We start from the raw sequence: 56,329 nt of genomic DNA, 5'->3' as shown, positions 1-56,329 counted from the left end.
CGCCTCGGCCGCGCAGGTCGACGTGGCCGGCGTCAAGCTCGAAGACCAGATGGATCTGCGCGGCAGCCCCTTGGTGCTCAATGGCGCGGGCATCCGCTACAAGGCCATCTTCAAGGTCTACACGGCCGGCCTGTACGTGGGCAAGAAGGTGTCGACCACCGAAGAGGCCCTGGCCGCGCCGGGCCCCAAGCGCGTGGCCATCACCATGCTGCGCGACATCGACGCGAACGAACTCGGCAAGCTCTTCACCAAGGGCGTGGAAGACAACTCGCCCAAGAGCGAAATGGTCAACCTCATTCCGGGCCTGCTGCGCATGGGCCAGATGTTCGCGGACCAGAAACAGCTGAAGACTGGCGACACCTTCACCATCGACTGGCTTCCCGGCACCGGCACGGTGATCACGGTGCGCGGCGTGCCTCAGCCCGACCCGGTGAAAGAGCCGGCCTTCTTCAATGCGCTGCTGCGCATCTGGCTGGGGCCAAACCCGGCCGACTGGAAGCTGAAGGACGCGCTGCTCGGCAAGCAATAAGAAGGGCCGCTACCGCAACGCAGCCGGAGCAAGCTCGGCCAGCGAATCGACGAAGCCGTCGGCATCGACGCCGCGCACCGGCTCACCGTGGTTGTAGCCGTAGGTCACGAGCACAACGGGGCAGCCCGCGGCGCGTGCGGCGCGCGCGTCGTTGCTCGAGTCGCCAATCATCAGCGTGCGCGCGGGCGTGGTGCCCAGCGCTTCGCAGGTCTTCAGCAGCGGCATCGGATCGGGCTTCTTGCGCTCGAAGGCATCGCCACCGAACACCAGCTCGAAGAAACCGTCGAGGCCCTTGTCGACCAGCAATGGCTTTGCGAACGACGTCGGCTTGTTGGTAAGGCAGGCCAGCCGCAGGCCGCTTGCGCGCAACGCCTTCAGCCCGTCGATCACGCCGGGGTACACCGCCGAGTGCTGTCCGTTGATGGCGAGGTAGTGGTGCTGGTAGCGCTCCCATGCGCGGTCGAACAAGGCCCGTGCCTTCGCATCGGCAGCAGCATCTGGCGCCATCACATGCACGAGCGCGGAATGAATCAGGTGCTCCGAGCCCTTGCCCACCATCGTCTCGATGGCGGCAGGCGCCACATGCGGCAGCGAGAGGTCGTCGAGCATGCGGTTCAGCGACGCAGCGAAGTCGCCGAGCGTGTCGACCATGGTGCCGTCGAGGTCGACGATGGCGGCGTCGAAGCGGGTGTGGTCGAAGCTGATGGAGTTCAAAACAAACAAATAGAGTTCAAAAATTGCCCGGTACTTTACTGGCCCTCAAAAAATAGAGTTCCAAAAAATTTCGAAAATCCTGGGTGAAAAGCGAAGGCTGCGAAGCCGGCCTGCGCGACCTCAGCCTCCCAGTCCCTGCAGGTCGCCCGCCTGCTCCAGCGACCAGATGTTGCGCAGCAGCGTCCGCGCTCGCTCGGTGCCGATCACCGGCGCCGCCAGTTCCAGCAGCTTGTCTTCCAGCTCCGCGTCCGACAGCGGCAGTTCGGGGTCGCCCTTGCGGTCGGGCTGCAGCCAGACATGGCGCTGGCCGTCGATCGTCTCGATCTCCACCCGGGCAGAGCGGCGGCCCGGGAAGGCGGCGTCGATCCCGGGATCGACCACGGTCGTGATGCGCGCCATCATCGCGCGCGTGTCGGCATCCGCCAGCCGCTCGGGCGTGTACGCCGCGAGCCGCACGCTGCCATGCACCAGCGCCGTGGCCACCACGAAGCGCAGGCTGAAGCGCGCCTCGTTCTCGGTGCGCGGATCTTCGTAGCAAGCGATGTCCAGCGCGGGACCATAGGTGGCCACGTGGACGCTGCGGATATCCGCAGCCCGCAGGCCATGCTGGCGCGCCAGTTCCAGGGCCCCGTCGATGGCAGCGAAGGCATGGCCGCAGCCGATGTGGTTCTTGAAGGTCAGCCGGGTGATGTGGAAGTCGCGCCCCAGCGTGTCGCCCACCGCCGACCAGTCCGGACCGTCGCTCATGGCGCGGCCGAAGCCCGCCTCGCCCTCGAGCACGTCCAGCGAGCCCGTCACACCCTGCGCGGCCAGTTGCGCGGCGAGCACGCCGCCTTCGGCAGCACGCCCCGCATGCAGGGGCTTGGACATCGAATCCATGCGGAAGGCCTGCTGCAGCCCCGCCGCAAAGGTGGCGGCCGTAGCCATCGCATGGGCGAAGGGCGCGCCGTGCAGCCCTAGCAGGCCGGCGGCGGAAGCGGCCGCGCCAAAGGTTCCCACGGTGCCGGTGTTGTGCCAATGGCGATAGTGCGCCCGCCCCATCGCCACACCGATGCGGGTCGAGACCTCGTAGCCGAGCACCACGCCCCGCAGGAATTCAAGGCCGCTGGCGCCCCGGTCCTGCGCGATGGCCAGCGCGGCCGCCACCGTGGCCGCACCGGGGTGGTACATGGCATCGCGGAAGCTGTCGTCCACCTCGGCCGCGTGGGCCGCCGTGCCGTTGAGCAGGGCGGCCGCGCGTGCCGGCGCCGGGCGGCCATCGGGCAGGCGCGCACGGCCACGGTCGAGATCGTCGGCAAGCAGCGCGCGAAGCTGCGGCATGGGCGCAACTTCCAGGCCGGGGAACAGCGCGGCATGCCAGTCGATCACGGCGCGCTTGGCGTGGTGCAGTACCTCGTCGCCCAGCCGGGCCTGGCGGAATTCGGTGGCGTAGCGGGCGAATACTTCGGTGGCGTACACGGGATGTCCGATCGGTTCGAGAAGAAGAGAAAAAGAAGAGCCGGGCCTGTCGCTCAGGCCAGCACGACCACGCCGTCGGCGGCGCGCACGCCCTGCCCCTGCGGCAGCACGAAGACGGGGTTGATCTCGGCCTCGACCAGACGCTCGCCAAGCTGCGCAGCCATCCTGGAGAAGGCGACGATCGCATCGACCAAGGCCTCGATGTCGGCCTTGGGCCGTCCACGGAAACCATCCAGCAGCGGCCAGGTCTTGAGGTCGTGCGCCATCGATAGCGCCTCGGCGCGGCCGAGCGGCTTCAAGCCACGCGCATCCTGCGCCAGCAGCCGCATGGTGGTGTCCTTGAAAAGCTCCGCCGTCACGCCGCCCATGCCCAGCAGGATGGCCGTGCCCAGCGCATCGCGGTGCATTCCCAGGATCAGCTCCGTGCCGCCCGCAACCATCTCCTGCACGAGAAAGCGCTGCGGATGCACGCCGGTGCGGGCCTTCACGTCAGCCGCCATGTGGCCGATGCACTCGCCGATGGTGTCGCCGTCCAGCCCGACGGCAACGCCCCCCACGTCGCTCTTGTGCGTGATCTCGGACGACAGGATCTTGAGCACGACACGCCCACCCAGCTCGCGCGCAGCGGCTTCCGCCGCGGCTGGCGAAGCGACCACGCGTTCCGCGGCGCAAGGCACGCAGAAGCGCGAGAACAACTGTTTGGCCTGCGCCTCGTCGAGCGAACCGGAGGGCAGTTCGCCGGCCTCCACCGGCGGCAAGGCCGCGGCGTCTTCCCCGGACGCCACGAAGCGCTGCACGCGCAGCATGCCGGCCAGCGCGGCAGTGCAGCTCTCGGCTGCGGTGAATGCAGGCACGCCGCGGCGCGTGAGCAGCGCTCCCACTTCGGGCGCATGCGGGCTCACGTAGGCCATCACCGGCTTGTCGGAATTCGGCAGGCATTCCTGGATGGCGCCGGCCAGCAGTTCGGGCATGGCCAGGCTGGAGGAGCCGACGATGATCACCAGCGCGTCATAGCTCGGGCTTGCCAGCAGTGCATCGATGGCGCCGCGCAGCAGGTCGGGGCGCAGGCCGGCGAGCGTCACGTCGATGGGGTTGCGGTCCAGCACTGCCTCGCTGCCGGTCTGCAGCGCGCGCAGAGCATTGGCGGTGGCCTCGTCGGGCGCGGGCGTATCGAAGCCCGCCACGCCCAGGTCGTCAGACACCAGCGTGCCGGCGCCGCCCGTGGAAGTGAGGATGGCGACGCGCCCGCCGCGCAGCTTGCGGCCCGTGGACAGCGCGGCAGGAATGTCCAGCAGATCCGAGAAGCTCTGCGCCCGGATCACGCCGACCTGCCTGAACAGCGCGTCGTACATGCTGTCGGCACCTGCCATGGCACCGGTGTGGGACACGGCGGCCTTGGCGCCCGCCTCCGAGCGGCCGATCTTGAAGGCCACGACCGGCTTGCCCATGCGCGCGGCCTTCAGGCAGGCCGCGCGAAACTTCGCGGGGTCGCGCACGGTTTCGACATACAGCGCAATCACCTTGGTGGCCGGGTCGTCGGCCAGGTGGTCGATGAAGTCGGCCAGTTCCAGGTCAACTTCGTTGCTCGTGGAAATCAGCTTCGACAGGCCGATGCCGCGCGCCGCGGCGCGCGACAGCAGCGAGCCCAGGATGCCCCCGCTTTGCGAGACCACGCCGATCCCGCCGGCCTGGAACTCATCCATCTCCAGCGCTCCGGACGGCGACAGGACGATGTTGTCCGTGAGGTTGACGAGCCCGATGGTGTTGGGACCCAGGATGCGCATCGTCCCTGCTGCCTCGACCAACTGCTGCTGGCGCCGCGCGCCTTCCTCGCCGGTTTCGGTGTAGCCGCTGGCCAGCACGATGGCGGCGGCGCAGCCCCGTGCCGACAGCTCCTTCACCGCCAGGTGCGCGCGCTCGGCTCCCAGCAGCACGACGGCTACGTCGGGCACTTCCGGAAGCGACGCGATGTCGGCGTAGCACGGCAGCTCGCCGATGCGCTCGACCTTCGGGTTCACCGGCATGATGCGGCCTGCAAAGCCGTGCTTCTGCAGATAGGCCACTGGGCGGCCGGTGGTTTTCCTGGGGTCTGCCGAGGCACCGATGACGGCGACGCTGCGCGGCGACAGCAGCTTGGCGATGGCTTCATTCATGGCTCAGTCCCTGGAGGCCGTCTTGGCCAGAAAAGCTTCCACCGAAGCACGGTGCTCGCTGCTGGTGTAGCAGATGCCCTGCGCCTGGCTGCCCTGTGCGAACACGTCGTGCGAGGTCAGCTCGAAGCTCTGGTTCAGGATGGTCTTTGTCAGCGCGAGCGCAGTGGAAGACGCAGACGAGAGTTCGACCGCCCACGCCCGCGCGTCGGCGAGCAGCGTGTCCGCGCCGGTCTTGCGGTCCACGATGCCCAGCGAGAGGGCTTCGTCCACCTTGACCTGGCGGCCGGTGAAGATCAGCTCCTTGGCCTTGGGCAGGCCCACGCGGCGCGGCAGGAAGTACATGCCGCCGCCATCGGGAATGATCCCGCGCAGCACATAGCTCCAGGCGAAGCTGGCCCATTCGCTGGCAATGATGAAGTCGCAGGCCATCGCAGTGTCCGCCCCCAGACCGGAGGCAGCGCCGTTGACCGCTGCGATCACCGGCTTGGGCATGGTGTGCAGCAAGGCCTGCACGTGATGCACGCGCTGCTGGCGATGCCAGCCGTTGAACCCCACTTCACCTGCCGGAGCATTCATGCGCTTCTGCATTCCGCTGATGTCCCCGCCGGCGCAGAAACCCTTGCCTGCACCGGTCAGCACCATTGCCCTGATGGCCCTGTCGGCGGCCACGTGCTCCAGCACGTCGATGAATTCCGTGCGCATGTCGTCGCTCATGGCGTTGCGCTTGTCCGGGCGGTTGAATGTCACGGTCGCGATGGCGTCCGTCACCTGAAAGTCGATGAGGGTGTATGTCATGTGCTTTTTCCTGGGCGGCCGATGGCCGCAGTTCAATCGGCCTTGATGCCGTTTTCCTTGATGACGCGCGCCCACCGTTCTTCTTCGGCCCGCACGTAGTTGTCCAGTTCAGCCGGCGGCCCGGCGTTGATGACCAGCCCTTCGTGTTCGATCTTTCGCACGAAGTCGGGTGCACGGGCGGCCTTGCGGCCGGCGGCGTTGAGGCGCTCGACGACTGCTGGCGGCGTACCGGCCGGCACGAACAAGCCGTACCAGCTCTCCACCAGGTAGCCCGGCACGCTGGCCGCAATGGCCGGCACACCCTTGAATGCCGGCGAGGGTTCAGCCGTGGTCACGCCCAGGGCGCGCAGCTTGCCGCTGTCGACGAAGGTGGACACGGCCGCTGCGGTGGCGAACATCATGTCGACCTGGCCGCCCAGCAGATCGGTCAGCGCGGGACCTGCGCCCCGGTAGGGAATGTGCGAGAGCTTGACCTTGGCGAGGTTGGCGAACATCTCGCCGGCCAGATGGGCGGAGGTGCCCGCGCCCTGCGATGCGAAAGTCAGCTTGCCGGGATTGGCCTTCGCGGCGGTGAGCAGATCGGCCACGGACTTGTAGGGACTGTCGGGGCGCACCACCAGCACGTTGGGTCCGCGACCGACGAGGATGACCGGCGCAAAGGCCTTGTTGCTGCCATACGAAAGCCTGGGCTGCAGCGATGGATTGACGGCGTGGGCGAACGAGGCGACCACGACGCTGTAGCCGTCGGGCGCGCTCTTGGCCACGTTGTCCGTGCCGATCAGTGTTCCCGCGCCCGGCTTGTTGTCGATGATGACCGGCTGCCCGAGGTCCTTGGACATTTCCGCGCCCAGCGTGCGAGCGATCAGGTCGGTGCCTCCGCCCGGCGCGAAGGGCACGACGAAACGGATGGGCTTGTCGGGGTAGGCGAAGGCTGTGCCGACGACTGCGAAGCCTGCGAGAAGGAAGGCGAGCACGCGTGCTCGCCCGGTGGAAGGGGCTGCCATGGTCTGATGTCTCCAGAACTGTTTGATTTGAAAGTCCGTCACATGCCCGAGCTGCAGCGCGTGACAGCTGAACTCTAGGATCAAGCGGCTCGCAAAGGTGATTGCAATTCCACTGGATGGAACACAGGCAATGGATACTTCGATCCGATCCATTCACGGTGAATCCACGCGTCGCCCGTCCGCAAGGCTCCCATGACCGAACTTCCCAACTTCAATCTCGACCACAAGCCCGGACGATCACCCGCCAATCGATCGCTGGAGCGAGGCATCGAAATCCTGCGTGCATTCCGGCCAGGCTCCGAGCTGTTGGGCAATGGCGAACTGGCCGAGCGCACCGGACTTTCCAAGTCCACGGTCAGCAGACTCACGCAGACGCTGGTGGGTGCGGGCATGCTGCAGCTGGACAGCATCGAACGCGCCTATCGCCTGGCGCCCGCCGTGCTGAGCTTGTCGCACGCGATGCGCACCGGCTCGCGTGTTCTACAGGCAGCAACACCGCACATGCGCGAGTTGGCGCTGCAAAAGCGCATCAACGTCGGACTGGCCGCGCCGGACCGGGACGAGATGGTTTACCTTGAATCCATTCGCTATGCGAAGCGCGTAGCGCTCCGGCACGTGGTTTCGGGCCAGCGTGTGCCGATGGAACTCACGTCGCTGGGCAGGGCTTACCTGGCGGTCGCTTCGCAACCTCGCCGCGCCAGGCTGATGGAACTGTTCGCGCAACGCCGCAGGCACTGGCGCAAGATGGAGACAGAGATCAAGCAGGCGTGGGCGGACGTGCATGCCAAGGGGTACTGCGCCGCGGCCTGGCAACCCGAGGTAGTGGCGCTGGCCACGCCACTGCAGGTGGACGACGTCATCTATGTGCTGAATGTCAGCGTCTCGACCGAGGAGTCGATCGCCGTCGTATCGCGCGAGCTGGCGCCCGCTCTGCTCGAACTGGCGCAGAAGATTCGTCACGCGCTGATCGTGCAGGAACCGCGAGGCGCCTAGATGCCCGGTGCTTTCCAAAGCATCAGGCAATAGGGCTCAAGACATCGAGCCATTCGCCAAGTATGGCTCGCGGCTCCAGTCGCTGAACTTCGCAGCATTCGCAAATCTGCCTGCTCCCGTTCGCAGGAGTTCGCCCTTTCAGTCCTTCTGCAGTCGTTGCTTTCTGCGTAGATTGCGAACCATGACGACACCCGTTGGAACAACCGAACTCCGCGAACTGGTGCTGCCGGTGCATGCCAATCACCGCGGCACGCTCTTCGCCGGCCAGGGCCTGCAGCTCATGAGCAAGGCGGCCTTCCTGGCGGCGCGCGGCCTGGCGCAGCGCGAAGTGGTGATGGCCGAGGTGACCAGCGTCAGCTTTCTCTCGCCCGTGCCGGTGGGCTATCAGCTCGTCCTGCGCGGATGGGTCAGCCGCATCGGCCGCTGTTCGATGACCGTGTGCGTGACCGGCCTGGCCGACGTGCCGGGCGTTCCGGCGGAAGAAGTCCTCAAGGGCGTGTTCGAGATGGTGGCGGTCGATGCCGCCGGCCGCCCCGCCGCCATCGATCGCTCTTATCTGGACAAGGAAACCGCATGACCACCACGACCCTCATGACCCCCACGACCGAGATCGCCGCACCGGCCGGCTTCAAGGCCAAGAAGTCCGTCGCCCTGTCGGGCGTGACCGCGGGCAACACGGCGCTTTGCACCGTGGGCCGCACCGGCAACGACCTGCACTACCGCGGCTACGACATCCTGGACATCGCCGAGGTCTGCGAATTCGAAGAAATCGCCCACCTGCTGGTGCACGGCAAGCTGCCCACGCGTGCCGAGCTCAAGGCCTACAAGGCACGCCTGAAGGCCATGCGCGGCCTGCCGGCGAACGTGAAAGACGCACTGGAGAGCCTGCCCGCCGGCGCCCACCCGATGGACGTGATGCGCACCGGCGTCTCCGCGCTGGGCTGCATCCTGCCCGAGAGAGACGACCACAACCTGCCCGGCGCACGCGACATCGCAGACCGCCTGATGGCTTCGCTCGGCTCGATGCTGCTGTACTGGTATCACTGGAGCACGCAGGGCAAGCGCATCGATGTGGAGACCGACGACGACTCCATCGGCGGCCACTTCCTGCACCTGCTGCATGGCGAGAAGCCTTCCAAGGCCTGGGTGCGCGCGATGCACACCTCGCTGAACCTGTATGCCGAGCACGAGTTCAACGCCTCGACCTTCACCGCGCGCGTGATCGCCGGCACCGGCAGCGACATGTATTCGTCCGTCGCGGGCGCAATCGGCGCGCTGCGCGGCCCCAAGCACGGCGGCGCCAACGAAGTGGCCTTCGAGATCCAGAAGCGCTACGACTCGCCCGACGAAGCCGAGGCCGACATCCGCCGCCGCGTGGAGGCCAAGGAGGTGGTGATCGGCTTCGGCCACCCTGTCTACACGGTGAGCGATCCGCGCAACGTGGTGATCAAGGGCGTGGCCAGGCGGCTGTCCGACGAAACCGGCTCGACCAAGATGTTCGACATCGCGCAGCGGCTGGAATCGGTGATGTGGGAGGCCAAGAAGATGTTTCCCAATCTCGACTGGTTCAGCGCCGTGAGCTATCACATGATGGGCGTGCCCACCGCGATGTTCACGCCCCTGTTCGTGATCGCGCGCACCAGCGGCTGGGCCGCGCATGTGATCGAGCAGCGCGTAGACAACAAGATCATTCGCCCGAGCGCCAACTACACCGGCCCCGAGGACGTGAAGTTCGTGCCGATCGAGGCGCGGATCTGAGCCGCACAGGAGTCTCCGAGCGTTTGTCGCGGGTTTGCCATACGGGCGCAAACTAGCGCCTGCCACCGCGATGGCACGCCGTCGCGGGAGGCATGCACAACAACACTGGAGACAACAGCATGACCCTGAATCGCCGCGCCTTTTCATCAGCAGCCCTGGCCGGGCTGGCATTGCCCGTCGCCCGCACCGGCTGGGCCCAGGATGCCTTTCCGGCCAAGTCGCTCAAGATCGTCTGCCCCTTCGCACCCGGCGGGGGCTCCGACTTCATCGCGCGCGTTGCGTCGAACGTGCTCAGCCAGCGGCTGGGTCAGGCCGTGGTGGTGGACAACCGGCCGGGCGCTGGCGGCACGCTCGGCACCGAGTACGCATTGCACACGCCCGGCGACGGCTACACGCTGCTGCTGATTGCCGGCAGCTACACCGTCAACCCGTCCCTGTACAAGCTGCGCTTCGACCCGGTCGCCGACATGACGCCGGTGATCCAGTTGTCGAAGGGCGCATACGTGCTGTGCGTCAACCCGGCCAAGGTACCTGCAAAGAACCTGAAGGAGCTGCTCGACTACGGGCGCCAGAACCCGGGCAAGCTGACCTTCGCCTCGGCGGGCAACGGCAGCCACCTGCACATCGTGACCGAGTACATGTTCGGCATGGCCAAGGTCAAGGCCACGCACGTGCCGTACCGGGGCACGGGTCCGGCCGTTACCGACCTGGTGGCAGGCAACGTGGACATGCTGGTCGCGGGCACCGAGGCCTTGATGCCGCACGTGCAGTCGGGCCGGCTGCGTGCGTTCGCGGTGACCACTGCGCAGCGCCTGCAGGCCTACCCCAACATTCCCTCGATCGCCGAGGCCGGCGGCCTGCCCGAGTACGACGTGGTGGCATGGCACGGGCTGATCGCGCCCAAGGGCGTGCCGCCCGCCGTGCTCGCGAAGCTCAACGGCGCGCTCGACGCCGGCCTCAAGGCGCCCGAACTCAACGCCAAGCTGGAGCCCACCGGTGTGTCTGCTGCAGGCGGCACGGCGGAACAGTTCGGCGCGCTGATTCGCGCCGAAATTCCGCGCTACGCCAAGGTCGTGAAAGACAACGACATCCGCTCCGAGTAAGCCGCTTCCCGATTTGCCACGATGAATTCACGACACAGAAAACAACTCCCGGGCACCACGCTGGACTACATCGACGCCCGCGCCGCGGTCGATGCACTGCGCCCCGGCGCCTGGGACACCCTGCCCTACACCGCGCGCGTGCATGCCGAGAACCTGGTGCGCCGCTGCGACCCGGCCATCCTCGATGAATGCCTGCTGCAGCTCATCGAGCGCCGGCGCGATCGTGACTTTCCGTGGTTTCCCGTGCGCGTGGTGTGCCACGACATCCTGGGCCAGACCGCGCTGGTGGATCTGGCGGGTTTGCGCGACGCGATAGCGGCCGAGGGCGGCGACCCCGCGCAGGTGAACCCGGTGGTGCCGGTGCAGCTGATCGTCGACCATTCGCTGGCCGTGGAGTGCGGCGGATTCGATCCGCACGCCTTCGAGAAGAACCGGCAGATCGAAGACCGCCGCAACGAAGACCGCTTCCATTTCATCGACTGGACGAAGCGCGCCTTCGCCAACATGGAAGTGATTCCGGCGGGCAACGGCATCATGCATCAGATCAATCTGGAGAAGATGTCTCCGGTGGTCTACGTGCAGGACGGCCTGGCCTTCCCGGACACCTGCGTGGGCACCGACAGCCACACGCCGCACGTCGATGCGCTGGGCGTGATCGCGGTGGGCGTCGGTGGCCTGGAGGCCGAGAACGTGATGCTGGGCCGCGCCTCGTGGATGCGCCTGCCCGACATCGTCGGCGTGGAGCTGACCGGCCGGCGCCAACCGGGCATCACCGCCACCGACATCGTGCTGGCGCTCACCGAGTTCCTGCGCAAGGAAAAAGTGGTCGGTGCGTACCTGGAGTTCTTCGGCGAAGGCACGCACGGCCTGACCATCGGCGACCGCGCGACCATTTCCAACATGTGCCCCGAGTACGGCGCCACGGCCGCGCTCTTCTACATCGACGACCAGACGCTCACCTACCTGCGGCTTACCGGCCGCGAAGACGCACAGGTCGCGCTGGTCGAAACGTATGCGAAGACAGCCGGCTTCTGGGGCGATGCGCTGAAGACCGCCAGCTACGAACGCGTGCTGAAGTTCGACCTGTCGAGCGTGGTGCGCAACATGGCAGGCCCTTCCAACCCGCACCGCCGACTGCCCACCTCGCAGCTGGCCGAGCGCAACATCGCCGTCGGTCTTGCAGAGGCCAGGCGGCAGGAAGCAGCGGGCCTGATGCCCGACGGCGCCGTGATCATCGCGGCCATCACGTCGTGCACCAACACTTCGAACCCGCGCAACGTGATCGCCGCCGCGCTGCTGGCGCGCAATGCCAACCGCCTGGGCCTCGAGCGCAAGCCTTGGGTCAAGTCATCGCTGGCTCCGGGCTCCAAGGCCGTGGAGCTCTACCTGCGCGACGCCGGCCTGCTGCACGAGCTGGAGCAGCTCGGCTTCGGCATCGTCGCCTTTGCCTGCACCACCTGCAACGGCATGTCGGGTGCGCTGGACCCGAAGATCCAGCAGGAGATCATCGAGCGCGACCTGTACGCCACCGCGGTGCTCTCGGGCAACCGCAACTTCGACGGCCGCATCCATCCGTACGCGAAGCAGGCCTTTCTCGCGTCGCCGCCGCTGGTCGTGGCCTACGCGATCGCGGGCACGATGCGCTTCGACATCGAGCGCGACGTGCTGGACGTCGTGAACGGCAAGGAGATACGCCTGCAGGACCTCTGGCCGAGCGACGAGGAAATCGACGCCATCGTCGCGGCCTCCGTCAGGCCCGAGATGTTCCGCAAGGTGTACGAGCCCATGTTCGCGATCCACGCAGACAGCGGCGAGAAGGTGAGCCCGCAGTACGACTGGCGGCCGCAGTCCACCTACATTCGCCGGCCGCCCTACTGGGACAGCGAGGGCGTGGGCGCGCTCGCGGCCAATCCGCGCACGCTGCGCGGCATGCGGCCGCTGGCGCTGCTGCCGGACAACATCACGACCGACCATCTGTCGCCGTCCAACGCGATCCTGCTGGACAGCGCCGCCGGCGAGTACCTGGCGAAGATGGGCCTTCCGGAAGAAGACTTCAACTCCTACGCCACGCACCGCGGCGACCACCTCACGGCCATGCGCGCCACCTTCGCCAACCCGCAACTCGTCAACGAGATGGCGGTGGTCGACGGCGTGCAGAAGAAAGGGTCGCTCGCGCGCATCGAGCCTGAAGGCAAGGTCGTGCGCATGTGGGAGGCGATCGAGACGTACCTGAACCGCAGGCAGCCGCTGATCATCGTGGCCGGCGCCGACTACGGCCAGGGCTCGTCGCGCGACTGGGCCGCCAAGGGCGTACGCCTGGCCGGTGTGGAGACCGTGGTGGCCGAGGGCTTCGAACGCATCCACCGCACCAACCTGCTCGGCATGGGCGTGCTGCCGCTGGAGTTCAAGCCCGGCACCACGCGACTCACGCTGGGCCTGGACGGCACCGAAACCTACGACGTGATCGGCAAGCCCGCACCGCGCGCCGACCTCACCCTGGTCGTCCACCGCAAGGGCGGCGACACGCTGCAGGTTCCGGTGACCTGCCGGCTGGACACGGCCGAGGAAGTGTCGATCTACGACGCAGGCGGCGTGCTGCAGCGCTTTGCACAAGACTTCCTGGCCGAGAACAAGTCGGCAGCCTGAGACAACCACCACTCCCATTTGCCATGGCATCCGCTCCCCAGATCAAGATTCCCGCCGTCTATATGCGCGGCGGCACCAGCAAGGGCGTGTTCTTCCGCCTGCAGGACCTGCCCGCGGCGGCGCGGCAGCCCGGGCCGCCGCGCGACGCGCTGCTGCTGCGCGTGATCGGCAGCCCCGACCCCTACGCCAAGCAGATCGACGGCATGGGCGCGGCCACCTCCTCCACATCGAAGACCGTGATCCTGTCGCGCTCCACGCGGCCGGACCACGACGTCGACTACCTGTTCGGCCAGGTCTCCATCGACAGCGCCTTCGTCGACTGGTCGGGCAACTGCGGCAACCTGTCGGCGGCGGTCGGGCCGTTCGCAATTGCGCAGGGCCTGATCGACCGGGCGCGCGTACCGCAGAACGGCACGTGCACCGTGCGCATCTGGCAGGCCAACATCGGCAAGACCATCGTCGCCCACGTGCCGATCGCCCGAGGCGAGGTGCAGGAAACCGGCGACTTCGAACTCGACGGCGTGACCTTCCCCGCGGCCGAGGTGCCGCTGGAATTCATCGACCCGGCCGACGAGGGCGACGGCGAAGGCGGCGGCGCGATGTTCCCGACCGGCAAGGTGGTCGAAGAGCTCGAAGTGCCCGGCATGGGCACTTTGCGCGCCACGCTGATCAACGCGGGCATTCCGACCATCTTCGTCAACGCTGGCGACATCGGCTACACCGGCACCGAGTTGCAGGACGCGATCAACGGTGACGCGAAGGCGCTGGCGATGTTCGAGACGATCCGCGCGCATGGCGCGGTGAAGATGGGCCTCATCAAGGACATCGGTGAAGCGGCCAAACGCCAGCACACGCCCAAGGTGGCCTTCGTCGCAACGCCCAGGGACTACACGGCCTCCAGCGGCAAGGCAGTGAAGGCGGCGGACGTGGACCTGCTCGTGCGTGCGCTGTCGATGGGCAAGCTGCACCACGCCATGATGGGCACGGCCGCGGTCGCCATCGGCACCGCAGCGGCGATCCCCGGCACGCTGGTGAACCTTGCGGCCGGCGGTGGCGAGCGCCAGGCAGTGCGCTTCGGCCACCCATCGGGCACGCTGCGCGTCGGCGCCGAGGCCCGCAAGGTCGATGGCGAATGGGTGGTGACCAAGGCCCTGATGAGCCGGAGCGCCCGCGTGTTGATGGAAGGCTGGGTGCGCGTGCCTGGCGACAGTTTCTGATCGACAAGCCGGAGTGGGATGCGCTGGAAAGGCGCTACACCTGACGCGCCAGCTCGACAAAGGCCTTCAGGTAATCGACGTCGGTGTCCGCTTCCCGCGCGCCAAGAAAGATCTGCTTGGCGATGCCGCGCGAGCCCAGCCGGACCGGCACGATTTCCATCTTCTCCGCGTACTCCTCCACCAGCCAGCGAGGCAGCGCGGCCACGCCACGGCCGCTCGCCACCATCTGCAACATGATGTCCGTTGTCTCGATGGCCTTGTGGCGCTTGGGCGTCACGCCCGCGGGCATCAGGAACATGTTGTAGATGTCCAGCCGGTCCGTCGCAACCGGGTAGGTGACGAGAACCTCCTCGGTCAGTTGCGCGGGCTTGACGTAGGGCACGTTCGCCAGGCGGTGGCCGCGCGCGACCGCGAGCACCTGTTCGTAGTCGAACACAGGCTCGTAGTGCAGGCCCGGCTTGTAGAGCGGATCGGGGGTCACCAGCAGGTCGATCTCGTAGCCGAAGAGCGCGCCGATGCCGCCGAACTGGAATTTCTGCTTCACGTCGACGTCCACGTCGGGCCATGACGCCAGGTACGGCGACACCACCTTCAGCAGCCACTGGTAGCAGGGATGGCATTCCATGCCGATGCGCAGCGACCCGCGTTCGCCCTGGGCGAACTGGCGCAGTCGTTCTTCTGCCAGCGTGAGCTGCGGCAGCACGCGGTTGGCGACCGCCAGCAGGTACTGGCCCGCCTGGGTCAGCCGCAGACTGCGCCCTTCGCGCTGCCAGATCTCCGTTCCGAGCTGGATCTCGAGCTTGCGGATGGAATGGCTCAAGGCCGACTGCGTCAGGTGCAGCACCTCGGCAGCGGCCGTGAGCGAGCCTTGCTTGTCTACCTCCTGGACGATGGCCAGATGCGTGCGCTCCAACATGACTAATGAGCAGTATTCATGGATACGTGAAATAAGACCATTTTACTTCAAGAGTCGTCAAACCTAGGATCCACCCTTTCTCTGACTGCCCGGACGCTCCGATACCCATGACCACCACCCACAACCTTGGCTTTCCCCGCATCGGCGCCAGGCGCGAACTGAAGTTCGCGCTCGAGTCGTACTGGAAGGGAGAGTCCTCGCGCGACGCGCTCAAGGCCCTCGGCGCCGAGTTGCGCCAACGCCACTGGCAAGACCAGGCCGGAATCGACCTGGTGCCGGTGGGCGATTTCGCGTTCTACGACCAGGTGCTGGACATGAGCTTCACGCTCGGCAACCTGCCCGAGCGCGTGCGCGGCTTTCACGGCGACACCCTGGACAACTACTTCCGCGTGGCGCGCGGCCGCTCGGCGCAGTCCGCCGAAGACCACGCGGGCTGCTGCGGCGGCGTGGCCGCGGGCGAGATGACGAAGTGGTTCGACACCAACTACCACTACATCGTCCCCGAGTTCACTTCGGCAACCGAGTTCAAGCTCGACGCATCGCGCATCCTGGAGCAGCTCGCCGAAGCCAAGGTGCAGGGCGTGAAGGCCAAGCCCGTGCTGGTCGGCCCCGTGACGTACCTGTCCATCGGAAAGGCCAAGGACGACTCCGACAAGCTCGCGCTGCTGCCGCGCCTGCTGCCGGTGTACGCGGAACTGCTCGACGCACTGGCGGCCCAGGGCGTCGAGTGGGTGCAGATCGACGAGCCTTTGCTCGTCACCGAGCTGAACGCCGACTGGCAGCATGCCTTCAACACGGCCTACCACCATCTCAAGGCCGCCAAGGTCAAGATCCTGCTCGCGACCTATTTCGGCCAGCTGCTGGAAAACAAGTACCTGGCCGCCAACCTTCCGGTGGCGGGCCTGCACGTCGACGCCATCAATGGCCGCGACGACGTGGTGCCTCTGCTGAGCATGCTGCCCGCGCACAAGGTGCTGTCGCTCGGGGTCATCAACGGCCGCAACATCTGGAAGAGCGACCTGGCCGCCATCCTCGACTGGCTCGAGCCGCTGGCGCAGCGCCTGGGCGAGCGTCTCTGGATTGCACCGTCGTGCTCGCTGCTGCACGTGCCGGTGGATCTGGCCAGCGAGCAGAAGCTCGATGCCGAGGTCAAGTGGTGGCTCGCCTACGCACTCCAGAAGCTCGAGGAGCTGAGAGTGCTGGCCGCCGCCCTGCGCCACGGCCGCGATGCCGTGAAGGATGAGCTGGCAGCCAATCAGGCCGCCATTTCCGCCCGCCGCAACTCGCCGCGCGTGAACAACCCCGGCGTCAAGGCCGCCATCGCCAGGCTGAACGCGGCCTTGGGCCAGCGCAAGAGCGTCTACGCCCAGCGCGCGCCCAAGCAAGCCACCCTGCTGAAGCTGCCGGCCTACCCGACCACCACCATCGGCTCATTCCCGCAGACCGCGGAAATCCGCCATGCGCGCAGTGAGTTCAAGGCGGGTCGCCTCGATGCAGCAGGCTACAAGGCCGCGATGCAGGCCGAAATCGGCCGCAGCGTGAAGGAACAGGAAGTCCTGGGCCTGGACGTGCTGGTGCACGGCGAAGCCGAACGCAACGACATGGTCGAGTACTTCGGCGAGCAACTCGACGGCTACGCCTTCAGCCAGTTCGGCTGGGTGCAATCGTACGGTTCGCGCTGCGTGAAGCCGCCGATCTTGTTCGGCGACATCAGCCGTCCGAAGGCGATGACCGTGGAGTGGATCAAGTACGCGCAGTCGCTCACGCAAAAGCCGATGAAGGGCATGCTGACCGGTCCGGTCACCATCCTGAACTGGTCTTTCGTCCGTGACGACCAGCCGCGCTCAGTGTCGTGCCACCAGCTTGCGCTGGCCATACGCGAAGAAGTACTCGACCTGGAGAAAGCCGGCGTGCGCGTGATCCAGATCGACGAGGCGGCGCTGCGCGAAGGCCTTCCGCTGCGCAAGTCGCAGTGGCAGGAGTACCTCGACTGGGCTGTCGAGTCCTTCCGCATCACGGCCAACGGCGTGCGCGACGAGACACAGATCCACACGCACATGTGCTACTCGGAGTTCAACGACATCATCGCGTCGATCGCCGACATGGATGCCGACGTCATCACCATCGAGACCTCGCGTTCGGACATGGAGCTGCTCGATGCCTTCGACAACTTCAAGTACCCCAACGAGATCGGCCCCGGCGTGTACGACATCCACTCGCCGAACATTCCGAGCCAGGAGCACATCGTGCAGCTGATGAAGAAGGCGGCCGAGCGCGTTCCTGCCGAACGCCTGTGGGTCAACCCCGACTGCGGCCTGAAGACGCGCCAGTGGGCGGAAGTGGTGCCGGCGCTGACCAACATGGTGGCGGCCGCCAAGACGCTGCGCGCATCGGCCTGAGCTCAGCGCGGACTCCACCGGCCCCTTCTAGGGATGCCAAGTGGAGACCACCGCCGGAGTCTGCGCAGTGGGCCGGCCGGCCAGTGCGTAGGAGAGTTCGTTCGCGGCCTTCATGATCGTCTTCGCGTGGCCGAGCAGCTTTGCCTTGGGCAACCGGTCCGCGGGGCCCGAGATGCACACCGACCCCAGCAGCGCCCAGCGCAGGCCGAAGACCGGCGCCGACACGGTCGCCACGTTCTTCTCGCGCTCGCCGATGGAGAAGTGATAGCCCTTCTTGCGGATGTCTTCGTACAGCTTTCCGGGCTCGCCGGAGAACGCAAGAATCACCCGCCCCGGTGACCCTTTTTCCAGCGGCAGCATCGCGCCCATGCGTGCGTGGTGCCGGATGGGCTGCGGCCCTTCCACGCGCGCCAGGCAAGTCCTGGAATTTCCTTCGCGCACATAGAACGCTGCGCTCTCGCCCGTTGCATGCGACAGGGCAAGCAGCATCGGCTCCACGACATTGTTGGCATCGAAGCTGGCTTGGTAGCGGGCTCCGAGCCAGCCTGCCGCAGGTCCCAGTCGCCATTCGCCGTCGTCGCGCTGCACCACGTAGCCGGCAAGCGCCAACGTGCGCAGCAGCCGCAGCGCGGTTGTCTTGTGCATGTGGCTGCGGCGGGTCAGCTCGGCCAGCGAGAGGCGCTCGTCCTGCATGCCGAAGGCATCGAGCAGCTGCAGGGCACGGGTGACTGCGGTCACGCCGCCCGTGGCGCCCGCGTCCACTTCACGCGGCTCTTCGATGACTTCGGTCGATCGTTTGGCTGCCGGCAATTTGTTTCGCACAGTGGTCCATGGTCCGTTCAGTGGACCACCATTGTATGGAGCGGAACGCAAATCTAAAGTCGCTTCATGCCTCGGAGCACCACCGCTCGCAGGCACTGATTGATCGAACGATTCCGGAGACAACACAAATGCGCACCTCGAGCCCCAGCTCCATTCCTCGCCGCGCGGCCATCGGCCTCGCCCTTCTACTTTCTTGCGGCGTGACGCTGGCACAAGGCTATCCGGCGCGCCCCATCCGCCTCGTCGTGCCGTTCCCGCCGGGCGGCGGCACGGACATCATTGCCCGCGAGGTGGCGAACAAGGTCGCGACCTCGGAGGGCTGGACCATCGTCATCGACAACAAGCCCGGCTCCGGCGGCAACATCGGCGTCGACGCGGCAGCCAAGGCCAACCCCGACGGCTACACGCTGGTGCTGGGGCAGACCAGCAACCTCGCGATCAATCCGACGCTCTACGCCAAGCTGCCCTACGACCCGGTGAAGGACCTCGCAGCTGTGGGCCTCGTCGCCTCCGCACCGCTGGTGCTGGTGGTCTCGGCCGCGTCGCCCTACAAGAAGCTCGCGGACGTGGTCGCCGCCGCAAAGGCCAAGCCCACCGCACTCAACTACGCGAGCTCGGGCAACGGCACGGTGGCCCATCTCGCCACCGAGCAGTTCCAGAAGGCCGCGGGCGTGCAGTTCACGCACGTTCCCTACAAGGGCGCATCGCAAGGCCTGACCGACCTGGTCGGCGGCCAGATCCAGATGTACATCTCGTCCGTGCCGACCCTGATCGCGCAGATCAAGAGCGGCCAGTTGCGCGCGCTGGCCGTTACCTCGCTGCAACGCAACCGCGACTTGCCTGACGTTCCCACCATGGCCGAGTCGGGCTACAAGGATTTCGAGGCCGTCACGTGGTTCGGCGTGGCAGGCCCCGCGGCCATGCCGAAGGATGCGGTCACCAAGCTCAACGCAGCTTTCAACAAGGCGCTCGCCACGCCCGAGGTGCAGAAGAAGCTCGCGGCACAAGGGGCGGAGGTGATGTCCGGCCCGCCCGAGAAGTTCGCATCGCTGATTCGCACGGACGGTGTTCGCTGGGGCGCCGTCGTCAAGGTTTCGGGCATCAAGCTGGATTGAGCGCCCTTCTTCATCCCATCACTTCTGAAAGCACCCTCATGTCATCGCCCCTCCCCGACATCGTCCGCAACTTCGAGCGCGTGCCCGCGCACATCGTGGCGCAGGCTGCCGAATTCCAGCCGGCCATCCTGGCCGACGTGGCCGGGCGCCGCGGCGCGGTGGACGGCCGCATCAAGGCATTGCGCCCCCGCATGAAGCTGGCCGGAACCGCGATCACCGTAGAAGTTCGCCCCGGCGACAACCTGATGATCCATGCCGCCATTGCCATGGCGAAGCCCGGCGACGTGCTCGTGATCGACGGCAAGGGCGACCAGACCTCCGCGCTCATGGGCACGATCATGATGACCGCCTGCAAGCAGGTCGGCATTGCCGGCGTGGTCATCGACGGTGCCTGCCGCGACAGCAACGAGATCGACGAGATGGACTTCCCTGTCTTTTCCGTCGGCACCAACCCGAACGGGCCCACCAAGAACATCGGCGGGCGCATCGGCCATCCGGTGTCGATCGGCGGCGTAACGGTGCATCCGGGCGACTTCATCGTCGGCGACGGCGACGGCGTGGTCGTGGTGGAGCGCGAGAAGATCGAATCGCTGCTGCCTCTCGCCGCGAAGAAGGTGAAGGACGAGGCCGCACGCATCGCCGCCATCAAGGACGGGGACACCGCCGCCAAGTGGCTCGATGCAGCCCTGCGCACGGCCGGTGTGCTGAAGGAGGGCGAGACGCTGTGACAGCCATCCTGGTGACGGGCGCCGACCTCGCGCCACAGGCACTCGACCTCCTCGAGGGATACGAAGTCATCTACGCGGGCAAGACACCGACCGAAGACGACCTCGTGGCCCTGTGCCGCGCGCATGACCCGGTGGCCATCATCGTGCGCTACGGCAAGGTGGGCCCGGCGGTCATGGACGCGGCCCCTGCGCTCAAGGTGATCTCCAAGCACGGCAGCGGCACGGACACCATCGACAAGGCAGCCGCACAGGCGCGCGGCATCGAGGTCGTTGCGGCCGTGGGCGCCAATGCAGCAGCGGTGGCCGAGCAGGCGCTCGCGCTGCTCCTGGCCTGCGCCAAGTCGGTGGTGGCGCTCGATGCGCGCATGCATGCCGGCCATTGGGACAAGGCAACGCACAAGAGCCTCGAGCTCGGCGGCCGCACCATCGGCCTCATCGGGCTCGGCGCCATTGGGCTTCGCTTTGCGCGCATGGCCGATGCGCTGGGCATGCGCGTGCTTGGGTTCGATCCGTACGCCAAGAATCTTCCGGCGTACGTACAAGCCGTGGACCTGGCGACCATCTGGGCCGAGTCCGATGCCATTTCGCTGCACTGCCCGTTGACGGACGACAACCGCGGGCTGCTCAACGCCGAGACGCTGGCACGATGCAAGCGCGGCGTGATCGTCATCAACACGGCACGCGGCGGCCTGATCGAAGAGGCCGCGCTGCTGGCGGCGGTCCGCTCGGGCCAGGTGGCCATGGCCGGGCTGGACAGCTTCGCGGTCGAGCCGATGGCGCCCGGCCATCCGTTCCAGGGCGAAAAGAACATCGTGCTGAGCCCGCACATCGGCGGCGTCACCAGCGATGCCTACGTGAACATGGGCGTGGGCGCAGCGAAGAATCTGCTGCAGGTGCTCGCCCGCCAGACGACGAGCGTCTGAGGCGCAGCCGCAAGGCGGCACCATCCGGACCAGAACAAGGAGACAAAAAATGAACAGAGGCAAGAACGCCCGCCGGGCGGTGGCCATGCTCGGGCTGTCGGCCACGCTGGCGGCAGTAGCAACGGCGCATGCACAAACCTGGCCAGCCAAGCCGGTGCGCATCCTCGTCGGCTTTTCCGCAGGCGGCCCCACCGACGTCGTGGCGCGCGCCTTTGCCGACCACGCATCGCGCGCCCTGGGCCAGCCCTTCATCGTGGACAACAAGCCCGGCGCCAACACGATCCTGGCGGCCGAGGCAGTCGCTGCCGCGCCGGCCGACGGCTACACGCTGCTGCTGGGCGCAACGAATCACACGATGATCCCGGCGCTCTACAGCCAGCGGGTCAAGTTCGACGCCGTGCGGTCGTTCGCCCCGGTGTGCTCGCTCGCCGTGAGCCCGACGGTGCTGGTCGTGGGGCCGTCGATGCCCGTCAAGTCGTTCGGCGCGTTCCTGCAGGCGGTCAAGGCCGAGCCGGGCAAGCGCACCTATGCCACGCCGGGCTCGGGCAGCTCGGGGCACTTCGCGAGCGCGCAATTCACGCGGCTGACAGGCACGTCGATGAACCACATCCCGTACAAGGGCGCGGCGCAGGCGACGACCGATCTCATGGGAGGCCAGGTCGACAGCTCTTTCGCTACGCTGGGCTCGGTGCTCACCCAGGTGCAGTCGGGCAAGCTGACGGCCCTGGCCGTGGCGGCGCCGAAGCGCTCGGCACTGCTGCCGGACGTGCCGACTTTCGAGGAGGTGGGCGTCAAGGGCTACACGGCCGACGCCTGGTACGGCCTGCTGGCACCGGCAAAGACGCCGCCGGAAGTCCTGGCCGTGCTGCGCCGCGCAGCCACCGAGTTTGCGCAAGCGCCGGCCACGCAGGAGAAGCTGCGTTCGCTCGGCATGGAAGCACAGAACACCTGCGCCGATGCCTTCGGCGCGCAGCTGACGCGCGAGGTCAAGCTCTATGGCGAGCTGGCCCGAACGCTCGACCTCAAGACCGAATGAACGCACATCCCAGGAAACCAGAATGAAAGCCATCCGACGCATGCTCGCCGCGTGCCTCTTCGCTGCTGCCGCTTCCGCCCAGGCCGCCTTTCCGGACCGCCCCATCACGCTCGTCGTGCCGTATGCGCCGGGCGGCTCCGCGGACGCGCTGGCGCGCGTGCTGGCGGTGCGCATGGGCGAGAAGCTGGGCACCAGCGTGATCGTCGACAACAGGCCCGGCGCCAGCGGAACCATCGGTGCGAGCTTTGCGGCCAAGGCCGCGCCCGACGGCTACACGGTGCTCTACGACGCCACGCCCTACTCGATCAATCCGCATCTCTTTCCCCGGATGCCGTACGCCGGCAATGCCCTGCAGCCGCTGGCGCTCGTCTCGCTGGCGCCCAACATCGTGATCATCCGTGCGGAGTCGCCGGTGAAGAGCATCAAGGACCTCGCGGACAAAGCGAAGGCCGAACCCGGAAAGCTCAACTTCGCATCGGGCGGAAGCGGCACCGTGCAGCGGCTTGCGGCGGAATTGCTGCGCCAGCGGCTCGGGCTCGACATGGTGCATGTCGGCTACAAGAGCGGCGGCCCCGCCATCTCCGATGTCATGGGCGGGCAGGTCGACTTCATGTTCAGCACCATCGCGGCGTCGTATCCGCTCGTGTCCTCGGGCAAGCTGCGCGCGCTGGCGGTGTCGTCGCCGCAGCGCTCGGCGCGCCTGCCCGATGTGCCGACCATCGCCGAGACCGTAGCGCCCGGCTACGAGGCCTACGAGTGGCACGGCCTGCTCCTGCCGGCCGGCACGCCCGCGCCCATCGCCGACAAGCTCCACAAGGCGGTGGTCGAAGTCCTGAAGAATGACGAAGTGAAGCGGCGCTTCGTGGACGTGGGCGTGCAGCCGGTCGGCTCGACGCCATCCGAGTTCGCCGACTTCCTGAAGAAGGAAGATGCGAAATGGGCGGAAGTGATCCGCAAGGGCAACATCAAGCTCGACTGAAGACAGCCATGGACCGCACCTCTGACGCGCAGCCGGTTCCCCATTCGGTGGGGACGAACTGGCCCGCGACTGCACTGCCTGCCGACGCCTGCGACAGCCACATGCACATCTTCGACCCGCGCTTCGCCGCGTCGCCGCACTGGAAGCGCCACCCGCCGCGCGCCGAGGTGGCCGCCTATCGGCTTTTGCAGCAGCGGCTAGGAACCTCGCGCACGGTGGTCGTCAATCCCTCGACCTACGGCACGGACAACGCCTGCACGCTCGACGCGCTCGCGCAACTGGGCGAGCGCGCGCGCGGCATCGCAGTCGTCGGCCAGGACGTGGCCGACGACGAGCTCGACCGCCTGGCGGCGCATCGCGTCTGCGGCTTGCGCGTGAACTTCGTGACGCCGCAGTCCTGGGGCGTCACCACGGCGCAGATGCTGACGACGCTGGCGCGAAAGGTGGCCCGGCTGGGTTGGCACATCCAGGTCTTCCTGCAGCCCGAACAACTGGTGGAACTCGCGCCGATATTGGCGGCACTCCCGGTGCCGCTGGTGATAGACCACATGGCCCGCATCGACCCGGCCGACGGTGTCGACGGCGCGGCATTTGCGGTGGCGCGCCGGCTGCTCGACGGTGGCAATACGTGGATGAAGCTGTCGGGCGTCTACATGCGATCGCGCGACGGGGCGCCCGCCTACCAGGATGCCTTCGCGCTGGGCCGTGCGCTGGTCAAGGCGGCGCCGGAACGGCTGGTCTGGGGCAGCGACTGGCCTCACACCACGGAGACTCCAGGCACCGTCAACGATGCCGACCTGGCCGATGTGCTCTCGGCATGGTGCGATGCCACCACCGCCGTGCGCGACCGTATCCTGGTCGACAACCCGGCGAGGCTCTATGGCTTCGCGATGACCTGATTGCAGAGGAGACCGACTTGTACCTATTGCAAGCGCCCCAGGTGCTGGACCTGCAGACCTTCACCAGCATGCCCGAGTCCTTCCGCCGCCCGGAGCCCAGCGTCTGGGCCGATGCCAACCGCGGCGGCCAGGTGACCGATTCCTTTCTCGAAGGCCCTGTGTTCGACGACGACGACAACCTCTACGTCACGGACATCCCTTTCGGCCGGATCTTCCGCATCGACACATCGGGCGAATGGACGCTGGTCGCCGAGTACGACGGCGAGCCGAACGGCATGAAGTTCGTCGACGCACACACCCTGCTCGTCACCGACTACAAGAACGGCCTGATGCGGGTGGATGTGCGAACCGGCCGCGTCACGCCGCACCTTCAGCGGCGCAACACCGAGAGCTTCAAGGGCGTGAACGACCTGGTGCTCGATGCGCAGGGCAACGTCTACTTCACGGACCAGGGCCAGAGCGGGTTGCACGACCCTTCGGGCCGCCTGTATCGCCTGAGGCCCGACGGGCAGCTCGACCTGCTGCTGTCCAACGTGCCCAGCCCGAATGGCGTGGCCCTCTCGCCGGACGGCAAGGTGCTCTATCTCGCGGTGACGCGCGGCAACTGCGTCTGGCGCGTGCCGTTGCTGGCCGACGGGAGCGTTGCCAAGGTGAGCCAGTTCTTCACGTCCTACGGGCCCAGCGGCCCCGACGGGCTTGCGGTCGACACGCAGGGTCGGGTGCTGGTCGCCAATCCCGGCCTGGGCTATGTCTGGGTGCTCAACACGCGCGCCGAACCCGTCATGGTGCTGCGCGGGCCCACCGGCGCCTCGACGACGAACATCGCCTTCGGTGGCCCTGGCAGGTCGACCTTGTTCGTCACCGACTCCACGCACGGCAACGTGCTGAAGCTGGCGCTCGACGCTCCTGGCGTGGAACTTCATCGCTGGTCGTCCTAGCCCCCCAAGCCCTTCCTGCAGGCTCGCAAGCGTCGATGGGCCGGTCTTTTTTCGATTTGTTTCAAAAAAGGCCTTTACCTCCCGAAGGAAACTTTTCCCGGTCTTTTGCACACCTACCAGGCATTGTTTGCAAAACCCAACACCGAGGAACACTCCATGCGTCTCACGACGAAGGGCGGCTTCGCCTTGACGGCCATGATCGATGTCGCCATGCGCGAACGGGACGGCCCCGTACCGTTGGCCTCGATCAGCCGACGACAGCACATTGCCCGCTCGTCGCTCGAACTGCTGTTCAGCAAGCTGCGCCAGCATGCGCTGATCAAGGCAACGCGCGGACCGGGCGGCGGCTACACGCTGACGCGCAGGGCGTCCGAAATCACCGTGGCGGACATCCTCGCTTCGGTCGATGGCCAGCCACTGGCCGACACCGAAGCCTCGCCGAACAAGGAAGACGCCGGCGGCAGCAGCAAGGGCTGCTACTCGACCGATGCGCTGTGGGCCTCCGCCAAGCACCATGTCATGGAATTCCTGGGCTCCGTCACGCTGCAGAGCCTGGTCGAAGACCAGCTGGCCAAGGGCGTGCGCGTCGAGCACGAGCCCCCGAAGAAGAAAGAAGCCCTACCGAGCCCCGCAACCCTGCCGATGCGCGTGAACGCGCCGAACTCGGTGTTCGCGTGGAACGGCGTATTCGCCAAGCGCTGAAGACAAAGCAGGCTTTACATGGCTGACTGACCTGAAACGCAAGGCGCATTACGGGTTTTGAAAACTCGTACGGCAAGGGATCGATGCCTCCGGAAAACGCCGGAGGCCCTTGCCGGAGATCGCCTTGGTTTCTCTTTCTGCACGCCCACGCGCGGCCTGTGTCCGCCTGTCCGACATCGCTTTCACGCTGCTTGCCATCCTTGCGATCGGTGCGCTGGTCCCCGCCTGCGGAGGCGACAGGGGCAGCAGCAATAGCCACAGCAGCAGTGCCCCGACCCGTCCGGCGGCGTCCGCGAAAGCGCCCGACGACGCACCCCGCGACTGCACCGTCACCCTGGAGGGCGACTCGATCCTCTATGGCGCCTACAACAACAACCAGCGCTTCGACGAGCCGCCCGCGGCGATGCTCAAGCGCATGCGGCCGGCCTACACGGTGCTCGACAACAGCGTGGCGGGGTCGACGGCCGCCCAGCGCGCGCCCGCCTTCTCCAGCACGCCGCTGACCACGCATTTCGTGGTGCTGCAACACGGCATCAACGACGGGCAGTTCGGCCAGCCCTACGAGCCGGCGCTGCGCCGCATGGTGGCGCACGTGCAGGCCCAGGGGCGCACGCCGCTCGTCACCGGCCTCAGCCGCCAGACGCACCCGGCCCCGGGCAGGGACGCGGCCGACACCATCGCCCGGCGCGTGGCCGGCGAGACCGGCGCGCTGTTTGCCGACTGGGGTGCCGTGTCCTTCAAGCCCGCCGAGATGGCGGACGTGCTGCACCCAGCCCCTGCCTACAGCGAGCGGCTGGTCGGGCGCATCGTGGCCCTGCTCGACCAGGCCGCGCCTGAGTGCAGGTACTGACACCCGCAACTTTTTTCGATACGCCATTACGGGTTTTGGCGGCTCCGTTCGGCAAGGAAGTGCATTCACCTGAGACCGAAAGAGGAGCCGCCTCGCCATGCTTCAGAGCACTTTCCGCACGTCACCGTCATCGCCCGAATCGTCCCCGTTGCCCCGCCAGGAGGTTGCCCGATGAGCGCAAGCAGCCTTTGCGTCGTCGCGACCGCCTTCTTCGCGCTCGGCGCCGTCTGGTTCACGGGCAAGGCGCTCGGTGTGCGCGCCGCGGGCACGCCGCCGGCCCACATCGGCGCCCGGCCGGAGCCTGTCGCCACGCGCGAGCGCATCGACCTGCGACAGCCGTTGCGCGCGCTCGCCGTCACCCACGGGGCAACGCTGACGCAACGCGGCATCCGGCTCGACCTGCGCCTGCCGGAAGACCCGCTGCCGGTGGCCGTGATCGCGGGCGACCTGCCCCAGCTCATGGCGCACATCGCCGACGCGGCGGCCGCCACCTTGCCGCAGGGCACGACGCTGCATGTGCTGGCGCGCGCCGAAGGGCACCAGGCGGTGATCAGCTGGCGCGAGGCCACTATCGACAGCGACAGCGACACCGACGCACCCCGCCTCTCGCACGCCTTCGAAACCAGCGCCAGCCGCGCGGCCACGCCCCGCATCCATGCCTGCCGGGCCATCGTGGCGCGGCACGGCGCGCGCATCTATACCGCGCCCTCTCCTCTTGGCGACGGCTGTCTCACGCTGCGGTTTCCGCTGTACGACGACCGCGCGGTGCGTGCCCCGAAGGGGCTGCTGTGATGGCCACCCCCTGGCTCTTCGTGCCGCCACCCACCCGCGCACGAACACGAGCGCGAGCCACCGTCGGCACCCCAGGCTCCCTGCGCTCCTGGCTGGCCAGCGCGGGCTGCGTCGGTGCGGCGGCGGGCGGCCTTGCGCTGTCGATCGGCCTCGGGCGCTGCGAGGCTGGCAGCACCAGCGCCGCCAGCCTGTCCACGCTCGCGCCGATCATGCAGACCCGGGGCCATCCCCCGGCGGGATGCAGCCGCGGCAGTAAAGCTTTCACAAATGCCAACCCAGTGAGATAGATTCATGCCTGCAACGCTCGCTGCGTTCCCGAACGACTTCTCTTTCCCTTCCATGCCGGACCGTCCTCCCACGCGCAGTGTGGAAACCCTCTACGGCGACCACCACGGCTGGCTGCTCGGATGGCTGCGCCGCAAGCTCGGCCACGCGGGCGACGCCGCCGACCTCGCGCAGGACACCTTCGTGCGCGTGCTGGGCCGTCCGGGCGATGTCGAAGAGGTGCGCGAGCCGCGTGCCTGGCTCACCACCATCGCGCACGGCCTCGTGGTCGACCACGTGCGCCGCCGCACGCTGGAGCGCGCCTGCATGGAAGCCATCGCGGCCCTGCCGGAGCCTCAGGCGCCCTCGCCCGAGACGCAACTGCTGCTGGTCGAGGCGCTGGTGCGCATCGACACCATGCTCGACGGCCTCCCGCCCAAGGCGCGCAGCGCCTTCCTGCTCTCGCGGCTCGACGGCCTCGGCTATGCCGAGATCGCGCAGCGCCTGAACGTGAGCCTGAGCTCGGTCGAGAAATACATGGCAACTGCCATCCGCCACTGCCTGGCGCTGCGATGAAACCTGCATTCCCCTCTTCTTCTCCTTCGTCCGGCGACGGCGGCAACGCCTCCGACCTGCTCGAACAGGCCATCGCCTGGGTCGTGCGGCTGGGCTCCGGCAGCGCGGACGAAACAACGCACAGCGCCTGCGACGCATGGCGCGCCGCGCACCCCGCGCACGAACAGGCCTGGCAGCAGGTGCAGGCCGTGGAAGACGCCTTCCGCCAGGTGCCGCGCATCGGCGGCAGTATGAGCGGCGGTATGAGCAGCGACATGGGCGACGCAGGCGGCGCGCTGGCCCACGGCGCGTTGCAGGCCGCGGCCCTGATGCGCGCGCAACAGCAGCGGCAGCAGCAAAGCCGGCGCCGCGCACTCGGCGTGCTGGGCCTGGCTGTCACCGGCGGCGTCGTCGGCCTGTTCGTCTGGCGCGAAACGCCCTGGGAGCAACGCACGAACTACGCCACCGCCGTGGGCGAGCGCCAGCGCGTGACGCTGGCCGACGGCACCGAGCTGAACATCAACACCGGCTCCGAGGTGCAGGTGATCTTCTCGCCGCGCCAGCGGCGCATCGTGCTGAGCCGCGGCGAGCTTTTCGTGCGCACCGGCGCCGACAGCGGCGCGCTGCTGGGCCACCGCGCCTTCTGGGTCGAGACGCCGCATGCACGCTTCGAGGCACTCGGCACGCGCTTCGGCGTGCGCGAGCAGGACGACCAGACGCGGCTGTCGCTCACCGAAGGCCGCGTGGCCATCCATACCGAAGGCGCGCCGCCAGTGGTCGCACAGGCCGGCGACGGCTACATCGTGCGCGGCGGCGCGGCACAGCCGCAGCGCATCGTCGACCGCAGCTTCGAGCCCGACGCATGGACCGACGGCGCGCTGGTGGCCCGGCAGATGCGCCTGGACGCCTTTGTCGCCGAACTGGCGCGCTACCACGGCACTCCGCTGCTGTGCGATGCGGACGTGGCCTCGCTGCGCGTGTCGGGCGTGTTCCAGCTCAACGGCCCCGACCCGGTCGGCCGCGCGCTCGAAGCGCTGGTTCGCACACTGCCTGTACGGCTCGAACATGGCACAGGAGGCACATTGACTGTTGCGCGACGTTGAGACGGCTTAATCCGGACCGCCCTCCCGGGTTCTGGCGGTTCCGGCCGGCAAGGCCCACCCTGCTTCCCGCGCTGCTGCTGGGCGTCGCGGCGGGCTGGGCTGCGCCCGCAGGATCCGCACGTGCACAGGCGGAGGCCTCCGCACGCGCCGGTTTCGATGTTCCGGCCGGCGCGCTCGAAGACGCGCTCAGCACCTTCGCGCGCCAGGCCGGCATCACGCTGTCTTTCGATCCGGCGCTGGTACGCGGCAAGAACGCGGCCGCGCTGCAGGGCAGCCGCACGGTGCCCGAAGGCCTGGCCGAGCTGCTGTCGCCGCACCAGCTGGAAGCCGTGCCCGGCAGCAGCGGCGCCTATGCGGTGCGCCCGGCCGTGGCCACGGCGGCAGCGCCGGGCACCGGCAGCACGCTGCCCACGCTCACCGTCACCGCACAGGGCGAGCGCGCTGACGGCCAGGTGCAGGGCTACGTGGCGCAGCGCAGCGCCACCGCCACACGCACCGACACGTCGCTGCTCGAAACGCCGCGCGCCGTCACCGTCGTCACGCGCGCGCAGATGGACGACCAGGCCGTGCACACCGTCGAGCAGTCGCTGCGCTACTCCGCCGGCGTGCTCACCGAGGTCAGCGGCTACGACCCGCGCTTCGCGTCGCTCACGGTGCGCGGCTTCACGCCCGCCGAATACCTCGACGGCTTCAAGCTCCCCACCACCAGCCTCGTCACGCGGTGGCTGGTCGAGCCGCAGGTGCTGGAGCGCGTCGAGCTGCTGAAAGGACCGGGCGCGGTCTACGACCCGTCGGCGCCGGGCGGGGCCATCAACATGGTGTCGAAGCGCCCTTCGGCGGAGGCGGTGCGCGAGGTGAGCCTCTCGGTGGGCAACCGCAACCGCTACCAGGGCAGCTTCGACCTTGGCGGCGCGATGAACGCCGACGGCAGCCTGCTCTTCAGGCTCAACGGCGTGCTGCGCAACAGCAACGGCCAGACCGACTTCTCGCGCGACGACCGCAACTTCATTGCCCCGTCGCTGACGTGGACGCCATCGCCGCGCACCAAGGTCACGCTGATGGCCGAGGCCACGCGCGACCGCATGACGCCCAAGAGTATCTGGCCCGAAGGCGCCCTCATCTCGCCCAACCCCAACGGCAGCATTCCGCGCGAGCGCTTCATCGGCGAGCCCGGCTTCGACCGCTACAACCGCGATGCGTTCTCGCTCACCTACCTGCTGGAGCACCAGCTGAACGACAACTGGACGCTGCGGCAGAACGCGCGCCACGCGACGCTCGACATCGACTACCGGCAGATCTACGGCACCGGCTTCGAGAGCGACCTGCGCACACTCGACCGCTCGGTGGTGCGGATGAAGGACAGGAGCCGCACCACCACGCTCGACACCCAGATCGAGGGGCGCTTTCGCACCGGGCCGGTGGAGCACACGCTGCTGATGGGGCTGGAGTACCAGCGCCAGAGCAGCACCACGCAGACCAGCGTCGATCCGGCCTCCTCCATCGATGCCTTCGCACCGGTCTATGGCGCGCCCGTGCCCGAGCCCGCGTTCTCCGTTCAGTCGACCAACGGCATCACGCAGCGCGGGCTCCATGTGCAGGACCAAATGCGCGCGGGGCCGTGGTCCCTCGGGCTGGCCGTGCGGCAGGACCGGGCGCACAACAGCGCCAGCCCGGGGCCGCAGGCGGCGGCGTCGTCAATCGGCCTCGACACCAACACCAAGACCACCTACAACGCGGGCCTGCTCTACCTTGCGCCGAACGGCCTGGCGCCCTACTTCAGCTACTCGACCTCGTTCACCCCGCTGCTGGGCACCATCGCCGGCGGCGACCTCCTGAAGCCCGAGCTCGGCCGGCAGTTCGAGGTGGGCCTGAAGTACCGCCCGCCGAACGTGGACGCACTGTTCACCGTGTCGGTCTTCGACCTGAAAAAGAACAACTCGCCCACGTTCACCCCGTACGTGCTCAACCCGGTTTCGCAGATCGGCGAGGTGCGCACGCGCGGCCCGGAATTCGAGGCGCGTGCCTCGCTGACCCGCCAACTCAAGCTGGTGGCCAGCTACACCCTGCTCGACGCAAAGATCACCCGCAGCCTGAACCCCGAAGAACTGGGCAAGCAGCCGCTCAACACAGCGCGCCAGACCGCCGCACTGTGGCTCGACTACCGCTTCGGTAGCCCCGAGCTGCAGGGCTGGAGCGTGGGCGGCGGCGTGCGCCGCGTCGGCAAGGTGCCGGCCAGCGTGGACAACAGCAGCTACAACCCGGCCTACACGCTGGTCGATGCGGCCATCCGCTACGAACGCGGCCCCTACAGCTTTGCGCTGAACGCCACCAACCTCTTCGACAAGAGCTACGTCGCGGGCTACGGCCAGTACTTCGGCCAGGGGCGCACGGTGCAGGCGAAGCTCACCTACCGCTGGTAGCCATGACGACAGCGGCTCGTCAGCGCAGCGTCGCGTGCGGATGCAGCGGATGCGCCAGCGTGTCCGCAATCAACCGCAGCGCCTGATCGCACTGCTCGCGCGACATCGGCCCGCCCAGGCAGATGCGCACCGCATCGGGCGGATCGCCATCGGTGGAAAAGGCCGCGCTCGCCACCACGCCCACGTTCTGCGTGCGAAGGTACGACGCGAACTCCACCGGGCTCCACCCCGGCGTGAGCGGCAGCCACGCATGAAAGCCCTCGGGGTGCGCCTGCAGCCCGCTGTCGCCCAGGTAGCGCGTGGCCAGCACCTGTCGCGCCACCGACTCCGCGCGCACCGCCTGCAGCATCTCTTCGGCCGTGCCGTCTTCCACCCACAGCGTGGTCAGCGCATTGGTGATCGGCGAGGCCATCACCGTGGTGGCGCGCATCGCGCCCGCCAGCCGCTGCGACTGCACCACAGTCGGCGAGCACACGTACGCGCTGCGCAGCCCCGCGCCGAAGCATTTGGAGAAACCGCTCACGTAGTACGTGAGCCCCGGCGCCAGCGTGGCCAGCGACGCGGGCGTCTGGCGCGGCAGCATGCCGTAGGCGTCGTCCTCGATGATCGGCACCGCATAGCGCAGCGCCACGTCGGCCAGCGCCTCGCGCCGCGCGCGCGACACGGTGGCCGCCGTCGGGTTCAGCAGCGTGGGGTTGCAGTACAGCGCCTTGGGCTTGAGCGTCTTGCAGGCGTGCTCGAAGGCATCGGCGATGGGACCGTCGTCGTCCATCTGCAGCGCATGCAGCTGCACGCCGAGCTGCGCGGCGATGGCCTTCACGCCCGGGTAGGTGAGCGTTTCCACGCAGATCAGCTCGCCCGGCCGCGCCAGCTGCGAGAACAGCGCGGTCAGCACGCCGTGGATGCCGGGGCACACCAGGATGCGGTCGACGCTCGCGTCGGGCACGAAGGGCCGCAGCCAATGCATGGCGGCGGCGCGGTCGTGCGCGGTGCCGCCGAAGTCCTGGTAGCGCAGCAGGTCGTGGAAATCGACCTGCGCGAAGGCGCGGCTGGCGCTGTCGTGCAGCCGCGCCATCAGGTGCTCGTCGTCGGGCTCGGGCGGCATGTTCATCGTCATCTCGGCGCCGCTGCCGCCGCGCAGCCGCAGGCTCGGGCTGCCCGAGCGGATGAAGGTGCCGGTGCCGGCGCGCGAGTCGATCAGCCCGCGCTTGCGCGCCTCGGCGTAGCCGCGCGCCACCGTCGTGTAGTTCAGCTCCAGGTCGGCGGCCAGCTCGCGCAGCGTGGGCAGGCGGTCGCGCACGCCGAGCCGGCCGGTCTTGATGTCGTCGGCGATCAGGTCGGCCAGCAGCAGGTAGGCCGGCCGGGCGGTGTTGCGCAGCTGCTTGCGCCAGTGGGCGGTGATCGTGGTCATCGGTGATGGTTCGGCGAAGTTGATTGCATCCATTGATTGCATCTGGCCACCGATCAACATGCAGGATCCGCGCCCGCGCCAGAGGGGATGAATGCTTCGATCAGGTGCGATCAACCCCATTGATCGGGTGCATTGATCGCATGGCATGTGCGTCGTCGCGGTGCAGAACAGGCCACGCGGGCCCACCCCGAGGCGGCGTTTTCGGGTGCCGGAAAAAATTTTGCGCGCACGCAGCCCGCACTGCTGCACGTTGATCGCGCATTGATCGCATGAACCCGGCAAACCGCTGGCACATCGCCTGCGAAGGAAAAGGCACGCAACACCTGCGTACCCATCACCCAACCGGAGTACCTCATGCCCAAAGTCACCCGCCCCCGCAACGAAAAAGGCGAGTTCCTCGTCGACTACGAAGAGAAGGTGTTCGAAGACGTCAAGGCCGAACCCGGCCAGAAGGCGCTCGTCACCTTCCACACCGTGGCCTTCGAGGGTTCGATCGGCTTCGTGAACCTGCTGCAGGCCACGCGGCTGCGTCGCAAGGGCTTCGAGACTTCCGTCCTGCTGTACGGCCCCGGCGTGACGCTGGGCGTGCAGCGCGGCTTTCCCACGCTGGGCGACGAAGCCTTTCCGGGCCACCAGAACTTCAACAAGCAGCTCGCCAAGTTCATGGAAGAGGGCGGCAAGGTGTATGCCTGCCGCTTCGCGCTTCAGGCGCTGTACGGCCATGGCGAAGGCGCGCTGATCGAGGGCATCACGCCGATCAACCCGCTCGACGTGCTCGACCTCGTGCTGCTGCACAAGAAGGCGAACGCCGTGGTCATCGACACCTGGACGCTGTAAGGCAGCACGAGCGATGGCTTCCACCTCCCGCATCGTGCGCGCAGCGGCGATCCAGATCGCGCCCGACTTCGAGCGGCCCGACGGCACGCTCGACCGGGTGTGCAGCGCCATCGACGAGGCCGCATCGAAGGGCGCGCAGATCGCGGTCTTCCCCGAGACCTTCGTGCCCTACTACCCCTACTTCAGCTTCGTGCTGCCGCCGGTGCTGCAGGGCGCGCCGCACCTGCAGCTGGTGGAGCGCGCGGTGGTCGTGCCCGGCCCCGTCACGCAGGCGGTGGCCGAGCGGGCCCGTGCGCGCGGCATGGTGGTGGTGCTCGGCGTGAACGAGCGCGACCACGGCAGCCTCTACAACACGCAGCTGGTGTTCGACGCCGACGGCACTCTGGTGCTCAAGCGCCGCAAGATCACGCCCACTTATCACGAGCGCATGGTCTGGGGCATGGGCGACGGCGCCGGCCTCAAGGTGGTCGACACGGCCGTGGGCCGCGTCGGCGCACTGGCCTGCTGGGAGCACTACAACCCGCTCGCACGCTACGCGCTGATGGCGCAGCACGAGCAGATCCACTGCGCGCAGTTTCCCGGCTCGCTGGTCGGCCCGATCTTCGCGGAGCAGATGGAAGTGACCATCCGCCACCACGCGCTGGAGTCAGGCTGCTTCGTGGTCAACGCCACCGGCTGGCTCACCGACGAGCAGATCCGCAGCGTGACGCCCGACGCCAACCTGCAGAAGGCGCTGCGCGGCGGCTGCCACACGGCCATCGTCTCGCCCGAGGGCAAGCACCTCGCACCGCCGCTCACCGAGGGCGAAGGCATGGTGGTTGCCGACCTCGACATGGCGCTGATCGCCAAGCGCAAGCGAATGATGGATTCGGTCGGCCACTACGCGCGGCCCGAGCTGCTGTCGCTCGCCATCAACGACCGGCCGGCGCAGACCACCGTGCCCATGCACCTCACGCAACCTTTCGCCCAACGGAGCCCCGACCATGACGACAACACCCACGACGATGCAGCCCCAGGACAGCCGGCAGCTGATGACCGAGCTCCAGTCCTTCGGGTTGCGGCTGGTTGACCCTTCGGCCGGCGTCTCGAGCCGCCGCGGCGGCGCGGGCCCTTCGGACCACAAGGCCGTGACGGTCGACGGCCACACGATCATGGTGCCGGTCCACACCTCCACCGCCTGGCACTCGCCCTTCACCGCCGAGGCGCCCGACGCCACCGGCATGAGCCGCGTGATGCGCGGCAGCATTCCCATTGCGAGCATCAGCTTTCCGAAGCAGCCGCGCTTCTACGCGATGCAGACCTTCGACGGCGTGCCCTACTCGCACATCGCCACGCTGCACGGCAGCGACGTGCTCGCCACCACCGTGCTGCAGACCTGCATCCGCTACGAAAGCCGCAAGAAAAGCTGCAAGTTCTGCGCGATCGGCCAGTCGCTCGCGGCCGGTCGCACCGTCGCGCGCAAGACGCCCGAGCAGCTTGCCGAGGTGGCGCGCGCCGCCGTGCTGCTCGACAGCGTGAAGCACATGGTGATGACCACCGGCACGCCCAACGCCACCGACCGCGGCGCGGCCGTGCTGTGCGAGAGCGCCTTCGCCATCAAGGCCGCGGTCGACATTCCCATCCAGGGCCAGTGCGAGCCGCCTGACGACGACCAGTGGTTCCACCGCATGAAGGCCGCGGGCATCGACACGCTGGGCATGCACCTCGAAGTGGTCACGCCCGAGGTGCGCGAACGCATCATGCCGGGCAAGGCCAGCGTGCCCGTCTCACGCTACATGAGCGCCTTCGAAGCGGCCGTGGGCGTGTTCGGGCGCGGGCAGGTCAGCACCTACATCCTGGCCGGGCTGGGCGACACGCGAGAAGCGATCCTCGACACCTGCGACCAGCTGCTGGCGCGCGGCGTGTACCCCTTCGTCGTGCCCTTCGTGCCGATCAGCGGCACGCCGCTCGAAGACCACCCCGCACCCTCGCCCGAGTTCATGAAGTCGCTGCTCGCGCCGCTGGGCGAACGCGTGGTAGCGGCGGGCCTGCGCTCGGCCGACATCAAGGCCGGATGCGGCAAATGCGGCGCGTGCTCGTCGCTCTCCGTCTACGAAAGCTGAACATGCTGTGCATCGACGACCTCTGCGAGATGCGCGAACGGATGGGCGACCACTACGCGCCCGTCGAATACCTGGTGCGCGAAGCCGCCCAGCAGTGGGAGCGCGACGAGGCCATGGCGCTGCGCCGCGCGGTGTTCTGCATCGAGCAGGGCATCTTCGTGCGCGACGACCGCGATGCCATCGACGACCATGCGCGCTTGCTGGTGGCCATGTCGTGCAACGGCGGCATGCCCGAGCAGGTGGTGGGCACTGTGCGAATCCATCGCGGTGAAGCCGAAGGCGAATGGTGGGGCTCGCGGCTGGCCGTGCACCCCGCGTTCCGCAGCCAGGGGCACCTGGGTGCGACGTTGATACGGCTGGCGGTGTCGCGCGCCAACGCGCTGGGTTGCGAGACCTTTCTCGCGCAGGTGCAGATGCAGAACGTGCCGCTGTTCAACAAGCTCGGCTGGACGGTGCTCGAAGAAACGAGCTTGCACGGCCGCCCGCATGCGCGCATGCAGGCCGACCTGGGCCGCTATCCGCCCTGCCACGACCCCGTGAGCGGCTTCGTCACGCGCGCGAAGGTGCTGGCATGACGACGAACGTCCACAAGATTGCAGAAGCCTTGCGCGCCACGCGCGGCTTCGCCCACAAGCGCGACATCAGCGACGTGGTGTCGGCGCTGGGCCGCTCGCTGCCCGGCGGCCATGCCGCGCTCGCGCAGGCCGTGCCCATCGGCGACGACTGCGCGGCCATCCCCGACGGCCATGGCGGCTACCTGCTGTTCGCCATCGAAGGGCTGGTGGAAGACTTCATCGTGCGCATGCCGTGGTTCGCGGGCTACTGCGGCGTGATGGTCAACGTGAGCGACATCTACGCCATGGGCGGACGCCCCACCGCTGTAGTCGATGCGCTTTGGAGCAGCGGCATGAGCCCCGCCGACGACGTGCTGCGCGGCATGGCCGAGGCCGCCGTGCGCTACGGCGTGCCCATCGTGGGCGGACACAGCAACAACCGCAGCGAGCGGCCGCAGTTGGCAGTCGCCATCCTCGGCCACGCGCGCCGGCTGCTGACCAGCTTCGACGCGAAGCCGGGCGACCTGCTCGTGATGACCGCCGACCTGCGCGGCGCCTATGAAGAGCCCTTTCCGTACTGGAACGCCTCGACCCGCGCGCCCGCCGCGCGGCTGCGTGCAGACCTGGAGCTGCTGCCGGCCATCGCCGAAGACGGCCTGTGCGGCGCCGCCAAGGACATCAGCATGGCCGGCGCGGTGGGCACGGCCATGATGCTGCTCGAGTGCTCTGGCGTTGGCGCACGCATCGATCTCGACGCGCTGCCAAGGCCCGATGGCGTGCCGCTGTTGCGCTGGCTGTCGACGTTTCCGAGCTACGGCTTCGTGCTCAGCGTGGCACCCGCGCAGGTGGCCTCGGTGATGGCGCGCTTTGCCGCGCGCGACATCGCCTGCGGTGTGATCGGCGAGGTCGATGCCACCCGGCAGGTACGACTGCGCGCCGAAGGCGAGGAAGCGCTGCTGTGGGACTTCGGCAGCGACGCCTTCATCCAGCCACCTCTCGCCCTGCTGGAGCCCTCCGCATGCCTGTGATGCACTTCCGCGTGCGCTGGCCCGATGCCAGCGAAACCCGCTGCTACTCGCCTTCCAGCGTGGTGCGCGACTACCTTGCGCCCGGCGAGCGCTACGCCCTGGCCGACTTCATGCGGCGCACGCGCGAGGCATTGGGCATGGCCTCGGAGCGGGTTCGCGCGAAGTACGGCTTCGCCTGCTCGCAGGCCATGGACCAGCTCGCCGAGATCGAACACATCGCCGCGCGCTTCAGCGAAACCGCAGAGGCCCAGGTCACCGTCGTCGCCTTCGACTGACTGTCCCCACATCCAGAGAGAGAAAGAAACCCATGTCACACCCTTACGGCGGACGCAGCCACTACAGCGTCGTCATCGTCGGCGGCGGCCAGGCCGGCCTGTCGCTGAGCCATTGCCTGCAGCAGCGCGGCATCGACCACCTCGTGATCGAGAAGCGCAGCCTCGTGCACACCTGGCGCACGCAGCGCTGGGATTCGTTCTGCCTCGTCACGCCCAACTGGCAGTGCCAGCTGCCGGGCTGGGGCTACATCGGCAGCGATCCGCACGGCTTCATGGTCAAGGACCAGATCAACGAATGGCTCGCAGGCTTCGTCGAGCATGTGAAGGCGCCGGCCATCGAAGGCGTGACTGTCGAACGCGTATCGCGTGACGGCGAACGCGAGCGCTTCCGCGTACAGACCGACGCCGGCCTCTACACCGCCGACCAGGTGGTGGTGGCCTCCGGCGGCTACCACCGCCCCATCGTGCCGCGCCTGGCCGAAAAGCTGCCTGCAAGCGTGGCGCAGTTCCACTCGGCGCAGTACCGCAACCCGGCGCAGCTGCCCGAGGGCGCGGTGCTGGTGGTGGGCTGCGGCCAGTCGGGCGCGCAGATCGCCGAAGACCTGCACCTGGCCGGCCGCAAGGTGCACCTGGCCACCGGCAACGCCCCGCGCTGCGCGCGCTTCTACCGGGGCCGCGAGGTGGTCGACTGGCTTGCCGACATGAAGTACTACGACATGCCCGTCACCGAGCATCCGCTGCGCGAAGGCGTGCGCGACAACACCAACCACTACGTGACCGGCCGCGACGGCGGGCGCGACATCGACCTGCGGCGCTTTGCGCTCGAAGGCATGGAGCTGTATGGCCTGCTGAGCGGCTTCGACAACAGCGCCTTCGAGCTGCAGCCCAACCTGCGCGACAACCTCGACCAGGCCGACGGCACCTACAACCGCATCAACGCATCGATCGACAAGCACATCGCCGCGCAGGGCATCGAAGCGCCGCCGCCTTCGGTCTACACGCCGGTGTGGGAGCCGCAGGAAGAACGCACGCGGCTCGATCTTGCGGCGGCGGGCATCACCAGCGTGGTCTGGTGCATCGGCTTCTCGCCCGATTTCGCATGGGTCGACGCGCCGGTGTTCAACGGGCGCGGCGCACCGGTGCACCTGCGCGGCGTGACGAACGAGCCGGGGCTTTACTTTCTCGGGCTGCCCTGGCTCCACACCTGGGGTTCAGGGCGCTTCTCGGGCGTGGCGCGCGATGCGGAATTCCTGTCGGAAGCCATTGCGCAGAGAAAAGAGGGATTGCGCGGCAGTACCGGTACCCCGGCGCCCGAATTGCGCGCAGCCTAGGCCTGCTGCGCCTCGGTCAGCGCCTGCGCAGCCACCACCGCCTCTGTGCGGTTGCGCACATTGAGCGCGCGAAAGATGGCTGCCAGGTGGATCTTCACGGTGCCTTCGCTGATGCCCAGGCTGCGCCCGATCAGCTTGTTGGGCTTGCCCTGCGACAGCAGCTGCAACACCTCGACCTGGCGCTCGGTGAGCACGTTGCGCAGGTGCTCCAGCGTCTGGGTGCCGCCATTGCCGCCGCCTGCGCCGCGCGTCAGCGACTCGGCAGCCGCCTGCGGCGCCACGCCGGCCACGATGCCCGGCGGCAGCGCCGTCAGCATCATCGGCGGCACGTACACACCGCCGGCCAGCACCAGCCGCACGGCCGAGAGCATGACCTCGGGTGAGTAAGCCTTGGGTATGAAGCCCAGCACGCCGCGCTCGAGCGCGCTGCGCATGATGGCCGGGTCTTCGTAGCCCGACAGCACGATCACCGGCACGGCCGGATGGCGGCGGCGGATTTCGTCGATGTGGGCCTGGCCGTCGGCGCCTGGCATGTTGAGGTCGATCAGGGCCAGGTCGAGGTCGTCGGTGGCTCCGGCAAGCAATTCGTCGACGCTCATCGTCAGAACGAATTCGATGCCAGGCTCCAGCTCCGACAACTTGGCTTTGACCGCCTCGATGACGAGCCGGTGGTCGTCGGCGATCAGGATTTTCATGATGTCTTTCCCCGTGTCCCAGCGTGCAGTGCACTTGCAGACGCTGAAGATACCGGCGAATGCTCCGCACAGCAAGGCCGGCCGTCCCACCAACGGCATAGACCCCAAGCGATATGGCGCCCGCCGCGCCCCCTTTGGAAGAATGAACGCCTACTCGAAGGAACCGGGGACATGGGCATGTGCCATCGCAGCAGACTCTGGCGCCGGGCATCCTTCGCAACGCATGGCTGAGCGGGCCCGCCCATGGCCCGCCTTCTAGACTGCTTCTCCAGCTTCATCTCGTTCGGCCTCGCACTGGACGCATCGATCGCGGCCGGCTCGCCCGTGCTGGCGCACGATGCTGCACAGCGGCAGGCCCGCCAGCGGCTCGATGCGGCCCGCGCCGCCGCCGAGGCCTCGGGCACGCCCGCGGGGCAGATCGAATCGGCGGCTTTCGCAATGGTGGCCTGGATCGACGAAATCCTCGCGCGCCACCCCGAGGCCACCTCGGCGGCAAGCACGGCGGCCCCGCTGCAGGTGCAGCTCTTCAACTCCAACAACGCGCACAGCGAGTTCTTCCACCACCTGTCGGCCCTGGGCGCGCGGGACGACGCGGTGCGCGAGGTGTACTGGCATGCGCTGGCGCTCGGCTTCAAGGGCCAGTACTACTTCGAGGACGGCGACCAGGGCGAGCTGGGCAAGCTGAAAGACCTGCACGGCAGCCAGCTGCTGCTGCGCCCGCTGTCGACCGGCAGCCTGGTGCAGGACCACATCACGCCGCAACCCTACGAGGTGCCCGACCCGCGCGGCCCCAACGACACGCGCCGGCGCGACCGCACGCTGCTGCTGAGCAGCGCCGCGCTGGCGCTGGCGCTGCCCCTGCTCTACCTGCTGTGGCTGTGGTCCACCGGTCCGCCCGCGGCCGCCACCGGCCTGAGCCAGCGCGTCGAGCAGCACCTGCAGACTTTCGCCTGCGCCGACCTCACGGCCACCGTCGACCGGGACGGCCGCACGCAAGTGACCGGCTTCGTCTCGCTGCCGGGCGACCTGCCACGCGTGGAGCACGAAGTGAGCGCGCTGCCCGGCGTGAAGGCGCCGCGCTTCGACATCGGCCTGCGCGTGTGGCCGCACTGCGAGGTGTTCGCCATCCTCAAGCCCTACCAGATGCGCAACAACGAGAAGGTCTACGGGCTGGACGTGACCGCGCTCTCGGCCCGCGAAGGCCAGCTGCGCGAGGGCGACAACGTGCGCGTGCAAGTGGTCGCGCCGCGCCACGACAGCTACATCTGGGTCGACTACTACACGGTCGACGGCTCGGTCATGCACCTCAATGCCGGGCAGGTGCCCACGCGGCTGCACGCCGGCGAAACGCTGGAGCTGGGCCGCGACATTCCGTCGAGCTGGCTGGTGAGCCCGCCCTTCGGCAACGTGCTGGTCACCGTGCTGTCGTCACCGACGCCATTCAGCGAAACCTCCGACCGTCCGCCCTACGAGCTGGCCTCCGCCTACCTGCTGCGGCTGCGCGAAGCGCTTGCGGCCGGCAAGAGCAGCGAGCGGCTGATCGCCGACTTCGTCTTCCTCGAGACCGTTTCCCGATGAATGCCCTGCTCTCGCCCACCCATCGCTTCTGGCTGCTGCTGGCGCTGTGCCTGCTCGGCTTCGGCCTGCTGTACGCGGTGGTGCGCGATGCGGGCCGAGGTGCGCGCAGGCGTGGGCTGCAGAAGCGCATCGCGGCGCTCGGCGCGCCATCCACCGGCGCCGACGAGGCTGCCATCGACGCACTGAGAGACGACATGGCGCAGGCGCAGCAGGCCCTGCGCCGCTCGTCACGGCTGAAGGCCCTGGTGCCCGCGCCGTGGTTCCTGTGCTTCGGCGACGCTGCGGCCAACCTGGCCGGCCTGTTCGCCACGGCACACGCCGACCGCGTGCCCCCGCCCGAACCTGCGAGCGGAGGTGGCGGCGAACCCTTCGGCGCAACGTGGTGGCACTGGTGGCTGACAGGCGCGACGGTGGCCATAGAGATCCATCCGGGCGCGCTCGGCGACACGGCCGGTACGCCGCCGCTGCGCGGCCTGTGGCTGCAGTCGCTGCTCGCGCTGGCCGAGCGGCGCGACCGGCTGCCGCTCAACGGCCTGGTGGTGGGCGTGGCGGCGGGCGAGTTGCTGCATGCCGATGCCACGGAGCTGAAGTCGCTGGCCGCACGGGCGCGCCGCCTGCTCGACGAAACCAGCGACACCCTGCGCCTGCAACTGCCCACCTACCTCGTCGTGACCGGGCTCGAACAACTCACGGGCTATGCGGCCCTGCGCGGCGCGCTGCCGCCCGAAGTGCTGGCGCAGGTGCTGGGGCATCGCCTGACCGACGCCTCGCCCTTCATCGAGACACCGGCCGGCGAGCGGCTGGATACCGTGTTCGAGCCCATCGCGAAGCACCTGCACGCGCTGCGCATGGCGCTGCTGCGCGAGCAGCCCGGCGCCGCGGGCCGGCTCGCCATTCACGAATTCGTGGAGGCAGTGCGCGCGCTGCAGCCCGGCCTGCGCCAGTTCGCGCAGGTGCTGTTCGAGAACCACGGCAAGACCTCGCGCACGCCGCGCTGGCGCGGGCTCTACCTCACGGCAGCCGCATCGGACTCAACCGGCGGGGCCTTCGTGAACGATCTGTTCGAGCACTTCCTGCCTGCCGACCAACCGCTGGTGCGGCCAGGGCGGCCGTCATGAGCCGCCCCCGGGGCAAGGTGAGGCGACTACTTCGCGTCGATACGGATCGCGCGTGCGCCGAAGTTCACGTCGAGCGCCTGCGCCTTGCCCGTGGTGACCGGGCGCACTTCGCGCCAGCGCGCTCGGTCGAGGTCGCGGAACGCCGCCATCACGCCGATGGACTTCGCGTCGGGCGGCAGGTTGAAGTCGAGCTTCTTCGTCTCGCCGGGCCGCAGCAGCACTTCTTCGCGCTGCACGAGTTCAGCGCCGAGCGTGGCCTGGTCTTTCTCGAACAGCGAGAAAAAGTCGGCACCCTCGAACGGGCCGGGCGACTTCAATGCATACACGCGCACGGTGAGCGGCGAGGCCCGTCCACGCGCATCGGGGTTGGCGTCGGCGCCGGCCGTGAGGGTCACGGCCACCGTGGTGACCACCGGTTTGCTCGCGCAGCCCGCGATGAAAAGACCCGCTGCCGCAAGGCCAAGAGCTGCGATGCGGCGCCGCGTTGCCGCGCCAAGGAGGCCTTCATAGGACGAATGGTGTGTACCCAGCGTGCGCATGCTATTCCCTTCGTTGCATTGACCGGTCAAGACGCATCTTTGATTATCACCAGCGAACTCCAACAGGCAACATGCTGACCAACGAACTCGCAGCCACACTGCTCGCGCCCATCGGCGAGGCCTCGCCGTGCGGCGACGATCTCGAGTACGACGCGGACTTCATGACGCTGGTCTCGGCCGCGCAGGGCAAGCCCGAGCAGCAGTTCGGCGACACCGTGATCCCCGCGGTCGAACCCGAGTGGCGCGAAGTGGGCGAACGGGCCGACGGCATCCTGCGCCGCAGCAAGGACGTGCGCGCCGCGGTGCTGCTGCTGCGCGCATCCACCCGCATGCAGGGCGTGGAAGGCTTCGCCGCCGGGCTGGGCCTGCTCAACGGATTGCTCGACACCTTCTGGGAAGGCATACATCCAAAGCTGGATGCGGACGACGACAACGATCCGACGATGCGCCTGAACGCGCTCGCGCCGCTGACCGACGAGAGCATGGGCCTGCGCGACCTGTACGAGGCGCAGATCGGCATCGCGCGCGGCGTGGGCCCGATCCGCGTGCGCGACATTGCCATTGCCCACAACACGCTCACCGCCGTCGGCGGCGAGGCCACGTACTCCGCAGCACAGGTGCATGGCGGGCTCGAAGCCATCCAGGCCGAGCGGCCCGAGGCGATCCAGGCCGCCCTCGGCGTGCCCGCGCTGGTGGAGCAGCTGAAGAAACTCGTCGCCGATCACACCGGCCGCGCCGATGCCGTCGACCTCGAACCGCTTCGCACCATCGCCCGCGTGCTGCAGAAGGCCTGCGCCGCCGCCAGCGGCGCGCCGGCCGATGCCGCTTCGGATGCCTCCGGCGACACGGCCGCCGATGCACAGGCGAACGGCAGCGCGGCCTCCCGCCCCGCCGGCGCACGCGGCGAGATCCAGAACCGGCAGGACGCGGTGCAGATGCTCGACCGCGTGATCCGCTACCTCGAGCAGGCCGAGCCGGGCAACCCCGCGCCGCTTCTGATCGAGCGCGCCAAGAAGCTCATCGGCGTGAGCTTTCTCGAAATCATGGCCAACCTCGCGCCGAACGCGATGGACACCATCGAAACGGTCACGGGCCGCCGCCCGTCCGAGTAAGCCAGCACCACCCCACACCCGCCCCCATTCACACCCGCAAGGAGCATCTCCATGGCCAAGAGCAGTCAGAAATTCATCGCCCGCAACCGGGCGCCCCGGGTCCAGATCGAATACGACGTGGAGCTCTACGGGGCAGAGAAAAAGGTGCAGCTGCCCTTCGTGATGGGCGTGCTGGCAGACCTCTCTGGCAAGCCGGCAGACCCGCTCGCGCCGGTGGCCGATCGCAAGTTCCTGGAGATCGACGTCGACAACTTCGACTCGCGCATGAAGGCCATGAAGCCGCGCGCGGCCTTCGCGGTGGAGAACTCGCTCACCGGCGAGGGCGACCTGAAGGTGGAGCTCACCTTCGAGAACATGGAAGACTTTTCGCCAGCCGCCGTGGCGCGCAAGGTGGGTGCGCTGAACAAGCTGCTCGAAGCACGCACGCAGCTGTCGAACCTCGTCACCTACATGGACGGCAAGGGCGGCGCCGAAGACCTGCTGGCCAAGGTGCTCGAAGACCCGGCCCTGCTGCAGACGCTGGCCGCGAGCAAGAAGCCCGAAGACGCCGGCGGCACACCCGCCGCCTGACGACGACACCCATCCGACCGCCACACAGGATCACGAGGAGTAAACCACCATGGCCACCGAAGCACTCGAACAGAGCGCGCTGAAAGATGTCGCGTACGCGGGCAGCGACTTTTCGTCGCTGCTGCAAAAGGAATTCAAGCCGCGCAGCGACGAAGCCAAGAGCGCCGTCGAAGCCGCGGTGCTCACGCTGGCGCAGCAGGCGCTGGCCAACAGCACCGTCATCGGCAAGGACGTGACCAAGTCGATCCAGGCCATGATCGCCGCGATCGACGCCAAGCTCACCGACCAGGTGAACAAGATCATCCATCACCCCGAGTACCAGAAGCTCGAGAGTGCGTGGCGCGGCCTGCACTACATGGTGAACAACACCGAGACCGACGAGAACCTGAAGATCCGCGTGATGGACATCTCCAAGACGGATCTGGCCAAGAGCCTGAAGAAGTTCAAGGGCGCGGCCTGGGACCAGAGCCCGATGTTCAAGAAGATCTACGAGCAGGAGTACGGCCAGTTCGGCGGCGAGCCCTTCGGCGCGCTGGTGGGCGACTACCACTTCGACCAGAGCCCGCCCGACGTGGAACTGCTCGGCGAAATGGCCAAGATCGCCGCGTCGGCGCACGCACCGTTCATCACCGGCGCCAGCCCCAACCTGATGCAGATGGAGTCGTGGCAGGAGCTCGCCAACCCGCGCGACCTGACCAAGATCTTCCTCACGCCCGAGTACGCCGGCTGGCGCAGCCTGCGCGAGTCGGACGACTCCAAGTACCTCGGCATGTGCATGCCGCGCTTCCTGGCGCGCACGCCCTACGGTGCCAACACCAACCCGGTGGAAGAGTTCGATTTCGAGGAAGACACCGCTGGCGCCGACCACAGCAAGTACGCCTGGGCCAATGCGGCCTACGCGATGGCGACCAACATCAACCGTTCGTACAAGCTGTACGGTTGGGGTTCGCGCATCCGCGGCATCGAGTCGGGCGGCGCGGTGGAGAACCTGCCTCTGCACACCTTCCCGAGCGACGACGGCGGCGTGGACCAGAAGTGCCCGACAGAGATCGCCATCAGCGACCGGCGCGAGGCCGAACTGTCGAAGGCCGGCCTGCTGTCGATGATCCACCGCAAGAACTCCGACTTCGCGGCCTTCATCGGCGCCCAGTCGCTCAACAAGCCGGCCGAGTACGACGACCCGGACGCCACGGCCAACGCCAACCTGGCGGCGCGCCTGCCCTACCTCTTTGCCTGCAACCGCTTTGCGCACTACCTCAAGTGCATCGTGCGCGACAAGGTCGGCAGCTTCAAGGAGCGCGAGGACATGCAGCGCTGGCTGAACAAATGGATCATGAACTACGTGGACGGCGACCCGGCCAACTCGTCGGAAATCACCAAGTCGCAGAAGCCCCTGGCGGCCGCCGAAGTGGTCGTCGAGGAAGTGGAGGGCAACCCGGGCTACTACACGTCCAAGTTCTTCCTGCGCCCGCACTACCAGCTCGAAGGCCTCACGGTTTCTTTGCGCCTGGTGTCCAAGCTGCCGACGGCCAAGGGCGCCGGCTGAAAAAAATCTGGGGATTCTTCTTGAATTCCCGGTTCCGTTTCGTTCTATGAGTAGCTGCCGGGCATCGGAACTTACCTCCCACCGCCGGCAGCCATTTTTCTCGTTTCGATCATCAACCGCCCGAACGCAATCGGGTTCCAAGGAGTAGGAACATGTCATCTGACTTTCACATCAAGCTCGACGGCGTCAAGGGCGAGTCTTCCCACAAGGACCACAAGGACGAGATCGAGATTTCGTCGTGGTCCTGGAACGTGGCCAACTCGTCGGGCGCAGGCTCTGGCGGCGGCTCGGGCAAGGGCAAGGCCACGCCCGGTGAATTCCACTTCACGCACACCTACGACAAGGCCTCCCCGGTGCTGGCCAAGAACTGCGTGAGCGGCAAGCACTTCAAGGACATGGTCCTGACCTGCCGCAAGGCGGGCGAAGGCCAGCAGGAGTACCTGAAGGTCACGATGAAGGAAGTCTTCATCTCTGCCGTGAGCCCCGGCGGCGCGCAGGGCGGCGACGTGTACGAACAGGTGATGTGCTCGTTCAAGGACATCGAGTTCGCCTACAAGGCCCAGGACGACAAGGGCGCCGGCGGCGGCGAAGTCAAGTTCGGCTGGAACGTGGCGACCACCGAGACCCGCTGACGGGCGACGGACCGCCGGGCACGGCATCGGGCGCGCCAGTGCCCGGTGCGGTTTCCATGCGTCCTCACCGCACCGGAGCAATGCAATGGCATTCAGCACCCCAACCATCGGCAGCAGCGGCGCGCTGCTCACGACCTACAACACCGACTGGTCGGTCGGCCGGATCGGCTCCAACACACGTGAAGACGTGATGCTCGTGCAGGCGCTGTTCAAGATCTTCTACTACGAGCTGCTCGGCTTCAACCACGATCTGAACCCACCTCCCGGCCAGACAGAGGTGATCGTCGTGGACGGCTACTACGGGCAGATCACGCAGAAGCACATCACGCACTTCCAGACGCAGGTGATAGCGCTCGGATACAAGGTCCTGCCGGACGGCATCTTCGATCCGTTCCGGGAGCCCGGTGCGTCCAGCACGATCAGCAAGACACGCTACGCGCTCGACCTGCTCAACAACGCCTGTGCCAACTGCTGCAAGGAGCAGGGCATCGACAACTACACCAACCTGCCGAACCGGGAAGACATGCCCCTGTTGCTGCGCAGCGCGTTGAAGAAGGTCAAGAAGACGGCCAAGAAGTACAGCTGAGCGGCCCCAGCGACCGCCAGCCTGGCGCCCGTCCGATGGACGGGCGTTTTTCTTTTGGGGCTGGCTGCGCCGCCTTCGCTCGAGCGGAAGCGCTCAAGGGTTCGTCGTGTCAGTCGAGGCGGCGATTTCGGGCATGAGCCGCGTCGCGTCGTCCTCGTCGTCCTCGATCACCCACAGCGTGAGCGCCGTGTAGTTGTCGTAGCCCGGCTTGGCATTCGCCTTGACCTGCGCATCGATCAGCTCGGTCCACTGGCTGGGTGTGCGCGAGGCATGCAGCGTATCTATCAGGCACTCGTCGCCCAGCGGCTCCCACACGCCGTCGCTGCACAGCAGCAGCACGTCGCCGGGCAAGAGACGCATGCGGTCCGACACCGCGATGTCGGGCGCCTCCTCGACCGAGCCCAGCGCCGACAGCAGCATGTTGCGCTGCGGATGCAGCCGCGCGCCCTCTTCGTCGAGCATGCCGCCGGCCACCATCTGCTGCACCAGGCTGTGATCGGTGGTGCGCGCCACGATGGCGCCACCACGAAACAGGTAGGCCCGGCTGTCGCCGCTGTGCACCCACGCCAGAGCCTGGCTTTCGAGGTCGATGGCCGCGAACACGATGGTCGAGCGCATGCCCGCGAGCTTGCCGCCCTCGGCCTGGCGCGCCACCACGTCGAGGTTGGCCTGCTCCACCAGCCGGCGCAGCGTGGCCTCGTCGAGCCCTGGCGCGGCCGAGAAGCCGCCGAGCATGCTGCCGCGCGCAGTGGCCGCCGCCACGTCGCCCCCGCCGTGGCCGCCCGCGCCGTCGGCCACCAGGCAGGCGACATAGCGCTCGTCGTGCCAATGGCCGTGCACGTCCTCGTTGTAGGTGCGGCCTCCCTGCCGGGAGAGCGTGACGATTTCGATTTCCAAGCGGGGTGCCTCGCGGGTGCTGGGGTTGTTTTGATTCTTTTCAGGCGTCGGACTTCAGGCGTGCCATCTGCTCTTCGTAAGCCTCGAGGAAGGCCTTGCCGAAGAGGCTGTGGAAGTCGTCCTCCGCCTCGCTCGCGATGCCGCCATAGAGCGACACGAACTGGTCCCAGAGCTTGGCCTTGCGGTTGGCGCTGAAGAGCGCGTCGAGCGCCGACTTCGCGCTGATCTTCTTCTCCAGCTCCGCCGGCTCGAAGCGCCCGATGACATGGGCCAGCGCCGCGCGCATGCCCACCATCACGCCGAATTGATGCGCGCGCAGGTCGTTGAAGGCATCGCGCATCGCGGCCTCGGGCAGCATGAAGCCACGCACGCCGGGCCCCAGCAGATGGGCCAACGCCACCTCGACCGTGGGCGAGAACTTCAGCGGGTTGTTGGCCTGCGCCGCGATCATCGTGACCTCGGCGCGCACCTCGCGCTTGAACTCCTGGCGCGTGAGCAGCAGCTGCAGCGTGCCCTCGGTGGCGCTGCGCAGCATCGAGCCGATGCGCTCCATCAGGCCCGGCGTGAGCATCTCGGGTGGCTGGTGCGTGCTGGCCAGGCCGCGCAGGAAGGCGGCGAGCAGCTCGTCATCGGTGGCGATGCGCTCTGGCGGCGGCGTTGCCGCGGTGCGCCTGGCTGGTGGCGCAGGCGCGATGTCGATGGGCGGCGGCAGCGACTCGGCGGGCCTGCCGGAACTCTCGGGCCCGCTGATGCGTATCGGCTGGCCGGTGATGTCGTCGAACTGCACCAGCGGTTGCACGGGCACCGGCGCAGCCACCGGAGGCGGTGCAGGCGGCGGTGGTGGCGGCTCGATGGCCTTCGGCGGCGTGAAGCCGAACTGGTCGATCGGCAGATGGTCGGAGCGCGGCGTGGGCGTACGCGGCGCCGCGTGCTGCAGCGCGGCCAGCGGATCGGCTTCGGAAGCGGTATTGGGCTGCAGCAGCGGATCGGCCAGCGGCGACAGCGCAAGCGGATCGCCGCCGATGCCGCCGCCACTATTGCCCATGCCGCCGAACAGCTCGTCGATGCCCGCGGCCTTGCCGTGCGCGGGCGGCGCGCCGAGGTCGGAGAAATCGTCGAGCGCGCCAAGACCGGCCGCCGGCGTCGACGACGGCGTGGGCCCCAGCAGGTTCGCGAAAGGATCGATCTGCGCGGCTTGCACGTTGCGCGAGCCGCTTTCCATCGGGTCGGGGAACAGCAGCGAATCAGGCAGTGCCGTGGCAGGGGTTGGGGCGGGCGCTGCCGCTGGTGCGGCCGGCGGCGCGAGGCCCGCCAGCAGGTCGGCAAAGGGGTCGTCGCTCGAAGGTGCGGCTGGCGCGGCCATGGCAGCCCCTCCAAGCACCGTGTTCGGGATGGCCAGCGACGGCGGCGCGGCGGCCGTCACGCGCACCGTGAGCTCGAAGCTGCCCACCACCAGCCGCGCGCCATCGGTCAGCGCGGCCTCCTTGCCCGAGCCCAGCGACACGCCGTTGCACTGCATCGGGTTGCTGCCCCGATCGATGACGAAGTACTGACCGTCACGGCACAGCACCTGCGCATGCACGCGCGAGACGGTGCGGTCCGGGTCGTCCAGCACCAGCGTGTTGGTGTCGGCCCGGCCGATGGTTCCGCCATTGGGTCCGAAGTCCGCGGCAATGGCCTGCCCCGCCGGAGCGCCTTGCCGGGTGATGACAGCGATATGGATCATGAATCGGCCCCCGAAGGCTCTGTGCCTGAATGCGCCCGAACAAACTCGCAAGGAGTATTCATTCCGTGGGGCATGTTGGCAATCTCGCCTAAAGAGGTATGCCATCGCCAAGCCAGCGCTGCTGCCGCCATGCCGGCGCGCTGGTTGCGAACAGCGGTGCGCGCGCGTCGAGCAGCGCCAGATGCAGCGCCGCTGCCACGCGCTGACGCTGGAAGCCCTCACGCAGCACACCCGTACAGCTGTCGGGCGAGACCGGTTGCCCCATGAAGAGCCGCACACCAGGGGCAAAGCGTGCACCGTTCTGCTGCCACCACGCACGGATCTTGTCGATGTCGGGCCAAGGCAAGGCGATGTCCTCGGGCAGCTCGACGTTGTCGTCGTCGGGGTCGTCGGTCGGCCCATCCTCGAAGCCGTCGGGCGGCGGAACCTCCATCTGCGCGAGGTTGAAGTCCACGCCCGTGATGGTGACGAAGGCCTCGGCCGCGATACGCGCCGTGGCCGGCTGCGCCATCTGCTCGATGAGCCACGGCACATAGCGCGCGTCGCCGATGAAGCCCGAGCCGATGATGCGCAGGCGCTGCGCCTCGGGCAGCGCGGCGCTGTCGAGCAGCAGCGCGTGGCCCGGTGCCAGCTCCATCGCCTGCAACGCGAGCTGGAACGCGCGCGGCTGGCGCGGCCCGCTCTTCAGTGCAAAGGCCGCAAGCACGTCCAGCGCCTGCGCCCGGTCGCCGAGCAGCACCGCCGCCCACGCGGCCCAGAAGCGCAGCTCGGGCTTGGCCTCGCCGAACAGCGATTGGGCCTGCGGCAACAGGTCGGCACGGCCCAGCTCGCCGGCTGTACGCAGCGCGCGGATGCGCACGCTGTCTGGAGCGCCCGCAAGCAGCTGCCCGAGCAGCGGGCCCACGTCGCGCCGATGCAGCGCGCAGGCTGCCACGCCGAGCTTCTGTCGCAATGGCGAGGCGTCCTCGAGCAAGGCCTTGACGCGACCGCCAAGATACTTCGGCTCGACCCAGCCCAGCGCGGAGATCAGGCCGGGCACGACCTCGGGCAGGTCCTTGGCGCGCTCGACCAGATCATCGAAGCGGCCATCGACCGCCTCGATGGCGAGCACGGCGGCAACAAAGAAGTCTTCGGGGCCTTCGTTGTCGGTGATCGCCAGTGCATGCTGCCAGCCTTCTTCGCCGGCAACGCGCAGGCCGTCGATGTGGGCCGCGAGGCGTTCGTCGAGGTCGGCGAATTGCTGGGGCGAGTAGTTGGGGGCGTGGACTGCGCTGGCGCGCTGGAGCCAGAGGAAGGAGGCTTCGTCGGTGTGTTCGGCGACAACGGAAGACAGCGTGTCAGAGTCCATGGGGCGAGTTCCTACTCGAAGTGCAGCCGCACGATGGGCAGTGTCTCGTGCCAGGCGCAGCAGAGATTGATGATGAGATCCCACGCCTCGGCGTCCGCGTTGTCCCAGATCCACTCGTGATAGTGGATCGTGCGCGGGTCGTTGAACATGGCTTGCGCGCCGCTGACTTCCACCGCCTCGTCGGGATCGTTGGGATACGCAAGCGTCAATGCGTCCCACAGCGCAAGGGTTTCGAGCAAACCCTGCCCGACCTCGGGCTGCACCGGCTGCGCGAATTCGATCTCGACCAGCAATGCGTAGTTGCCGCCCATGTCATCAGGGAACTCGACTTCGAACGGCGGCTCCTCCGGAGCGGCCGGACGCACGCCTCTCTCGCTCAGCAAGTCAAGCTCGCGCTGGCCCAGCACGGCACGCGCCGCATGGAAATGGACTTCGTGTTGGCGGCAATCCGCCAGCATGCCGCCCAGCACATCCAGGGCCGTGACAGGGAGCTCTTCGACTTGCAGCCACGCCTGTACCGACGCGCCAGCGGCGCGAAGCTCGACCGGCGCCGAAGGAAGCCGCCTCCCCGGGAAGAAGAACCCCGCGTCGACCGCATCAAGAAAGACGCGAATACGCCGCTCAACAAGCTCGACCGATCCTTCGGGACCACGCTCCAGCGTGGCCCGAAGCAGAACCGGGCCGCTATAGCGCTCAGACGAAGAAACGTCGAAGCCAGTCATGCGCAGCCTCGTCGGACATACCTTTGATCACCAGCTCATCCAGCGCCTCGTCGGGCGCCCGCACGGGCTCGACGAGGCGGCCCACAGCATGGTAGGCCGGCAACCGATCCTTGCGGTTCAGGTCGCCCAGTTTCGGCGCCTCTCCTGCGCGAAGGATCACACCGCCCTGGCCGAGCGGAAGCACCGACACCTCCGCAGGAGCGTTGTTCGCCAACGCATCACGCCCGCCCAGTGCAGCCACCAAATCAGCACCGAGAAACGTGAGCCAGTTGACAGCCACCACGCCTTGGTCGACCGCATTCGACAAGCGGACGGCGTCACCATAGCCGAGGCCCGGATGACGACGATGCAGAGGGGTGGCCCAAGCGAAGACCTTCTCCTCAAGCGCCGTATCTGTCTCTTCCCAGACAAGGGAGTATCCGCAGTACCCGCTGTCAAGCGGCAGTTCTGCCAAGGCGGCCTGAACCATGCTGACCACTTGCTGTGGCTCATCACCCCACTCCACCGGCAAGATCATTCGAAGTACGAAGCGCGGCGGCTCGAAGGCGCCTGCTAGTGTCATATCCAAGGCCGGTGGACACACATCGCGAGCGGTTTCGCCGCTGTGCACACGGAAGCTGAGCATGTTGGTGGCCAGCAGACGCGGGTCAGCAAACCAATGCGCCGGTCCCTCAAACGCTTGCACGTCAAAGGCGCGAAAGCGCTTCATGTCTCCAGTGCGATAGAAACTCAGCCGTGCGCCGAAGTTGTGGGCGAAGTCATTCAGGAATCTCGCGAAACCTGCGCCGCCATTACCCGGCAGCCCGTTGACGAATGCGACGGCCTCGACGCACGGCATGGCCAGTACATGGTCGCCCTTCGCGAGAGTGAATCGGTGCCATTCCATGGTTCTCGACCTTTCAGGAGCAGATGCAGTGTTCCGCAGGTCTCATTTCAAAGACCTTCTTGTCCGTCTTAGGTGACATCTTCAGCATTTTCTTCTGATTGTCAGTCGGGCTGTCCCCCGGAAATTTGACCTCGATGATCTTGAACACGTCCTTGAGCATCAACTTTCCTTTTTCCACCAACTTCTTGGATACCTTCTTGACACCGACCAACACGATGTCCCACCTGGCGCACCCCTTTCCCGAGCCGGTTGCAGCACCCCACTTCCCGATGAAGTCTCCTCCAGCAAGATCCTGCGAAGCCTCCGTGATCAACCCTGGCTGATTTCCTCGTTGCCCGCTCTTCTTGGGATCCAACACATTGCGCATCTCGTTCTGGAACTTTTTCGTCGACGGTTTCGGCTTCTTCTTGCTCTTTTTGGCCTTGTTCTTGGCCTTTGCGTCTTTCTTTTTCTTCTTCTCCATTGCCTTGCAGGCCGCATCGCAGAGCTTGTCGGCCATGGCCTGACCGACTTCGTCGATCAGCGGCTGCTGCGCCACCCCACCCAGATTCGCCGCGTTCTCCGAGTTGTGGAACATCTTGTCCGTGAGCCGGGCCGTGTTCTTGCCGTCCATCTTCACGTCGAAGGAGTAGAGGATCCAGGTTGCCTCCTTCATGAAGGTGCTGGACTTCACGCCCCCCGCCACACCTGCGTTGTCACCGTTGGACAGCGCGAACTTCGAACCCTTGTTCGCGGCCATCGCCTTGTCGCCTTTGACGGTGCTGGTGCCGCTCGACAGCGTGATCGAGTTGGCGATGTTCGGATAGGGGACCGGCACGGGACCACCGGGGCTCGGCGTCTTGCACACGTCGGGGATGGTCGCGGTGCTGATGCCGATGCTGAACTTGTGGACCAGCGTGAGGCTGGTGCCGTTGACCCTGATGGTGAGCGGCATGACTCAGCCTCTCATCGGTTCGGCGCAGCGCACCAGCACCGCCCCGCGTTCGCCCGACTCGGAACTGCCCCATATCATCGACAGCGGCCCCTTGGCGTAGCGCTTGCGATTGGCGATGACAGCCAGCGCCATGTGCAGCGGCGAACCCGCCGCACCCACGTCACCCCAGCAGTCGGCTGGCGCGATGAAATCCGATGCTGCGCGAAAGTGTTCTCCGTTGCGCAGCGTGGCAAAGCCGAACTCGTCGGCCCGGTAGGGCTCTCCGTTGAGATCACAGAACACGTTGTGCACTTGCTCGCCAGGCGCGAGGGCCCGCAGCGCAGCGCAGAAGGCCTGGGTCAAGCCCTCGCCGATGCACACCGCGTCCGTCTTGATGAGCTTGGACTCCATGCCGATGCCAACCGACACCAGTTCCCCGAGCGGCACGATGCCGCTCAGCTGAGCCAAACGGGGCGTGCCAAGCAGCACCGCGCCAGCGGCCTCGCCGGGGATGAAGCCCCAGGCATTGTTGAGCGGGCCGCCGCCGTGGAGTTGATCGCAGGCTTCGACCCATTCGAGCGTCTCGGGTGCGAGATATGAATCGGTGCCCGCCACCACACATGCATCGAAGGCATCGCGCGCACAACCCGCCTCGGCGGCAGCTACGGCCATGTGGCCTGCTGCATGGCCGACTTCGAAGCGCGCGATGCGGACGAATCGATCACCCATGCGCTCCCGCATGGCCTCCAACACGTCATCGGCCAAGCCATCAGGCTGCCCGGGGCGCGGCGGCGGCAGCGCCAGTGCAAGGCCGATGCGCGGCGACACGTTTCCGCCAAGCTCCGTCAACGGTGCCAACGCCTCCTCGATGGCCGGCAGCAGCAGCGCGCCCAGGCGCGCTGCACCGTCGAGGCCCACGTCGAGCCAGGGCGCTCGCGCGATACGCATCGCCTCGCCGGCCGTGTCGACCATGTACGGGTGCTCGGAGAAGCCACACACGCCAGCGCGTGCAGCCGCGGCGCTGGCCCACACATTGCGTCCTATCGGCGTGCTGGCGCCGAGCCCGAGGATCTGCAACGCGTTGCCGGCCATGCTCAGGCCTCCACCGCCTGCTCGGGCACGGTCTCGCCCAGGCGCAGTAGCCGTTTCTCGACGATGCGCGTCTTCAGCAGCTTATGAACCTTGGGATGACAAGGCAACGCGCTGTGCCAGACCAACGAAACGCGCATCACTGCCGGCTCGAGGATCACCGTGTGCAACTGCGGTCGCTCATGCAGCACCTGCGTGCCGTCGGAGAAGAAGGTTTCGAAGCCCAGCAGTACACGAGGCAGCGCGAAGCGGATCTCGGACTGCTGCGCCAGATGCACCATCAGCACCGGCTCGTCGCCCAAGAGAAACTGCGGCGCCTGCTGGTCCACAGGCGCGCACTGATAGTGCCGATCATCGAAATCCACCGGCAGCAGCGGCAACCGATCCCGCTGCCACGCTTCGTCATACGTCCCCGCAAACCCCGCGCGCGGCTGCCAGTGATTGCACAGCGGCCCGAACCCCGCAGGCTCCGGCCGGTCGCTCCATGCCCGCACGCATTGATCCGGATATTCGATATTCGGCAGCCGCACACCTTCCGCATGCGCCGCCTCCATCACAAAGCCAGTGCCCACCGGATTGCGCACATCGAACTGCGGCAACGGCGCATCGCGCGTCCACGGATCGACGCCGCCATATGCGCGCTCCCACACCAGCGGCATGGTGCTGAAAGGCTCGGGCTCCGATGGCGCGCCGCCGAGCCACACGCGGTCGCCGGTCACGCGCAGCCGCTTGGCAATCGGGCCGACGCGCAGGCCCACGTCGAGCTGCGTCACGGGCACTCCACCGGGCGCATGCGCATTGCCAATCAACAGCACGTCGGTCGTCAGCTTGGTGCGCACCAGGTCCATCTCGTAGAGCAGGCTGGGCTGCGGCGCGGCCTCGTCGACGAAGACGGGCGCCTGCGCGACGGGTGGTTGTTCGGGGGCAACGCTCGTCTCGCCATCGGGCGAAATATCGAAGCTGCACTTCACCGCCACGAGCCAGATCTCCGCTCCGTCGCGGTCGCGCACCCAGGTGCGTTCG

General features: G+C 67.6%; 53 protein-coding genes (2 of these 53 running past the window's edge). 35 read left to right on the top strand and 18 right to left on the bottom strand.

The annotated features are described in order from the left end of the window. Positions 1-529: the 3' portion of a chalcone isomerase family protein gene (locus ACN9MV_RS03660; RefSeq protein ID WP_093077145.1), read on the top strand. It extends 74 nt beyond the left edge of the window; 529 of the gene's 603 nt are visible here — the last part of the coding sequence; its start codon lies beyond the left edge, outside the window; its stop codon occupies positions 527-529. Between the two features lie 9 nt (positions 530-538). On the opposite strand, the gene ACN9MV_RS03655 is transcribed toward ACN9MV_RS03660, so the two are convergent. The 5 genes from ACN9MV_RS03655 to ACN9MV_RS03635 form a co-directional block, all read right to left on the bottom strand. Then, positions 539-1,243 (bottom strand): phosphoglycolate phosphatase, encoded by a 705-nt coding sequence (locus ACN9MV_RS03655; RefSeq protein ID WP_093174964.1) that lies wholly within the window; start codon positions 1,241-1,243, stop codon positions 539-541. Positions 1,244-1,363: 120 nt separating this feature from the next. Beyond that, positions 1,364-2,701, bottom strand: a complete 1,338-nt coding sequence (locus ACN9MV_RS03650) for an MmgE/PrpD family protein (protein WP_426391340.1) — start codon at positions 2,699-2,701, stop codon at positions 1,364-1,366. Positions 2,702-2,754: 53 nt separating this feature from the next. Further along, positions 2,755-4,854 carry an acetate--CoA ligase family protein gene (locus tag ACN9MV_RS03645; protein ID WP_426391339.1) on the bottom strand — a complete coding sequence of 700 codons (2,100 nt, stop codon included), beginning with the start codon at positions 4,852-4,854 and terminating at the stop codon, positions 2,755-2,757. Between the two features lie 3 nt (positions 4,855-4,857). Next, on the bottom strand, positions 4,858-5,649 hold the full coding sequence (locus tag ACN9MV_RS03640; protein WP_307615247.1) for an enoyl-CoA hydratase/isomerase family protein: 792 nt from the start codon (positions 5,647-5,649) through the stop codon (positions 4,858-4,860). A gap of 32 nt (positions 5,650-5,681) precedes the next feature. Next, positions 5,682-6,653 (bottom strand): tripartite tricarboxylate transporter substrate binding protein, encoded by a 972-nt coding sequence (locus ACN9MV_RS03635; RefSeq protein ID WP_426391338.1) that lies wholly within the window; start codon positions 6,651-6,653, stop codon positions 5,682-5,684. 192 nt (positions 6,654-6,845) lie between these two features. Between ACN9MV_RS03635 and ACN9MV_RS03630 the strand changes: the two genes are divergently transcribed. The 6 genes from ACN9MV_RS03630 (at position 6,846) to prpF (ending at position 14,370) form a co-directional block, all read left to right on the top strand. Further along, positions 6,846-7,646, top strand: coding sequence for an IclR family transcriptional regulator (locus ACN9MV_RS03630; RefSeq protein WP_093077137.1), 801 nt, complete (start codon positions 6,846-6,848; stop codon positions 7,644-7,646). Positions 7,647-7,827: 181 nt separating this feature from the next. After that, positions 7,828-8,223, top strand: a complete 396-nt coding sequence (locus ACN9MV_RS03625; protein WP_093058793.1) for an acyl-CoA thioesterase — start codon at positions 7,828-7,830, stop codon at positions 8,221-8,223. Continuing rightward, a complete protein-coding gene (gene prpC / locus ACN9MV_RS03620; RefSeq protein ID WP_426391336.1) occupies positions 8,220-9,404 on the top strand; it encodes a bifunctional 2-methylcitrate synthase/citrate synthase in 1,185 nt (394 codons plus the stop codon). The genes ACN9MV_RS03625 and prpC overlap by 4 nt, the downstream gene beginning before the upstream one ends. 119 nt (positions 9,405-9,523) lie before the next feature. Then, positions 9,524-10,507 carry a tripartite tricarboxylate transporter substrate binding protein gene (locus tag ACN9MV_RS03615; RefSeq protein WP_426391335.1) on the top strand — a complete coding sequence of 328 codons (984 nt, stop codon included), beginning with the start codon at positions 9,524-9,526 and terminating at the stop codon, positions 10,505-10,507. A gap of 21 nt (positions 10,508-10,528) precedes the next feature. After that, positions 10,529-13,153, top strand: a complete 2,625-nt coding sequence (gene acnD / locus ACN9MV_RS03610) for a Fe/S-dependent 2-methylisocitrate dehydratase AcnD (protein ID WP_426391334.1) — start codon at positions 10,529-10,531, stop codon at positions 13,151-13,153. A gap of 23 nt (positions 13,154-13,176) precedes the next feature. Further along, positions 13,177-14,370 (top strand): 2-methylaconitate cis-trans isomerase PrpF, encoded by a 1,194-nt coding sequence (gene prpF, locus ACN9MV_RS03605; protein ID WP_426391333.1) that lies wholly within the window; start codon positions 13,177-13,179, stop codon positions 14,368-14,370. A 34-nt stretch (positions 14,371-14,404) separates the two neighbouring features. On the opposite strand, the gene ACN9MV_RS03600 is transcribed toward prpF, so the two are convergent. Beyond that, the gene (locus tag ACN9MV_RS03600) at positions 14,405-15,286 is read right to left on the bottom strand and encodes a LysR family transcriptional regulator (RefSeq protein WP_093058789.1); all 882 of its coding nucleotides are present in this window, start codon (positions 15,284-15,286) and stop codon (positions 14,405-14,407) included. 107 nt (positions 15,287-15,393) lie between these two features. Between ACN9MV_RS03600 and metE the strand changes: the two genes are divergently transcribed. Continuing rightward, on the top strand, positions 15,394-17,685 hold the full coding sequence (gene metE, locus ACN9MV_RS03595; protein ID WP_426391332.1) for a 5-methyltetrahydropteroyltriglutamate--homocysteine S-methyltransferase: 2,292 nt from the start codon (positions 15,394-15,396) through the stop codon (positions 17,683-17,685). A gap of 27 nt (positions 17,686-17,712) precedes the next feature. Here metE and ACN9MV_RS03590 read toward each other — a convergent pair whose 3' ends face one another. Next, on the bottom strand, positions 17,713-18,465 hold the full coding sequence (locus tag ACN9MV_RS03590) for an IclR family transcriptional regulator (protein WP_093077188.1): 753 nt from the start codon (positions 18,463-18,465) through the stop codon (positions 17,713-17,715). Positions 18,466-18,635: 170 nt separating this feature from the next. On the opposite strand from ACN9MV_RS03590, the gene ACN9MV_RS03585 reads away from it, so the two are divergent. The 13 genes from ACN9MV_RS03585 (at position 18,636) to ACN9MV_RS03525 (ending at position 31,811) form a co-directional block, all read left to right on the top strand. Continuing rightward, positions 18,636-19,622, top strand: coding sequence for a Bug family tripartite tricarboxylate transporter substrate binding protein (locus ACN9MV_RS03585; protein ID WP_093058787.1), 987 nt, complete (start codon positions 18,636-18,638; stop codon positions 19,620-19,622). 38 nt (positions 19,623-19,660) lie between these two features. Then, complete coding sequence (locus ACN9MV_RS03580) at positions 19,661-20,350, top strand: RraA family protein (protein ID WP_093058786.1); 690 nt, start codon at positions 19,661-19,663, stop codon at positions 20,348-20,350. Then, positions 20,347-21,273: an NAD(P)-dependent oxidoreductase gene (locus ACN9MV_RS03575; protein WP_426391331.1), complete on the top strand. Its 927-nt coding sequence runs from the start codon at positions 20,347-20,349 to the stop codon at positions 21,271-21,273. Before ACN9MV_RS03580 ends, ACN9MV_RS03575 begins: the two co-directional genes overlap by 4 nt. Before the next feature lie 49 nt (positions 21,274-21,322). Further along, on the top strand, positions 21,323-22,309 hold the full coding sequence (locus ACN9MV_RS03570) for a Bug family tripartite tricarboxylate transporter substrate binding protein (RefSeq protein WP_426391330.1): 987 nt from the start codon (positions 21,323-21,325) through the stop codon (positions 22,307-22,309). Between the two features lie 22 nt (positions 22,310-22,331). Beyond that, the gene (locus ACN9MV_RS03565) at positions 22,332-23,288 is read left to right on the top strand and encodes a tripartite tricarboxylate transporter substrate binding protein (protein ID WP_426391329.1); all 957 of its coding nucleotides are present in this window, start codon (positions 22,332-22,334) and stop codon (positions 23,286-23,288) included. An 8-nt stretch (positions 23,289-23,296) separates the two neighbouring features. After that, entirely contained in the window at positions 23,297-24,187 is an 891-nt protein-coding gene (locus tag ACN9MV_RS03560) for an amidohydrolase family protein (protein ID WP_426391328.1), read from the top strand. Positions 24,188-24,204: 17 nt separating this feature from the next. Then, positions 24,205-25,125, top strand: coding sequence for an SMP-30/gluconolactonase/LRE family protein (locus tag ACN9MV_RS03555; RefSeq protein ID WP_426391327.1), 921 nt, complete (start codon positions 24,205-24,207; stop codon positions 25,123-25,125). A gap of 156 nt (positions 25,126-25,281) precedes the next feature. Continuing rightward, positions 25,282-25,827 (top strand): Rrf2 family transcriptional regulator, encoded by a 546-nt coding sequence (locus ACN9MV_RS03550; RefSeq protein WP_093077121.1) that lies wholly within the window; start codon positions 25,282-25,284, stop codon positions 25,825-25,827. A gap of 124 nt (positions 25,828-25,951) precedes the next feature. Then, positions 25,952-26,677, top strand: coding sequence for a GDSL-type esterase/lipase family protein (locus tag ACN9MV_RS03545; protein WP_426391326.1), 726 nt, complete (start codon positions 25,952-25,954; stop codon positions 26,675-26,677). Between the two features lie 171 nt (positions 26,678-26,848). Next, positions 26,849-27,469: a hypothetical protein gene (locus ACN9MV_RS03540; RefSeq protein ID WP_426391325.1), complete on the top strand. Its 621-nt coding sequence runs from the start codon at positions 26,849-26,851 to the stop codon at positions 27,467-27,469. Positions 27,470-27,808: 339 nt separating this feature from the next. Next, the gene (locus tag ACN9MV_RS03535) at positions 27,809-28,309 is read left to right on the top strand and encodes a sigma-70 family RNA polymerase sigma factor (RefSeq protein WP_093058818.1); all 501 of its coding nucleotides are present in this window, start codon (positions 27,809-27,811) and stop codon (positions 28,307-28,309) included. After that, entirely contained in the window at positions 28,306-29,391 is a 1,086-nt protein-coding gene (locus ACN9MV_RS03530; protein ID WP_426391324.1) for a FecR family protein, read from the top strand. Before ACN9MV_RS03535 ends, ACN9MV_RS03530 begins: the two co-directional genes overlap by 4 nt. Beyond that, positions 29,388-31,811 (top strand): TonB-dependent siderophore receptor, encoded by a 2,424-nt coding sequence (locus ACN9MV_RS03525; RefSeq protein ID WP_426391323.1) that lies wholly within the window; start codon positions 29,388-29,390, stop codon positions 31,809-31,811. The genes ACN9MV_RS03530 and ACN9MV_RS03525 overlap by 4 nt, the downstream gene beginning before the upstream one ends. A 19-nt stretch (positions 31,812-31,830) precedes the next feature. Here ACN9MV_RS03525 and ACN9MV_RS03520 read toward each other — a convergent pair whose 3' ends face one another. After that, positions 31,831-33,222 carry a PLP-dependent aminotransferase family protein gene (locus tag ACN9MV_RS03520; protein WP_093058776.1) on the bottom strand — a complete coding sequence of 464 codons (1,392 nt, stop codon included), beginning with the start codon at positions 33,220-33,222 and terminating at the stop codon, positions 31,831-31,833. Positions 33,223-33,576: 354 nt separating this feature from the next. On the opposite strand from ACN9MV_RS03520, the gene ACN9MV_RS03515 reads away from it, so the two are divergent. From ACN9MV_RS03515 to ACN9MV_RS03485, 7 genes are read left to right on the top strand one after another with little or no spacing between them, the layout of a single operon-like run. After that, positions 33,577-34,059, top strand: a complete 483-nt coding sequence (locus ACN9MV_RS03515; RefSeq protein WP_093058775.1) for an MSMEG_0572/Sll0783 family nitrogen starvation response protein — start codon at positions 33,577-33,579, stop codon at positions 34,057-34,059. 13 nt (positions 34,060-34,072) lie between these two features. After that, entirely contained in the window at positions 34,073-35,128 is a 1,056-nt protein-coding gene (locus tag ACN9MV_RS03510) for a Nit6803 family nitrilase (protein ID WP_093077112.1), read from the top strand. Next, on the top strand, positions 35,091-36,161 hold the full coding sequence (locus tag ACN9MV_RS03505; RefSeq protein ID WP_093077186.1) for an MSMEG_0568 family radical SAM protein: 1,071 nt from the start codon (positions 35,091-35,093) through the stop codon (positions 36,159-36,161). The genes ACN9MV_RS03510 and ACN9MV_RS03505 overlap by 38 nt, the downstream gene beginning before the upstream one ends. A 2-nt stretch (positions 36,162-36,163) precedes the next feature. Continuing rightward, positions 36,164-36,736 carry an MSMEG_0567/Sll0786 family nitrogen starvation N-acetyltransferase gene (locus ACN9MV_RS03500; protein WP_426391321.1) on the top strand — a complete coding sequence of 191 codons (573 nt, stop codon included), beginning with the start codon at positions 36,164-36,166 and terminating at the stop codon, positions 36,734-36,736. Beyond that, positions 36,733-37,743, top strand: coding sequence for a sll0787 family AIR synthase-like protein (locus ACN9MV_RS03495; RefSeq protein WP_426391320.1), 1,011 nt, complete (start codon positions 36,733-36,735; stop codon positions 37,741-37,743). The genes ACN9MV_RS03500 and ACN9MV_RS03495 overlap by 4 nt, the downstream gene beginning before the upstream one ends. Next, entirely contained in the window at positions 37,734-38,018 is a 285-nt protein-coding gene (locus ACN9MV_RS03490; RefSeq protein ID WP_093058771.1) for an MSMEG_0570 family nitrogen starvation response protein, read from the top strand. The genes ACN9MV_RS03495 and ACN9MV_RS03490 overlap by 10 nt, the downstream gene beginning before the upstream one ends. A 32-nt stretch (positions 38,019-38,050) precedes the next feature. Continuing rightward, on the top strand, positions 38,051-39,349 hold the full coding sequence (locus ACN9MV_RS03485) for an MSMEG_0569 family flavin-dependent oxidoreductase (RefSeq protein WP_426391319.1): 1,299 nt from the start codon (positions 38,051-38,053) through the stop codon (positions 39,347-39,349). On the opposite strand, the gene ACN9MV_RS03480 is transcribed toward ACN9MV_RS03485, so the two are convergent. Next, positions 39,346-40,044: a response regulator transcription factor gene (locus ACN9MV_RS03480; protein WP_093058816.1), complete on the bottom strand. Its 699-nt coding sequence runs from the start codon at positions 40,042-40,044 to the stop codon at positions 39,346-39,348. The genes ACN9MV_RS03485 and ACN9MV_RS03480 overlap by 4 nt on opposite strands. Positions 40,045-40,287: 243 nt before the next feature. Between ACN9MV_RS03480 and ACN9MV_RS03475 the strand changes: the two genes are divergently transcribed. Continuing rightward, positions 40,288-41,622, top strand: coding sequence for a DotU family type IV/VI secretion system protein (locus ACN9MV_RS03475; RefSeq protein WP_426391318.1), 1,335 nt, complete (start codon positions 40,288-40,290; stop codon positions 41,620-41,622). After that, entirely contained in the window at positions 41,619-42,740 is a 1,122-nt protein-coding gene (locus tag ACN9MV_RS03470) for a type VI secretion system protein (RefSeq protein WP_426391317.1), read from the top strand. The genes ACN9MV_RS03475 and ACN9MV_RS03470 overlap by 4 nt, the downstream gene beginning before the upstream one ends. A gap of 26 nt (positions 42,741-42,766) precedes the next feature. Here ACN9MV_RS03470 and tssJ read toward each other — a convergent pair whose 3' ends face one another. Further along, complete coding sequence (gene tssJ, locus ACN9MV_RS03465; protein ID WP_097200372.1) at positions 42,767-43,279, bottom strand: type VI secretion system lipoprotein TssJ; 513 nt, start codon at positions 43,277-43,279, stop codon at positions 42,767-42,769. A gap of 71 nt (positions 43,280-43,350) precedes the next feature. Between tssJ and tssA the strand changes: the two genes are divergently transcribed. The 5 genes from tssA (at position 43,351) to ACN9MV_RS03440 (ending at position 47,725) form a co-directional block, all read left to right on the top strand. Then, complete coding sequence (gene tssA, locus ACN9MV_RS03460; protein WP_426391316.1) at positions 43,351-44,391, top strand: type VI secretion system protein TssA; 1,041 nt, start codon at positions 43,351-43,353, stop codon at positions 44,389-44,391. A gap of 51 nt (positions 44,392-44,442) precedes the next feature. Next, the gene (gene tssB, locus ACN9MV_RS03455; protein ID WP_093058765.1) at positions 44,443-44,961 is read left to right on the top strand and encodes a type VI secretion system contractile sheath small subunit; all 519 of its coding nucleotides are present in this window, start codon (positions 44,443-44,445) and stop codon (positions 44,959-44,961) included. A 49-nt stretch (positions 44,962-45,010) separates the two neighbouring features. Next, positions 45,011-46,507, top strand: coding sequence for a type VI secretion system contractile sheath large subunit (tssC, locus tag ACN9MV_RS03450; protein ID WP_093058764.1), 1,497 nt, complete (start codon positions 45,011-45,013; stop codon positions 46,505-46,507). Positions 46,508-46,659: 152 nt separating this feature from the next. Next, positions 46,660-47,139, top strand: coding sequence for an Hcp family type VI secretion system effector (locus ACN9MV_RS03445; RefSeq protein WP_093058763.1), 480 nt, complete (start codon positions 46,660-46,662; stop codon positions 47,137-47,139). An 85-nt stretch (positions 47,140-47,224) separates the two neighbouring features. Continuing rightward, positions 47,225-47,725, top strand: coding sequence for a peptidoglycan-binding domain-containing protein (locus tag ACN9MV_RS03440; RefSeq protein ID WP_093077099.1), 501 nt, complete (start codon positions 47,225-47,227; stop codon positions 47,723-47,725). Positions 47,726-47,818: 93 nt separating this feature from the next. Here ACN9MV_RS03440 and ACN9MV_RS03435 read toward each other — a convergent pair whose 3' ends face one another. From ACN9MV_RS03435 to ACN9MV_RS03400, 8 genes are all read right to left on the bottom strand, one after another. Beyond that, positions 47,819-48,622 carry a PP2C family protein-serine/threonine phosphatase gene (locus ACN9MV_RS03435; RefSeq protein WP_093077098.1) on the bottom strand — a complete coding sequence of 268 codons (804 nt, stop codon included), beginning with the start codon at positions 48,620-48,622 and terminating at the stop codon, positions 47,819-47,821. A gap of 40 nt (positions 48,623-48,662) precedes the next feature. Then, positions 48,663-50,348, bottom strand: a complete 1,686-nt coding sequence (gene tagH / locus ACN9MV_RS03430) for a type VI secretion system-associated FHA domain protein TagH (protein WP_426391314.1) — start codon at positions 50,346-50,348, stop codon at positions 48,663-48,665. 88 nt (positions 50,349-50,436) lie between these two features. Further along, entirely contained in the window at positions 50,437-51,696 is a 1,260-nt protein-coding gene (locus tag ACN9MV_RS03425; RefSeq protein ID WP_426391313.1) for a TIGR02270 family protein, read from the bottom strand. An 11-nt stretch (positions 51,697-51,707) separates the two neighbouring features. Further along, entirely contained in the window at positions 51,708-52,418 is a 711-nt protein-coding gene (locus tag ACN9MV_RS03420; protein WP_426391311.1) for a hypothetical protein, read from the bottom strand. Further along, entirely contained in the window at positions 52,390-53,304 is a 915-nt protein-coding gene (locus ACN9MV_RS03415) for a type VI immunity family protein (protein ID WP_426391310.1), read from the bottom strand. Before ACN9MV_RS03415 ends, ACN9MV_RS03420 begins: the two co-directional genes overlap by 29 nt. 13 nt (positions 53,305-53,317) lie before the next feature. Continuing rightward, positions 53,318-54,238: a PAAR-like domain-containing protein gene (locus tag ACN9MV_RS03410; RefSeq protein WP_426391309.1), complete on the bottom strand. Its 921-nt coding sequence runs from the start codon at positions 54,236-54,238 to the stop codon at positions 53,318-53,320. Positions 54,239-54,241: 3 nt separating this feature from the next. Then, positions 54,242-55,309, bottom strand: a complete 1,068-nt coding sequence (locus ACN9MV_RS03405) for a hypothetical protein (protein ID WP_426391308.1) — start codon at positions 55,307-55,309, stop codon at positions 54,242-54,244. Between the two features lie 2 nt (positions 55,310-55,311). Further along, positions 55,312-56,329, bottom strand: partial view of a DUF2169 family type VI secretion system accessory protein gene (locus ACN9MV_RS03400; RefSeq protein WP_426391307.1) — the 3' portion only. It continues 35 nt past the right edge of the window; 1,018 of the gene's 1,053 nt are visible here — the last part of the coding sequence; its start codon lies off the right edge, out of view — the gene reads right to left on this strand; the stop codon is at positions 55,312-55,314.

Origin of the sequence: Variovorax sp. R-27 (assembly GCF_049913215.1) — a bacterium.
In the GTDB taxonomy this organism is placed as follows: domain Bacteria; phylum Pseudomonadota; class Gammaproteobacteria; order Burkholderiales; family Burkholderiaceae_C; genus Variovorax.
The sequence above is the reverse complement of the archived record's forward strand: the minus strand, read 5'-3'. Positions and strand labels throughout refer to the sequence as shown.

Excerpts from the sequence above, each read along its gene's own strand:
- ACN9MV_RS03645 (WP_426391339.1), bottom strand. The coding sequence starts at position 4,854 with ATGAATGAAGCCATCGCCAAGCTGCTGTCGCCGCGCAGCGTCGCCGTC.
- ACN9MV_RS03640 (WP_307615247.1), bottom strand. The coding sequence starts at position 5,649 with ATGACATACACCCTCATCGACTTTCAGGTGACGGACGCCATCGCGACC.
- ACN9MV_RS03635 (WP_426391338.1), bottom strand. The coding sequence starts at position 6,653 with ATGGCAGCCCCTTCCACCGGGCGAGCACGCGTGCTCGCCTTCCTTCTC.
- ACN9MV_RS03630 (WP_093077137.1), top strand. The coding sequence starts at position 6,846 with ATGACCGAACTTCCCAACTTCAATCTCGACCACAAGCCCGGACGATCA.
- ACN9MV_RS03625 (WP_093058793.1), top strand. The coding sequence starts at position 7,828 with ATGACGACACCCGTTGGAACAACCGAACTCCGCGAACTGGTGCTGCCG.
- prpC (WP_426391336.1), top strand. The coding sequence starts at position 8,220 with ATGACCACCACGACCCTCATGACCCCCACGACCGAGATCGCCGCACCG.
- ACN9MV_RS03615 (WP_426391335.1), top strand. The coding sequence starts at position 9,524 with ATGACCCTGAATCGCCGCGCCTTTTCATCAGCAGCCCTGGCCGGGCTG.
- acnD (WP_426391334.1), top strand. The coding sequence starts at position 10,529 with ATGAATTCACGACACAGAAAACAACTCCCGGGCACCACGCTGGACTAC.
- prpF (WP_426391333.1), top strand. The coding sequence starts at position 13,177 with ATGGCATCCGCTCCCCAGATCAAGATTCCCGCCGTCTATATGCGCGGC.
- ACN9MV_RS03600 (WP_093058789.1), bottom strand. The coding sequence starts at position 15,286 with ATGTTGGAGCGCACGCATCTGGCCATCGTCCAGGAGGTAGACAAGCAA.
- metE (WP_426391332.1), top strand. The coding sequence starts at position 15,394 with ATGACCACCACCCACAACCTTGGCTTTCCCCGCATCGGCGCCAGGCGC.
- ACN9MV_RS03585 (WP_093058787.1), top strand. The coding sequence starts at position 18,636 with ATGCGCACCTCGAGCCCCAGCTCCATTCCTCGCCGCGCGGCCATCGGC.
- ACN9MV_RS03580 (WP_093058786.1), top strand. The coding sequence starts at position 19,661 with ATGTCATCGCCCCTCCCCGACATCGTCCGCAACTTCGAGCGCGTGCCC.
- ACN9MV_RS03570 (WP_426391330.1), top strand. The coding sequence starts at position 21,323 with ATGAACAGAGGCAAGAACGCCCGCCGGGCGGTGGCCATGCTCGGGCTG.
- ACN9MV_RS03565 (WP_426391329.1), top strand. The coding sequence starts at position 22,332 with ATGAAAGCCATCCGACGCATGCTCGCCGCGTGCCTCTTCGCTGCTGCC.
- ACN9MV_RS03560 (WP_426391328.1), top strand. The coding sequence starts at position 23,297 with ATGGACCGCACCTCTGACGCGCAGCCGGTTCCCCATTCGGTGGGGACG.
- ACN9MV_RS03550 (WP_093077121.1), top strand. The coding sequence starts at position 25,282 with ATGCGTCTCACGACGAAGGGCGGCTTCGCCTTGACGGCCATGATCGAT.
- ACN9MV_RS03540 (WP_426391325.1), top strand. The coding sequence starts at position 26,849 with ATGAGCGCAAGCAGCCTTTGCGTCGTCGCGACCGCCTTCTTCGCGCTC.
- ACN9MV_RS03535 (WP_093058818.1), top strand. The coding sequence starts at position 27,809 with ATGCCGGACCGTCCTCCCACGCGCAGTGTGGAAACCCTCTACGGCGAC.
- ACN9MV_RS03530 (WP_426391324.1), top strand. The coding sequence starts at position 28,306 with ATGAAACCTGCATTCCCCTCTTCTTCTCCTTCGTCCGGCGACGGCGGC.
- ACN9MV_RS03520 (WP_093058776.1), bottom strand. The coding sequence starts at position 33,222 with ATGACCACGATCACCGCCCACTGGCGCAAGCAGCTGCGCAACACCGCC.
- ACN9MV_RS03515 (WP_093058775.1), top strand. The coding sequence starts at position 33,577 with ATGCCCAAAGTCACCCGCCCCCGCAACGAAAAAGGCGAGTTCCTCGTC.
- ACN9MV_RS03510 (WP_093077112.1), top strand. The coding sequence starts at position 34,073 with ATGGCTTCCACCTCCCGCATCGTGCGCGCAGCGGCGATCCAGATCGCG.
- ACN9MV_RS03505 (WP_093077186.1), top strand. The coding sequence starts at position 35,091 with ATGACCGAGCTCCAGTCCTTCGGGTTGCGGCTGGTTGACCCTTCGGCC.
- ACN9MV_RS03500 (WP_426391321.1), top strand. The coding sequence starts at position 36,164 with ATGCTGTGCATCGACGACCTCTGCGAGATGCGCGAACGGATGGGCGAC.
- ACN9MV_RS03495 (WP_426391320.1), top strand. The coding sequence starts at position 36,733 with ATGACGACGAACGTCCACAAGATTGCAGAAGCCTTGCGCGCCACGCGC.
- ACN9MV_RS03490 (WP_093058771.1), top strand. The coding sequence starts at position 37,734 with ATGCCTGTGATGCACTTCCGCGTGCGCTGGCCCGATGCCAGCGAAACC.
- ACN9MV_RS03485 (WP_426391319.1), top strand. The coding sequence starts at position 38,051 with ATGTCACACCCTTACGGCGGACGCAGCCACTACAGCGTCGTCATCGTC.
- ACN9MV_RS03480 (WP_093058816.1), bottom strand. The coding sequence starts at position 40,044 with ATGAAAATCCTGATCGCCGACGACCACCGGCTCGTCATCGAGGCGGTC.
- ACN9MV_RS03475 (WP_426391318.1), top strand. The coding sequence starts at position 40,288 with ATGGCCCGCCTTCTAGACTGCTTCTCCAGCTTCATCTCGTTCGGCCTC.
- ACN9MV_RS03470 (WP_426391317.1), top strand. The coding sequence starts at position 41,619 with ATGAATGCCCTGCTCTCGCCCACCCATCGCTTCTGGCTGCTGCTGGCG.
- tssJ (WP_097200372.1), bottom strand. The coding sequence starts at position 43,279 with ATGCGCACGCTGGGTACACACCATTCGTCCTATGAAGGCCTCCTTGGC.
- tssA (WP_426391316.1), top strand. The coding sequence starts at position 43,351 with ATGCTGACCAACGAACTCGCAGCCACACTGCTCGCGCCCATCGGCGAG.
- tssB (WP_093058765.1), top strand. The coding sequence starts at position 44,443 with ATGGCCAAGAGCAGTCAGAAATTCATCGCCCGCAACCGGGCGCCCCGG.
- tssC (WP_093058764.1), top strand. The coding sequence starts at position 45,011 with ATGGCCACCGAAGCACTCGAACAGAGCGCGCTGAAAGATGTCGCGTAC.
- ACN9MV_RS03445 (WP_093058763.1), top strand. The coding sequence starts at position 46,660 with ATGTCATCTGACTTTCACATCAAGCTCGACGGCGTCAAGGGCGAGTCT.
- ACN9MV_RS03440 (WP_093077099.1), top strand. The coding sequence starts at position 47,225 with ATGGCATTCAGCACCCCAACCATCGGCAGCAGCGGCGCGCTGCTCACG.
- tagH (WP_426391314.1), bottom strand. The coding sequence starts at position 50,348 with ATGATCCATATCGCTGTCATCACCCGGCAAGGCGCTCCGGCGGGGCAG.
- ACN9MV_RS03425 (WP_426391313.1), bottom strand. The coding sequence starts at position 51,696 with ATGGACTCTGACACGCTGTCTTCCGTTGTCGCCGAACACACCGACGAA.
- ACN9MV_RS03420 (WP_426391311.1), bottom strand. The coding sequence starts at position 52,418 with ATGACTGGCTTCGACGTTTCTTCGTCTGAGCGCTATAGCGGCCCGGTT.
- ACN9MV_RS03415 (WP_426391310.1), bottom strand. The coding sequence starts at position 53,304 with ATGGAATGGCACCGATTCACTCTCGCGAAGGGCGACCATGTACTGGCC.
- ACN9MV_RS03410 (WP_426391309.1), bottom strand. The coding sequence starts at position 54,238 with ATGCCGCTCACCATCAGGGTCAACGGCACCAGCCTCACGCTGGTCCAC.
- ACN9MV_RS03405 (WP_426391308.1), bottom strand. The coding sequence starts at position 55,309 with ATGGCCGGCAACGCGTTGCAGATCCTCGGGCTCGGCGCCAGCACGCCG.